The organism is Providencia sp. PROV182 (assembly GCF_028480325.1).
GTDB classification, from domain to species: Bacteria; Pseudomonadota; Gammaproteobacteria; order Enterobacterales; family Enterobacteriaceae; genus Providencia; species Providencia hangzhouensis.
The window spans coordinates 1-57,671 of the sequence record NZ_JAMPOL010000021.1 but is presented as its reverse complement, the minus strand read 5'-3'; the positions used below and the strand labels follow the sequence as shown (position 1 = coordinate 57,671).

The 57,671-nt window shown below is 39.2% G+C and carries 54 protein-coding genes and 1 pseudogene; 27 read left to right on the top strand and 28 right to left on the bottom strand.

The features are described 5' to 3' along the window. Positions 1–155: 155 nt before the first annotated feature. Positions 156–482: a type II toxin-antitoxin system RelE/ParE family toxin gene (locus tag PR834_RS16280; protein ID WP_096864722.1), complete on the top strand. Its 327-nt coding sequence runs from the start codon at positions 156–158 to the stop codon at positions 480–482. Beyond that, the gene (locus PR834_RS16275) at positions 469–741 is read left to right on the top strand and encodes a helix-turn-helix domain-containing protein (RefSeq protein ID WP_096864723.1); all 273 of its coding nucleotides are present in this window, start codon (positions 469–471) and stop codon (positions 739–741) included. Before PR834_RS16280 ends, PR834_RS16275 begins: the two co-directional genes overlap by 14 nt. Before the next feature lie 426 nt (positions 742–1,167). On the opposite strand, the gene fliR is transcribed toward PR834_RS16275, so the two are convergent. From fliR to fliF, 13 genes are all read right to left on the bottom strand, one after another. After that, entirely contained in the window at positions 1,168–1,947 is a 780-nt protein-coding gene (gene fliR / locus PR834_RS16270; RefSeq protein ID WP_140170708.1) for a flagellar biosynthetic protein FliR, read from the bottom strand. Between the two features lie 2 nt (positions 1,948–1,949). Continuing rightward, positions 1,950–2,219: a flagellar biosynthesis protein FliQ gene (gene fliQ, locus PR834_RS16265; protein WP_004255630.1), complete on the bottom strand. Its 270-nt coding sequence runs from the start codon at positions 2,217–2,219 to the stop codon at positions 1,950–1,952. 22 nt (positions 2,220–2,241) lie between these two features. Next, positions 2,242–2,985, bottom strand: coding sequence for a flagellar type III secretion system pore protein FliP (gene fliP / locus PR834_RS16260; RefSeq protein ID WP_094961178.1), 744 nt, complete (start codon positions 2,983–2,985; stop codon positions 2,242–2,244). 12 nt (positions 2,986–2,997) lie between these two features. Continuing rightward, entirely contained in the window at positions 2,998–3,456 is a 459-nt protein-coding gene (gene fliO / locus PR834_RS16255; protein ID WP_172412225.1) for a flagellar biosynthetic protein FliO, read from the bottom strand. Positions 3,457–3,478: 22 nt separating this feature from the next. After that, the gene (gene fliN / locus PR834_RS16250) at positions 3,479–3,895 is read right to left on the bottom strand and encodes a flagellar motor switch protein FliN (RefSeq protein ID WP_004255621.1); all 417 of its coding nucleotides are present in this window, start codon (positions 3,893–3,895) and stop codon (positions 3,479–3,481) included. After that, the gene (gene fliM / locus PR834_RS16245) at positions 3,888–4,895 is read right to left on the bottom strand and encodes a flagellar motor switch protein FliM (protein ID WP_094961179.1); all 1,008 of its coding nucleotides are present in this window, start codon (positions 4,893–4,895) and stop codon (positions 3,888–3,890) included. Before fliM ends, fliN begins: the two co-directional genes overlap by 8 nt. 5 nt (positions 4,896–4,900) lie before the next feature. Continuing rightward, positions 4,901–5,380, bottom strand: a complete 480-nt coding sequence (gene fliL / locus PR834_RS16240; protein ID WP_094961180.1) for a flagellar basal body-associated protein FliL — start codon at positions 5,378–5,380, stop codon at positions 4,901–4,903. Positions 5,381–5,542: 162 nt separating this feature from the next. Continuing rightward, a complete protein-coding gene (locus PR834_RS16235) occupies positions 5,543–6,910 on the bottom strand; it encodes a flagellar hook-length control protein FliK (protein WP_272536782.1) in 1,368 nt (455 codons plus the stop codon). Then, positions 6,911–7,354, bottom strand: coding sequence for a flagellar export protein FliJ (gene fliJ, locus PR834_RS16230; RefSeq protein WP_094961182.1), 444 nt, complete (start codon positions 7,352–7,354; stop codon positions 6,911–6,913). Between the two features lie 11 nt (positions 7,355–7,365). Further along, entirely contained in the window at positions 7,366–8,730 is a 1,365-nt protein-coding gene (gene fliI, locus PR834_RS16225; protein ID WP_094961183.1) for a flagellar protein export ATPase FliI, read from the bottom strand. Continuing rightward, positions 8,727–9,455, bottom strand: coding sequence for a flagellar assembly protein FliH (gene fliH, locus PR834_RS16220; RefSeq protein ID WP_004255603.1), 729 nt, complete (start codon positions 9,453–9,455; stop codon positions 8,727–8,729). The genes fliI and fliH overlap by 4 nt, the downstream gene beginning before the upstream one ends. Beyond that, positions 9,448–10,440, bottom strand: a complete 993-nt coding sequence (fliG, locus tag PR834_RS16215; RefSeq protein ID WP_004255600.1) for a flagellar motor switch protein FliG — start codon at positions 10,438–10,440, stop codon at positions 9,448–9,450. Before fliG ends, fliH begins: the two co-directional genes overlap by 8 nt. Then, complete coding sequence (gene fliF / locus PR834_RS16210) at positions 10,437–12,122, bottom strand: flagellar basal-body MS-ring/collar protein FliF (protein ID WP_272536781.1); 1,686 nt, start codon at positions 12,120–12,122, stop codon at positions 10,437–10,439. Before fliF ends, fliG begins: the two co-directional genes overlap by 4 nt. A gap of 247 nt (positions 12,123–12,369) precedes the next feature. Here fliF and fliE point away from each other — a divergent pair, with 247 nt between their 5' ends. From fliE to cspE, 3 genes are all read left to right on the top strand, one after another. Next, positions 12,370–12,681 (top strand): flagellar hook-basal body complex protein FliE, encoded by a 312-nt coding sequence (gene fliE, locus PR834_RS16205; protein WP_004255594.1) that lies wholly within the window; start codon positions 12,370–12,372, stop codon positions 12,679–12,681. A 455-nt stretch (positions 12,682–13,136) separates the two neighbouring features. Beyond that, positions 13,137–13,349 (top strand): AAA family ATPase, encoded by a 213-nt coding sequence (locus PR834_RS16200; protein ID WP_071585855.1) that lies wholly within the window; start codon positions 13,137–13,139, stop codon positions 13,347–13,349. A 281-nt stretch (positions 13,350–13,630) separates the two neighbouring features. Then, entirely contained in the window at positions 13,631–13,843 is a 213-nt protein-coding gene (gene cspE, locus PR834_RS16195) for a transcription antiterminator/RNA stability regulator CspE (RefSeq protein ID WP_036957846.1), read from the top strand. Between the two features lie 94 nt (positions 13,844–13,937). Here the strand turns inward: cspE and aes are convergent, their stop codons facing one another. The 3 genes from aes to PR834_RS16180 form a co-directional block, all read right to left on the bottom strand. Further along, positions 13,938–14,903 (bottom strand): acetyl esterase, encoded by a 966-nt coding sequence (aes, locus tag PR834_RS16190; RefSeq protein WP_164565358.1) that lies wholly within the window; start codon positions 14,901–14,903, stop codon positions 13,938–13,940. 220 nt (positions 14,904–15,123) lie between these two features. Further along, positions 15,124–15,255: an entericidin A/B family lipoprotein gene (locus tag PR834_RS16185; RefSeq protein WP_004255580.1), complete on the bottom strand. Its 132-nt coding sequence runs from the start codon at positions 15,253–15,255 to the stop codon at positions 15,124–15,126. Between the two features lie 551 nt (positions 15,256–15,806). Next, a complete protein-coding gene (locus tag PR834_RS16180) occupies positions 15,807–16,274 on the bottom strand; it encodes a DUF1097 domain-containing protein (RefSeq protein ID WP_196725242.1) in 468 nt (155 codons plus the stop codon). Positions 16,275–16,740: 466 nt separating this feature from the next. On the opposite strand from PR834_RS16180, the gene PR834_RS16175 reads away from it, so the two are divergent. Next, positions 16,741–17,241: a hypothetical protein gene (locus PR834_RS16175; protein ID WP_196725243.1), complete on the top strand. Its 501-nt coding sequence runs from the start codon at positions 16,741–16,743 to the stop codon at positions 17,239–17,241. A gap of 134 nt (positions 17,242–17,375) precedes the next feature. Here PR834_RS16175 and PR834_RS16170 read toward each other — a convergent pair whose 3' ends face one another. Next, positions 17,376–18,293 carry a YadA C-terminal domain-containing protein gene (locus tag PR834_RS16170; RefSeq protein WP_272536780.1) on the bottom strand — a complete coding sequence of 306 codons (918 nt, stop codon included), beginning with the start codon at positions 18,291–18,293 and terminating at the stop codon, positions 17,376–17,378. A 698-nt stretch (positions 18,294–18,991) separates the two neighbouring features. On the opposite strand from PR834_RS16170, the gene def reads away from it, so the two are divergent. Next, positions 18,992–19,501 carry a peptide deformylase gene (gene def / locus PR834_RS16165; RefSeq protein WP_004255567.1) on the top strand — a complete coding sequence of 170 codons (510 nt, stop codon included), beginning with the start codon at positions 18,992–18,994 and terminating at the stop codon, positions 19,499–19,501. Between the two features lie 53 nt (positions 19,502–19,554). Here the strand turns inward: def and fliT are convergent, their stop codons facing one another. The 3 genes from fliT to fliD are packed head-to-tail and all read right to left on the bottom strand — an operon-like array spanning position 19,555 to position 21,793. Further along, the gene (gene fliT, locus PR834_RS16160; RefSeq protein WP_094961189.1) at positions 19,555–19,944 is read right to left on the bottom strand and encodes a flagellar protein FliT; all 390 of its coding nucleotides are present in this window, start codon (positions 19,942–19,944) and stop codon (positions 19,555–19,557) included. Continuing rightward, a complete protein-coding gene (gene fliS / locus PR834_RS16155; RefSeq protein WP_094961190.1) occupies positions 19,934–20,332 on the bottom strand; it encodes a flagellar export chaperone FliS in 399 nt (132 codons plus the stop codon). The genes fliT and fliS overlap by 11 nt, the downstream gene beginning before the upstream one ends. An 18-nt stretch (positions 20,333–20,350) precedes the next feature. Then, positions 20,351–21,793, bottom strand: coding sequence for a flagellar filament capping protein FliD (gene fliD / locus PR834_RS16150; RefSeq protein ID WP_094961191.1), 1,443 nt, complete (start codon positions 21,791–21,793; stop codon positions 20,351–20,353). A gap of 380 nt (positions 21,794–22,173) precedes the next feature. Here fliD and PR834_RS16145 point away from each other — a divergent pair, with 380 nt between their 5' ends. Further along, on the top strand, positions 22,174–23,469 hold the full coding sequence (locus PR834_RS16145) for a FliC/FljB family flagellin (protein WP_272536779.1): 1,296 nt from the start codon (positions 22,174–22,176) through the stop codon (positions 23,467–23,469). 184 nt (positions 23,470–23,653) lie between these two features. On the opposite strand, the gene PR834_RS16140 is transcribed toward PR834_RS16145, so the two are convergent. Then, the gene (locus PR834_RS16140; protein ID WP_187710223.1) at positions 23,654–24,832 is read right to left on the bottom strand and encodes an MFS transporter; all 1,179 of its coding nucleotides are present in this window, start codon (positions 24,830–24,832) and stop codon (positions 23,654–23,656) included. A 618-nt stretch (positions 24,833–25,450) separates the two neighbouring features. On the opposite strand from PR834_RS16140, the gene PR834_RS16135 reads away from it, so the two are divergent. Beyond that, positions 25,451–26,164: an RNA polymerase sigma factor FliA gene (locus PR834_RS16135; protein ID WP_272536778.1), complete on the top strand. Its 714-nt coding sequence runs from the start codon at positions 25,451–25,453 to the stop codon at positions 26,162–26,164. Positions 26,165–26,366: 202 nt separating this feature from the next. On the opposite strand, the gene PR834_RS16130 is transcribed toward PR834_RS16135, so the two are convergent. Further along, positions 26,367–26,816 (bottom strand): GNAT family N-acetyltransferase, encoded by a 450-nt coding sequence (locus PR834_RS16130; RefSeq protein ID WP_140170695.1) that lies wholly within the window; start codon positions 26,814–26,816, stop codon positions 26,367–26,369. Between the two features lie 209 nt (positions 26,817–27,025). On the opposite strand from PR834_RS16130, the gene cbpA reads away from it, so the two are divergent. From cbpA to PR834_RS16100, 6 genes are all read left to right on the top strand, one after another. Then, on the top strand, positions 27,026–27,964 hold the full coding sequence (gene cbpA / locus PR834_RS16125) for a curved DNA-binding protein (protein WP_110591563.1): 939 nt from the start codon (positions 27,026–27,028) through the stop codon (positions 27,962–27,964). Beyond that, positions 27,964–28,257, top strand: a complete 294-nt coding sequence (locus PR834_RS16120; protein ID WP_140170694.1) for a chaperone modulator CbpM — start codon at positions 27,964–27,966, stop codon at positions 28,255–28,257. The genes cbpA and PR834_RS16120 overlap by 1 nt, the downstream gene beginning before the upstream one ends. A gap of 554 nt (positions 28,258–28,811) precedes the next feature. Beyond that, the gene (locus PR834_RS16115; RefSeq protein WP_272536777.1) at positions 28,812–34,463 is read left to right on the top strand and encodes a two-partner secretion domain-containing protein; all 5,652 of its coding nucleotides are present in this window, start codon (positions 28,812–28,814) and stop codon (positions 34,461–34,463) included. 10 nt (positions 34,464–34,473) lie between these two features. Next, positions 34,474–34,980 carry a contact-dependent growth inhibition system immunity protein gene (locus PR834_RS16110; RefSeq protein WP_125890844.1) on the top strand — a complete coding sequence of 169 codons (507 nt, stop codon included), beginning with the start codon at positions 34,474–34,476 and terminating at the stop codon, positions 34,978–34,980. After that, complete coding sequence (locus PR834_RS16105; protein WP_196725447.1) at positions 34,959–35,399, top strand: hypothetical protein; 441 nt, start codon at positions 34,959–34,961, stop codon at positions 35,397–35,399. Before PR834_RS16110 ends, PR834_RS16105 begins: the two co-directional genes overlap by 22 nt. After that, the gene (locus PR834_RS16100) at positions 35,400–35,906 is read left to right on the top strand and encodes a contact-dependent growth inhibition system immunity protein (protein ID WP_196725446.1); all 507 of its coding nucleotides are present in this window, start codon (positions 35,400–35,402) and stop codon (positions 35,904–35,906) included. Between the two features lie 298 nt (positions 35,907–36,204). Here PR834_RS16100 and PR834_RS16095 read toward each other — a convergent pair whose 3' ends face one another. Next, complete coding sequence (locus tag PR834_RS16095; RefSeq protein ID WP_094961198.1) at positions 36,205–36,822, bottom strand: bifunctional 4-hydroxy-2-oxoglutarate aldolase/2-dehydro-3-deoxy-phosphogluconate aldolase; 618 nt, start codon at positions 36,820–36,822, stop codon at positions 36,205–36,207. 12 nt (positions 36,823–36,834) lie between these two features. Next, positions 36,835–37,794, bottom strand: coding sequence for a sugar kinase (locus tag PR834_RS16090; protein ID WP_187710226.1), 960 nt, complete (start codon positions 37,792–37,794; stop codon positions 36,835–36,837). A 202-nt stretch (positions 37,795–37,996) separates the two neighbouring features. Here PR834_RS16090 and kdgR point away from each other — a divergent pair, with 202 nt between their 5' ends. Together kdgR and PR834_RS16080 are read left to right on the top strand one after the other, a co-directional pair. After that, positions 37,997–38,779 carry a DNA-binding transcriptional regulator KdgR gene (gene kdgR / locus PR834_RS16085; RefSeq protein WP_196725445.1) on the top strand — a complete coding sequence of 261 codons (783 nt, stop codon included), beginning with the start codon at positions 37,997–37,999 and terminating at the stop codon, positions 38,777–38,779. A 176-nt stretch (positions 38,780–38,955) separates the two neighbouring features. Beyond that, positions 38,956–39,315 (top strand): hypothetical protein, encoded by a 360-nt coding sequence (locus PR834_RS16080; protein ID WP_164455762.1) that lies wholly within the window; start codon positions 38,956–38,958, stop codon positions 39,313–39,315. A gap of 52 nt (positions 39,316–39,367) precedes the next feature. On the opposite strand, the gene PR834_RS16075 is transcribed toward PR834_RS16080, so the two are convergent. Further along, on the bottom strand, positions 39,368–41,410 hold the full coding sequence (locus tag PR834_RS16075) for a choline transporter (protein ID WP_272536776.1): 2,043 nt from the start codon (positions 41,408–41,410) through the stop codon (positions 39,368–39,370). Between the two features lie 209 nt (positions 41,411–41,619). On the opposite strand from PR834_RS16075, the gene betI reads away from it, so the two are divergent. From betI to betA, 3 genes are read left to right on the top strand one after another with little or no spacing between them, the layout of a single operon-like run. Then, positions 41,620–42,222 carry a transcriptional regulator BetI gene (betI, locus tag PR834_RS16070; protein WP_112308222.1) on the top strand — a complete coding sequence of 201 codons (603 nt, stop codon included), beginning with the start codon at positions 41,620–41,622 and terminating at the stop codon, positions 42,220–42,222. Between the two features lie 22 nt (positions 42,223–42,244). Next, entirely contained in the window at positions 42,245–43,723 is a 1,479-nt protein-coding gene (gene betB / locus PR834_RS16065) for a betaine-aldehyde dehydrogenase (RefSeq protein WP_164565350.1), read from the top strand. Positions 43,724–43,762: 39 nt separating this feature from the next. Further along, complete coding sequence (gene betA, locus PR834_RS16060; protein ID WP_096865099.1) at positions 43,763–45,442, top strand: choline dehydrogenase; 1,680 nt, start codon at positions 43,763–43,765, stop codon at positions 45,440–45,442. A gap of 337 nt (positions 45,443–45,779) precedes the next feature. Here betA and cutA read toward each other — a convergent pair whose 3' ends face one another. Next, positions 45,780–46,127 carry a divalent-cation tolerance protein CutA gene (gene cutA / locus PR834_RS16055; RefSeq protein ID WP_094961204.1) on the bottom strand — a complete coding sequence of 116 codons (348 nt, stop codon included), beginning with the start codon at positions 46,125–46,127 and terminating at the stop codon, positions 45,780–45,782. A 636-nt stretch (positions 46,128–46,763) separates the two neighbouring features. Between cutA and PR834_RS16050 the strand changes: the two genes are divergently transcribed. From PR834_RS16050 to PR834_RS16040, 3 genes are all read left to right on the top strand, one after another. Further along, a complete protein-coding gene (locus PR834_RS16050; protein ID WP_036957836.1) occupies positions 46,764–48,236 on the top strand; it encodes an anion permease in 1,473 nt (490 codons plus the stop codon). Between the two features lie 625 nt (positions 48,237–48,861). Next, positions 48,862–49,734 (top strand): DMT family transporter, encoded by an 873-nt coding sequence (locus tag PR834_RS16045; protein WP_272536775.1) that lies wholly within the window; start codon positions 48,862–48,864, stop codon positions 49,732–49,734. 230 nt (positions 49,735–49,964) lie between these two features. Then, a complete protein-coding gene (locus PR834_RS16040; protein ID WP_004255491.1) occupies positions 49,965–50,285 on the top strand; it encodes a hypothetical protein in 321 nt (106 codons plus the stop codon). 58 nt (positions 50,286–50,343) lie between these two features. Here PR834_RS16040 and PR834_RS16035 read toward each other — a convergent pair whose 3' ends face one another. Then, positions 50,344–51,435, bottom strand: coding sequence for an NADH:flavin oxidoreductase/NADH oxidase (locus tag PR834_RS16035; RefSeq protein WP_262960452.1), 1,092 nt, complete (start codon positions 51,433–51,435; stop codon positions 50,344–50,346). Between the two features lie 542 nt (positions 51,436–51,977). On the opposite strand from PR834_RS16035, the gene PR834_RS16030 reads away from it, so the two are divergent. From PR834_RS16030 to PR834_RS16015, 4 genes and pseudogenes are all read left to right on the top strand, one after another. After that, positions 51,978–53,294: a CitMHS family transporter gene (locus tag PR834_RS16030; protein WP_036957833.1), complete on the top strand. Its 1,317-nt coding sequence runs from the start codon at positions 51,978–51,980 to the stop codon at positions 53,292–53,294. Positions 53,295–53,546: 252 nt separating this feature from the next. Continuing rightward, positions 53,547–54,365, top strand: a complete 819-nt coding sequence (locus PR834_RS16025) for a VanW family protein (protein ID WP_036957832.1) — start codon at positions 53,547–53,549, stop codon at positions 54,363–54,365. A 226-nt stretch (positions 54,366–54,591) separates the two neighbouring features. Next, positions 54,592–55,302, top strand: coding sequence for an RNA ligase family protein (locus PR834_RS16020; RefSeq protein ID WP_094961205.1), 711 nt, complete (start codon positions 54,592–54,594; stop codon positions 55,300–55,302). Then, positions 55,299–56,438 (top strand): annotated as a pseudogene (locus PR834_RS16015) (AAA family ATPase). The gene PR834_RS16020 and the pseudogene PR834_RS16015 overlap by 4 nt, the downstream one beginning before the upstream one ends. A 46-nt stretch (positions 56,439–56,484) precedes the next feature. On the opposite strand, the gene PR834_RS16010 reads toward PR834_RS16015, so the two are convergent. After that, entirely contained in the window at positions 56,485–57,537 is a 1,053-nt protein-coding gene (locus tag PR834_RS16010) for a 4-oxalomesaconate tautomerase (protein WP_196725439.1), read from the bottom strand. Positions 57,538–57,671 lie beyond the last annotated feature (134 nt).

Genomic DNA, 57,671 nt, shown 5'->3' with positions numbered 1-57,671 from the left:
TTAGCCCCTAGCGCATCTGTTGGTTCACTGCCGTACAGGCAGTACAGAGAAACTGATCTATTTACTGCAGTCGGTATGTAGTACAGACGATACAATGGAATGTGATTTGCACTAAAAAGCAATTTGCATTACAGTGCAAATTATGATGAGGGTATATGTATACTGTAAAATATCATTCTGAGGCTGAAAAAGAAGCAAATGCACTGCCTTTAAAAATCAAGGTGAAATATGACCGCCTCATTAAAAAATTAGAGTTATCAGCTAATTATTTAAGAGAACCAGATACTAAATCATTGGGCGATGGATTGTTTGAGATAAGAACTATGGGAAGTGAAATAGCTAGGGGGTTATGGGTTTACCACAAAGATAAAACAATTTTTATGCTCAGGATCTTTATCAAAAAGTCACAAAGAACCCCAAAGTCTGAGTTTTATTTAGCGAGAAAACGTTTATTGGAGCTATTAAACGATGAAAACACATAAAGAGCTACATGATGAATGGATGAAAGATCCAGAATACCAAGCTGCTTATGAAGAAGAAATAAGAACTGAAAAATTGCAGGCTATGCTTAAGGAGTGGAGAGAGTCTGCTGGGTTAACGAAAGTTCAAATAGCTGAAATTATAGGAGTTAATCCATCAACTATCACAAGGTTGGAGAGTAATGTGAATAATGCGAGCATTAAAAGCATTGTAAAGTATGCTGCTGCATGTGGAATTAAAAACCCAATAATTGCCCTTTAAGATTATTTATTTTTGTCGTAATTACTGCATTGCCAGCTTAGAAATTTGGTTAAATAACATAAATAGCAGTGAAGGGGCTCTACTACACGGGGCGTTTTTACATGATTAAATTGAAAAAATATGACCTCAAGGTCGTTTTTACGTGATTTTACCATCTTTTACCTAAGTTAAATTTAGTGTTAGATGTATTCGTAACTATCACTTGTTTTGATAGCTTAGAAATGAAATAAATAATGGGTATCGTTACCGCCATATAGGCGGCTCTCTTTCTTTAATTTATCGCCTGAAAAAAATAATGGGTTTTAATACTTAAAATTAGGAGTAAACAATGAATTTTGAATTAGAAATAAGCTTTTATAGATTTACCTTAATAATTAGAGTTACCAAATGGTTTTACTAACTAATTAATTGATTAAGTATCGATACTCAAACAAACAAATTAAACATCAACGATAACTGCTCGAAAGCTTGGTGGACCAAACGCTCGGTATAGCGCGGGAGGATAGAAATAATCAGCCCTAACATACTAATTCCAATGGTAAGCGTTAAAGGAAAACCGACCACAAACACCGATAGCTGCGGGGTCATGCGGTTTAGAATACCCAAAGCAAGGTTTAGAATTAAAAATAAGGTGATAAACGGTAAAGCCAACATTAACCCATTAATAAATATGGTGTTAGCAAATTGGACAAATACCCAAAAACCATCGCGATTTAATGGTGCGGTTTGAATTGGGAGCAGTTCAAATGAATTGACTACAATATAAATAAGCCACAAGTGCCCATCGAAAGCGAGAAACAATAAAATAGTAATTACGTTAAATATGCGACCTAAAATTGGCATATTGGGCCCGCCAGTTGGGTCAAAAAAGGTGGCGAAAGATAACCCCATTTGCAAACCAATCACTTCCCCCGCATGACGCACGGCAGCAAATGCCATTTGCATTGTTAGCCCCATTGCAATACCAATCACCATTTGCTGCACGATGACCCATAACCCCATAGCAGAAAATAGAGGAATATTCACGACAGGAAGTTGTGGGGAAACAATCAACACAACAAAAAAAGCCAATGCAACGCGAACTTTGGTAATTGCCTGTTTTTCATTAAAAAAGGGCGCTGTACCAAGCAGCGCCAAAAGGCGTATGAAAGGGTAGAAACCTTGGCTGAGCCACAATGTGAGCGTTTCACTGGTAATGGTTAGCATTGTTAACCAATAATAAACGGTAAGTTGCTAAGCAATGACCGCATATAGTCGGTAAGCAGATTCAGCATCCAAGGCCCTGCAATAATAATCACAGAAATAACCGACAAAATTTTAGGGATAAAAGACAGTGTCATTTCATTCACTTGCGTGGCGGCTTGCAGTAAGCTGATAATTAAACCCGCCGCTAAAGCGGCTAATAACAAAGGGGCAGCTAGCATCAGCGCAATTTTCATCGCTTCAGTTCCCATCGCCATTACTGATTCAGGTGTCATAACTACTCCGAGTAAAATAATCCTAATTAAAAAAGCTTTGCGATAATGAGCCAAGCAATAGTTGCCAACCATCAACTAATACAAACAACATTAATTTGAATGGCAAGGAAACTGTTGCGGGGGGAACCATCATCATCCCTAATGCCATTAAGACACTGGCAACGACTAAGTCGATGATTAAAAATGGAATAAAAATAGTAAAACCAATTTGGAATGCGGTTTTTAGTTCGCTGGTAATAAAGGCTGGGACTAAAATACGTAATGGAACATCTTTCGCTTCTTGAATTTCACCTACCTTGGCTATTCTTGCGAATAGGGCTAAGTCGGATTCGCGTGTTTGCCCTAACATAAAGGTTCTTAACGGTGCTGTCCCTTTCTCTAAAGCGGTTTCGAGGCTAATTTTGTCTTCGCTAAAAGGCTGGTAGGCTTCACGATACACTTGGTCGGCAACGGGTGACATCACAAAAAAGGTCAAAAACAGTGCTAAACCCAATAAGACTTGGTTCGGTGGAGCGGAGGGCGTTCCGAGTGCGTTACGCAATAAACCTAAAACAATAATGATGCGGGTAAAACTGGTCATCATTAATAATAAGGCGGGAATAAAGCCTAATAAGGTCAAAAATAAAAGCGTTTGAACAGGTAAAGACCAAGTTTGTCCGCCATCAGCCATTGAATGGCTAATAATGGCTGGTAGTGCCGCAGAAGCGGAGTTTGGCAATAAAAACAAGAGGGTAGTAATCGTGAGTAAAGATTTTAGAGGTAACATGAGCCCTTCCGATTACTTATGCATAAGTGTAACTGAAGCCGCACATTTTGCAGCCTCTTGTTTTTTCTTTAATAAAGACTGAAAGGTGAGCGGTTCAGTTGGCAATGTCTCAGTGACTTCAGGTGCAGCCGGGTATTGGTGTAAGAGGCTGATATTTTGTGTCGTAACACCTAATACCAAACACTCATTATTCACCTCAATAACCACAACGCGTTCTTTATTACCTAATGAGCAACGGCTTTTGACTTTTACGATTTGCTCCTTGCCCATTTTTTGGGGAGCAAATCCTAATTTTTTCACCAACCAAGCACCTGCTAGTATCAATAAAATGATCCCCCCTAAAGCCCCCGATATCTGCGTTAAGCTATCATTGTGGTCAATAGCAGGAGTATTAGGTTCACCGGAGGAAACGGTTGTTGATAAAAAAGGCACAGATATCGGTGCCTGCTCAGTTTGATTGGGTATTGCCATTATCAGCGACTCACGTGGTTAATTAACGACTTAAACGGCGCATACGTTCGGAAGGCGTAATGATGTCAGTAATACGAATACCGTAATTGTCTGAAACCACGACCACTTCTCCCTGCGCAATTAAATAGCCATTGATCAGAATATCCAGTGGCTCACCCGCTAAGCCATCCAGAGAAACTACAGAACCTTGGGATAAGCTCAGTAGTTTTTTAATGGTCATTTTAGTGCGACCCAATTCAACTGAAAGACGGACAGGAATGTCCATGATCATATCGATATCAGACAGTTGATTTAGCGGGTTTTGTCCATCAAAGTTGTCGAAAGCCTGTGCACCAGCTGAGGCGGATTCCGCTTTTTTTTGCTGTTCCAGCGCTTCAGCCCACAGGTCTTCACTGTCGTGATTGGTTGATGCATCAGGAGAGTTCTTCGCCTCACTCATTGGTACTTTCCTCATCTAGAGTGTTTAATACAGGGTTAATCAAATGTTCTACACGCAATGCATACTGGCCATTTTGAGTACCGTATTGACTGGTTAATACGGGAACGCCATCAACATTAACGATGAGGCGGTCAGGTTTCTCAATTGGGATCACATCCCCTTTTTGCAGTTGCAGTAAGCGAGAAATTCGCATTGGAATGTCAACAAAGTTGGCAACCAATTCAAGTTCAGAACGTTTCACTTGGGTGACAAGGTTGGTGACCCAAGTTTCATTTTCTTGGTGGCCTTGTTCCATTGGTGGGTTTATTAAACGTTCACGTAATGGCTCAATCATGGCGATCGGAATACAAATACTGAATTCACCAACGGTATTGCCTATCTCCACTAAAAACGGTGTGGTAACGACAATGTCATTAGGGGAGGTGGTGATATTAGTGAATTTGACTTGGATTTCAGAACGTACATATTCCACTTCAATATCAGCGATTGGCTTCCAAGCATCGCGATAAGCCCCTAAAGCTAACTTGAGCATGCGATTGATAATGCGTTGTTCAGTATTGGTAAACTCTTTACCTTCTTGCCGTACAGGAAAGCGGCCGTCTCCACCAAATAGATTGTCGACAGCGATGTAAACTAATGCGGGCTCAAAGGTAAACAGTGCCGTGCCTCGTAAAGGCGGCATATGGATTAAGTTTAAGTTAGTCGGTACGGGTAAATTACGCGCAAACTCATGGTAAGGTTCAATTTTAATACCGCCCACCGTAATATCTGGGCTGCGACGTAACATATTGAACAAACCCATACGGAACTGGCGAGCAAAACGTTCATTAATGATTTCGAGAGACTGCATTCGCTCCCTAATAACTCGACGTTGAGTATTCGGGTCGTAAGGGCGAACATTATCTTTCCCTTGAGTCTCTGGCACAGGCGTACTGCTTGATGGTGCATCATCATTAAGCAGCGCATCAATTTCGGCCTGAGATAAAATATTATCGCTCATGAATATTACCGCAGAATAAAAGTAGTAAATAACACATCAGAAATATCCTGATCGGTATCACCTGGGATCAGGGTAGGGGTGAGTGTTTGCTTGATATCTTTCATTAACTGCAACTTACCTTCATGCGTCTCAATATTTTTTGCTTTTTGCTCTGAAAGTAGCAGTAACAAACGGCTACGCACTTCAGGGAGGTATTCATGAAGTTGTTTGCGCGATTTTTCGTTCGCAAGTCGCAAAGTCACATGGATATAAAGCACACGATCAGGTGCATCGGCTGCACCTGCCAAATTGACGGTAAATGGCTCTAACTCCATAAAAATGGGTTGTGGCATGTTCGGGCGCTTTTCTTCCTCACTCGCCGTTTGCGTGCCTTGTTGTGTCGTCCACCAGGTATAACCCCCAAACCCTGCGCCAGCAAGGGCAAGAAGGGCAAATAGAATAAGCAACCCTTTGTTGGAACTTTTTGATTTTTTGCTCGACGACATTTAGCTGAATTCCTGTTTCTTGGATGCTAAACCCAAATGGGTTTTTACGTTATGATCTCTAGCATTATGGCTTGGTTGCCAAGAGTTAAAGGAGTGAAAAACGAAACAAAAAGGCGGTAACTCGGCGCTTTAGCTAGGAAATTACCGCGATTCGTTTGTTTTTTATGCAAAAGTGTTAATGCCACCTTGTCTTGATGCTACATTTTTAGGTGAAACAGTGGCATTTGCTTCGCTGATACCAACAGCACCAACGGATGGATGTGTCGCTTGAATTTGGCCATCGTTTTGGTGCGCATTTTGCTGCGAGCTATCGGATTGCTGGTTCAAGTTATCTTGGCCAACAGAGCCTTGAGCAAGATGAATACCACTTTCTTGTAGCGCACTGCGTAGCACTGGCATCATGGATTCCATGGCAGCACGTACATGACTATGTGGAGAGACAAAATGCATTACTGCTTGGTTATCTTCGATGCGTAAATGCACATTTAGTGATCCTAACTCTTCAGGGTGCAAGCGAATTTGTGCCTGAGATATTCCTTGGCGAGAGAAAAATAACATATGTTGGCTTAATTGCTGCTGCCACGCTTCGCTACCTAATTGGCTGGCTAAATGCATGGTTGGAGCAGCCGTTGGCGCATTTATGGTTGCCGCTTGGGCTGTTGATGTCGTTGGCATCATGTTAACTGGCGCGGTCGTTGTATGCTGTGAGGATGTGGTGGTAAAAGCACCAGTCTCAGTTTGTAGTGTAAATGCGCCTTTCGCGGTTTGGTTCAGGGCTTCACTTGAAACATTTTGTAGGTTTAATACTGGGTCTTTATCACTCACTTTTTTATTCAATGGCATGAAATCAGCAGTTAAATTTTTACTGCGTATATCTCGTGGGTTATCAAAGGGAAAAAGAGGCTGGTCACGACGTTCTTCTTTTTCATTCTTAATAAATACCCCAAGTTCTGGGCCATCTTCTTCGCCTGCGATTTGTTGCTGTGAACCTTCCAGATGTTTGCCATCATCTTCATTAATGATGCCATCTGCATTATCCGTTAGGTGCTGCATTTTTTGGGTAAATGCGCCTAAAACCGAGTGTGCTTCTGTTTTAATAGTTGTATTTGCCGTTGCTTGTACTTGGCCAGTTAATGACTGTTTTAGGCTATTTAACCACGCTTGCTCGTTAGCATCTTTGCCTGTTAATAACTCAGTGTTAAGTGCAGTTTGCACGCTATCAGCACGCAAGTTACGGCTAAAGTTCAGTTGCTCAATGGCATTTTCAGCCGTTTTTTGCCCAACCTTGGTTTGTTCAATCGTTTCTTTACTCGCTATTGCCAGTTTGTTATCAACAATGCCTTTGTTAAGTGCTTCTTCATTGATCGGTTGATTAGTGACATTTTGTTTTTCAATCGGTTGCTGGTTATCAAGCATGGCTTGAAAGGGGAGTGCAGGGGCTTGATTTTCATCAGCGCGCGATTCATTTTGTTGTATATTGCCATTTTTAGTCGATGATGCGGTTGGCACATTCAGGGCGTTGATGTCCATTTATTGAGGTCTCCGTAAAGTCGCTCGTTGAGCAAATTCATCCATTTGCTTTTGTTCTAAGCGGTTTTGACGTTGGTATTCAGTATGTTCAGCACGTTGAATTAACGTATCGAACGCGTTGACACGCTGTTGTTTTTCTTGCCAATGGCGGTTAGCTTCGTTAACGCGTTGCTCCCATAAATTCAGTTGTTGCTGCTGTTGTTCAATGGTCAGTTCCAATGTGACCAAAAATTGCTGATAATTCTGCCACTTATCCGATTCCATACCCGTATGCAAGGTTTGGTTGAGTTTTTGACGATATTCGGATTGGTAGTTTTCCAACATATTTAGTTGCTGCGCCATTTGGGTGTGGGTTTGGCGCACTTGAGCTAACACTTTTGCTGCTTCTTCCGAGGCTTCAACAGCTAAGGTGAGTAATGTTGTTAAGGCATTATTTTTGGCCATTTATCCCCTCGTTATTCGTTGGGAACCACTTGTGTCAACTGTTCGCATGCGGTTTGATAATCACATCGCTCATCAATATCTTGTTGCAAAAACTTCGACATACGTGGGTAATATTGAATTGCCGTATCCAACATGGGGTCACTGCCCATGGCGTACGCACCGACGTTAATTAAATCTCGGTTGCGTTGGTAACTAGACGTTAACTGCTTGAAACGTTGAATTTTTCGGTAATGCTCTTTAGGAATGAGCTCGGTCATGGCACGGCTGATAGATGCCTCGATATCTATTGCAGGGTAGTGCCCTGACTCTGCCAGTGAACGTGAAAGTACAATATGGCCATCCAAAATGGCGCGAGCCGAGTCAGCAATTGGGTCTTGTTGGTCATCCCCTTCCGTTAAAACGGTATAAAAAGCGGTAATTGACCCACCATTTTTCCCATTCCCTGCACGCTCAACTAATGCTGGTAATTTGGCAAATACAGAAGGTGGATAGCCTTTCGTTGCTGGTGGTTCACCCACGGCTAACGCAATTTCCCGTTGTGCCATGCTGTAGCGAGTGAGTGAATCCATAATCAACAGCACACTTAAACCTTTATCGCGAAAATACTCAGCGATACGAGTGGCATAAGAGGCGCCTTGCATGCGCAATAGAGGAGACACATCGGCTGGCGCTGCAACGACAACGGCACGTTTTAAGCCATCAGCCCCTAAGATATTTTCAATAAAATCTTTGACTTCACGACCACGTTCACCAATCAACCCGACTACGATAATATCGGCTTGTGTAAAGCGTGCCATCATGCCAAGTAATACGCTTTTACCCACACCAGAGCCAGCAAATAGCCCCATACGTTGGCCGCGACCGACGGTTAATAATGCATTGATTGCACGAACACCGACATCCAATACATTACTAATAGGCGTTCGTTCTAATGGGTTAATTGGTGGGGTAATTAATGGCGCGCGTGTTTTTACCTCTAAGGGGCCTTTTCCATCTAATGGATTACCTTGGGCATCAAGTACTCTGCCTAATAATTCATTACCAATAGGGAGTAAGCGGCTAGTTTGCCCGTCATCACCGGTTGATTGTGCATAAACACGGGCACCCGGGGCGATCCCCTCGAGGTCGGCTAATGGCATCAATAACATTCTTGGGCCGTTAAAGCCGACGACTTCACACACCACTTCATCTGAGCCGCCATTAATTGAGCGTTCAATAAAGCAGGTTGCCCCCAAAGGCATTTTAATGCCTTCAGCTTCCATCACTAAGCCAGTGATTTTTGTGAGGCGGCCATAACGACGCACCATCGGGATCCCTTTCATCCGCGATTCTAAATCGTCCAACGAAGCAATCCAGCGTCCCAATCGTGCCGTCATGAAAAGCTCTCCGGTGCATATAAACGACACAATTCTTGCCAGCGTGTCGCCACAGTCATATCAATTTCACCGTCTTCTGCGACGACTCGGCAACCACCAATATGCAGTTTAGGGTCAGCCACTAAGCGCCAGCCATTCAAGTTGAGTAGGGAACCGAGATGCTGCTCGATTAATTCAAAATGATTTGGGTTGACGTGCAGCTCAGGTTGCCCAGCAAAAATTGGTTTTTGTTGGAGTAACTGGCTGATTTCCTCCAACAATGCAGTGCCATCACAAACGGTGGATTGACCTAAAACTTGCTTAGCCGCAGTCAACGCTATCTGCAACAGTTTAGTGGTCACCACCGTATCAAAGGTATCGAGAGAATAATTGAATTCAGACAGCAGTTTTTGCCATGTTTCAATCACAGGTTGTTGCAAAGCAAGTGCCTGCTCACGCCCTTGTTCTTCTCCAGCTCGTAAGCCTTGCTCAAAACCAGCTTGGTAACCTTCTTGCTGGCCTTTTTCATGCCCTTGTTGGTAACCCGTCCGCTGTGCATCTTCCTTGATGTTATCGAGCAAATTAATTTGCTCTAACACTTCTTTTGGTTCAAGGCACGGGACTTTTGGCGCGTCAGGCTCAGGAACATCACTTAATGCAGGAATGCCTGAGTTGAGATCCCATTGATTAAGCTCACGAAGCTGCCAAGGCTGCCATTGGTCATTTGGAATTGTTGACTTAGACATAGACGTCGTCTCCACCACCTATCGCGATTTCGCCTTTTTCGACTAAACGACGAACGATAAGCAAAATGGCTTTTTGTTCGTTTTCCACTTGAGACATACGCACAGGAGAACGTGATTCCAAATCGTCGCGCACGATTTCTGCAGCGCGAGCGGCCATATTGTTGAGGAAGTGGTCGCGTAGTGCTTGGTTGCTGCCTTTGAGGGCAATAACCAGCGAGTCTGTCGAAACATCCTGCAAAATACGTTGAATGCTGCGGTTGTCCACCTCGATAAGGTTTTCGAATAGGAACATTTCGTCAATAATACGTTGAGCAAGCTCACCATCGTAATCACGCATTGCATCGATAACGCTTTCTTCTTGCTGGCTTTTCATCAGGTTGATGATTTCTGCCGCAGTTCTCACGCCACCCATTTTGCTGCGTTTGAGGTTTTGGCCATCCAGTAAGTTGTTCAATACTTCGGTCAATTCCGCCAATGCAGCAGGTTGGACACCACCAAAGGTGGCGATACGTAGCATAATATCGTTGCGTTGGCGCTCTTCGAATAATTCGAGGACATCCGCTGCAAGATTGCGTTTTAAGTGAACCAAAATAGTCGCGATAATTTGCGGATGTTCATCACGGATAATATCGGCAACGGTTTGGGGTTCCATATAGTTGAGGCTTTCGATCCCTGACGTGGTTTCTTGTTTTTCAAAGATGTCCTCAAGTAAGCTTGCGGCGCGTTCTTCGCCAAGTGCTTTCACCAATACAGAACGCAGATAGTCATTCGTGTTGATATTGAGAGCCGCGAATTGAATCGCTGACTCTTCAAATTCAGTTAATACTTCTGCCAATTCATTATTTGAGATTTGGCGCATGTTTGACACTGCCATACTCAATTGCTGAACTTCTTTAGGATTCAGGTGCTTAAATACTTCCGCAGCCTGGTCTTCACCGAGCGTCATTAACATCACGGCACTTTTTTCTGTTCCACTTAAACTCATTGGGATTTTCCTAACCACTGACGGATAACCATTGCCACGATTTGTGGGTCTTTTTCTGCCATTTCACGGATACGTTGGCTTTGGATCTCAGCACTAACACGTTGACGAGTCAGGCGACGGCGTGTTTGCTCATCCATTTCTTCATCAATCGCTTCATCAACCACGAGCGGAGTTTTCAGTTGTGTGGCAACAAAAACCTCGGCTTCAGCTTGGGCTTGTTGTGCTTTACGGTATTTAACCCATTGAGGTTTGATACCGAAACGCCACATAAACCAAGCAATAATGGCAATAAGCAGTATTTTTCCGTAATCCAGTAACTGAGCAATAAATTGTGGGCTTTCAAGTAACGAAGGTGCTTCTTCAACCGGAGCCTCATTGGTAAACAATGAATTAGTAATGTTGAGAGAATCCCCACGTGCAGTGGAAAAGCCCATTGCTTCGCGTGTCAATGCTTCAATTTGTTGCAGCATCTCTGGTGGCAATGGCTTCATTTCTGGGCCATTTTCACCATCTTGTGAATGGTAATTGACAATAACTGCGACCGAGAGCCTATCGACGACACCAATTTGCCGTTGAGTGTGACTAATTTTGCGATCTACCTCGTAATTTGTGGTTTCATCGCTTTGCGAGTTCGAGATACTATTACGGTTATTCGCCGTTTGAGCGCCATCTTTATTGTCTTTATTGGTTTCAATAGGTGCACTTGGTGCACTAACGGGTTGATTTGACAGCGCACCTGGCACTCCACCGGTTCCGCCATTGTTATTTTGCATACTTTGGCTGTTTTGGCGGGAACGAATAGCCGCACTATCTGGCGTTTGGTTAGGCTTATATTCCTCTGAAGTTTGTTCGACTTTCGAGAAATCCATTTGTGCGGTGACTTGGGCATGAATATTGGCACGACCGACTAACGGTGACAGAATATCTTCAATGCGCTGTTTGAGATGAGACTCCATCTCTTTAGTCATTTTGATTTGTGCGCTGTTTGCCGATTGCTGGCTATTATCGTTATTGGTGAGTAAGCGACCCGTTTGGTCAACAATAATGACATTACTCGCGGTTAGGCCTGTTACGCTACTTGATACCATATGGACAATGGCGCTGATTTGCCCTTCATCAAGCATTCTTCCCGGTAGTAAACCGACCGTCACAGAAGCCGTTGGTAGCTTTTGCTCACGCACAAATAAGGTGGGTTTAGGAATTGCTAAATGCACCCGAGCACTTTGTACTGGGCTTAGGGACTCAATAGTACGAGAGAGTTCACCCTCTAATGCACGTTGGTAATTGATTTGCTCACTAAATTGGCTGATACCGAATTGTTCTTTATCTAATAATTCAAAACCAGTATTGCCACCTTTAGGTAAACCTGATTGAGCGAGCTTTAAACGTAATTCATGCACTTTATCTGCAGGAACTAAAATAGCGCTACCATTATCAGTAATTTGATATGGCACATTCATCTGAGTTAGCTGGCCAACAATATCGCCACCATCTTTAGCACTTAAATTGCTAAGAAGTACACGGTAGTCAGGGCTGCGTAGCCAGAGGAGAAGGGCGACAATAATTGAAACAGCCGCAGCCGCCGCAATCATTAACGGTATTTTAGGATCAGCTTTAATCCTTTCAACTATAGAGGCAAAACCCTTTTTGGCCTCCCCCGTGTCTTTAGATGCGGCACTCATAAATATTCCCTGCTTGGCAGACTACTAGACGGATGAAAATACTTTTGGTGAAACAATGTTATTTCCCTCTTCGTAACGTCACTTTTTCACTTTGCTATTATTTCTTGTTTTAAGGGGTTCTAATGACGGAATCAGCCTATAAAATTGGTGTTATTTATCGGCTTCAAGTTAAAAAGGGTGTGATAGGGTAAGCTAGCCAATATAGGTTAATGAAAAATTCACATTAATTTAATAAGAAGAGAATCGAATGACAGTTCAAGCGATTGAAGGGGTTATTTCACAATTAAATGTCGTGGCAACCCAAGCCACTAACCCAATTAAACCCGTAATAGAGCCAGTTGGATTTGCTGATCACCTAGTTGCTTCCGTAAATCAAATTAATAAAACACGTAATGATTCAGCTAAGCAAGTTGAAAACTTCACGTTAGGAAAGCAAGATATTTCCTTAAATGACGTGATGGTTGATATGCAAAAAGCAAGTTTAAGTTTACAAATGGGAATTCAAGTACGTAATAAGCTAGTGGCGGCGTATCAAGAAATTATGTCTATGCCAGTATGATTTTACTATTTATTTGAATGTAATAAATTAATTGATCTTTTAGTACTCTGTTGGGAAAGTAATGGGGTAATTTTTTATTGCCAATAATAATCGGTTCGCATATTTTAATTCGATGATCAAGCATAGGAATAACAGTATGAAACGATTTATTGATAAGTGTTTTGTTATGGTTTCGTTCGTTATTGTTGGGTTATCATTTGTCTTTGCTGGTGGGCTTCCGTTTGACCCAACTGAAAAAAGTAGTCAATCATAACTGTAATGCATTACAAGATTTAAAAGCTGCGTGATGCGGCTTTTTTGTTATCTTAAATCCTACTTTATATATTGTTATTGTGAATTATCAATGGTCATTTTACCAAAGTAGTATCCAAATAATGATTTAGATAAATGATAAATATTGGTATCATGATTAAGTGTTTTTACCTAATCGCTGTATTGGAAAAATAAAAGCCATTATGAAAGTAATATCTTCGCTATTTTGTCTATTTTTAATTACGGGTTGTACATTTACGCCTTCTTTCGAGCCTGATAAACCAACATGGCCAAAGCCACATAAAGACGCCCGTTCATCCGAACAAAAAAGAGCCGATAGAGAAGCGGTACATGAGCAACAGCGAGCGGTGATGAGGGGCGAAAGGCCTGATTATGGTGTTTTTGATAGGTATTAAACCTGAAGATGTTTTCTTTTAGGTTCGGATAAATAGCAAACTATTTGTTTCTTGAATTGATGTGAAAATAAAATTTGCCATTTGGTTATAAGTGTGGCTTAATGTGCTCACTGGTTTGGAAGTACAGGCCTATTTATGTTAGTCAGTTTTAAGATGTTCACCATTAAGCGTTATCTCAGATACCACTTCATTGCGAATTCCTTCTAATTAATTCCCATAAGTACCACAAGAACAAACCGCAACATGCCTTATGGCAATTTTAAAAAATTAAAGGAAATTCTATGTCTAATACAATGACTGGTACAGTAAAATGGTTTAACGATGATAAAGGTTTTGGTTTTATCACTCCTGCAGACGGCAGCAAAGATGTATTTGTTCACTTTTCTGCAATTCAAAGTGATAACTTCAAATCATTAGCAGAAGGCCAACAAGTTTCATTCACCATTGAAAATGGTGCTAAAGGCCCAGCAGCAGCTAACGTTATCGCTAAATAACGATAAACGAATCGCTAAGCATTCAAAAACCTCGCTAAATGCGAGGTTTTTTCGTTTTTATCGTCTGTTATCTTCAATAAATATAGAGTTAATATTATAAAAGTTGTTTGATAAAATAATTCGCACCATCACGAATTGCTTCATCTGATATTTGCATCATGCGAGAGTAATGTAAGAAAGCATGCAAAGTTCCTGGGTACATTTTATATTCACAAGATATATTGTTAGCGTCGAGTGTTCGGAATAAAGCCAAGCTATCATCTAATAGCGGGTCAAATTCTGCACTAGCAATAAAGCAAGGTGGAATATCATTGGTTAAGTCATTATTGAATAAGCAGTAATAAGGGGCTTCTCTATCACCATTTTCCCCGAGATAGGCATTATCATAATTTTCTAAGTCTTCTTTTTGTAACCCATCCCATTCCCCACCATATAGCCGCCGACTGATTGAATCCTGTAAGCCATAAAGCCCATACCACAATAAAACGGATTTAATATTGGCACTTTCTATAGTGTTATCACGCAACCAAAGTATAGAAGCAAGAGATAACATTGCGCCAGCTGAGTCACCTGCAAAGCCAGTTTGTTGCATATTGATATTATGCTCTGCGGCATTTTGTTGATAATACTGGTAAACGGTGGATATTTCTTCAATGGCTTGGGGGTAACGAGCTTCAGGGGATAACGAATAATCTATTCCAATAACGGTACAGCCTGAATAACAGGCTAGTAACCGCATTATGCGGTCATGAGTTTGTAAATTACCTAAAATAAACCCGCCTCCGTGAATATAAAATAAAGTTGCTGGTGGTGACTTCAGGGGTTGAAATAGACGAGTCAAAATATTGCCATATTGAGTTGGTACTTGAATATCGTAAATATTGTGCATCATTGGGGCTTCTGCATTCCAATATTTTCTATCTTCAATATACGCTTGTCGCATTCCGTAATAGCTGGTGTCAATAGGGGAAGGGGATGGGTTTTCTGCATAAAATTGCATTACAGATTGCATTTCAGGTGAAATGTGGTCTAACACATTAATTTTATTTTTCGGGTTCATTATGCTCTCCTAGCTGGATGGCTCCCATTGTAAAAGAGAGGCATAATTAAATTGTGATCCTGTTAGCCAATATTAAAATGTTCTGTATTTCAATAGAGTAAGGTTTAGGAATTTATAGGCTCTTTAAATTTATATACCAAACGGCGAAACTGTCACCGTTTGGTATATATGTCAGTTCTAGTCGAGGTAGCTAATATTTAAGGATGATGGTTGTTAGCCATCATTTAGCTGCTCTTTGTATGGCTTCGCCACCTGCTTCTATATCTTCACCAACACCTTTGGTGGTGTTGCATGCGCTTAAAGAGAATACGACAGCTAATGAACAGGCTAAAAAGCAAATTTTTTTAATCATATCTTCTTCCTTTCGTTACATTCAGTTATAGGTCTTAAGATATTCTTATTCAAGTATAGCAGAGGAATGAAAGTGTGTTTTTCAAACGATTCTGATTTTACGTTCTAGCCATGTAAATTTAATTAGTTTATTACGCTTTTATTTCGCTTTTGATTAGTTTAATAGTCTAAGTTATCGATTAACGAAAGAAAAACATATTGGTGCTTAGAAAAGGTTTTACTTTTTTATTGATAATATAAGGATGCAGAAAAATCTGAATTTCACTATATGATTATATTAAAAAGAATTAATTCGACTGATGTTTGACCAGTTGTATAAGCTTTATTAATCTAAATTGGAATTTCAAGTCCGAATTTTATCATTTTATTAACAAACTTATCATTATTATATTTGTGGGTATAAGTAAGGGTACTTAGTTTAATATTCAATTAATTACTAGTTAAATCAAAATGTTATATATTGCTGTTAGACAATTTTAATGTAATATCGAATCTGTTTGAAATTCCCTTGGTTTCATTGATTTATTTAAACCGCCATATTGGCGGTTTTTTTTAGTTTTTATCCGATAAGTACTTTTCAAATAACCAAAGCCCACTTTTTTTCATTGCAAAGCCAAATAGCACACCGATTAATAGTGATTGAATCGTTACCAACCAAGCACCTTCAGCCGCAAAAATAGTACAAGTACCCACAAACGTGCCTGGTATATAAGAAAGCCACTGTTTTTTAGCTTGCATACACATCAAAAAGGCAACAATACCCGTAACAAAGTACCCAACAAAATGAGGTAAGTGTTGCAGGTAGTCACCGCTATGCAGGATTACCAACCCCCAAACTACACCGCTACTGACGGTTAGTGCAGTAATACCTAGCCCTTTAAGCCCATCTTTGGGGTAAGCAAAATACGCAGTACAGCCTAAAAAGCCGGCCCAGCCGATTAACCCTAAGCTATCTGCAACCCAAGCCCATATACCGGAGAGAATGGCGGTTGTTAAAGAAAGAGAAAATAGTAATTTCACAATTTGTACTTTACGTTATGGTTATTTGTTAATAATACGACTGGTGAATGCTTCTTCGTCCACCAACTAGTTACAAAATCCACTAGCTATAAAAGCAATTAATTACAAAACCAGGTTGTAACGATTCAGCTATCTTGTTATTCAAGAACCATCTAGGGAGTTTTAGGTATTGCTAGAGGGGTAACTGACTAAGAATACGATAGTTATCTATATTGCAGTGATACTGGGATCCTGTAAAGCAGAGCATTGTATAGACCCAAAGTAAATCTGGCAATCTGTATACGATGATTTATCTGTATTAACTTTATCTTTTTGATAATAATTAATTGTATGTAAATTTAGTGTTAAATAAATAACTTAAAATATAAATATTAATGTTGATTGAGTTAATAGCTGATGACTTTTTTACTTCAATTTAGCCTCCTCACCCTGTAGCATTAGATAAATTGACTAGTGAGGTGAGAGTATGAAATGGATGGTAGTTGGGGTTGCTGCGTTGTTATTAGTAGGGTGCGATACCACATCGACTGCACCATTTGGCCTAAACTGGGGGCAAAGTATTGATAGCATAAGTTTTATTAAAGCGGGGAAATGCCAAAAAAATGGCAATAAAACAGTTTGTACTTTTGGGCAGCAAAAACCTTTTAATGATTGGAGCTATGAAAACCAACTAACTTTTGATGATGGCGCACTCATTCAAGTTGCCACTACACTTGTTGGGGTTGAAGATTATACCTCGCCAAAACCAGATTTTGCGGACTTCCAACAAAAGTTAGAAAATGAAATGAGTTATTTGACAAAGCAAGGGCTTAGCCAGCAAGTCGCCAGTGAATTTCTCTCGAAATGCCAATCTGAAACCAGTTGTAATAAAGTAAGTGAGTCATCGCTAACTCATGTCGGTATGTCTAATCTTTGGGTTACCATTAACCCAACACCAATTGCGATTGTGACTTATCACCAAGATTAATTACAACGCAGAGCTAGTTAATTTAGATATTGGCCGATTAGGGCGATTAAAAATAGTACCAATGTATCATTGGTACTATGGTTAATGTTTATAAATAATTTATAAAGGTTATATGAAAAATAGGGGTTAGATAATTACCAACCGAAGGCGACACCCGCTCCGATAACGGCAGAATCAGAGTTATTCCAAGAAACAGAACTGCGTAAGTTGATATTTTCTTTTAGTCGATATTGAGCCCCAGCAGCGATCGCAGAACCATTTTTGTAATTACCTACGCCAACACCGGCACTAAAACGGGTATTTGTTGCATAAGGGATATTGCTCATTGCAGCAACGGAGGCAATACCCGCATTGGCTTCTTGGGCACGTTTATCTATTTTGCTATCAAGCTGGCTGACTCCATGGTCAAATTTATTTTCTAATTTTGTGAATTTAACTTCGTTCGCTTTTTGTGTTTTGGCCGCATCACTTTTTAGGGTTTTTATTGACGAGGTGTTTCCAATGACTTTTTTATCTAGATTCTGAATATTGGTATTCAATTGTTCGGTGACTTGGTCGGCCGCATTTACACCAATTAATGCACCTTGTACATATAATTCAACTTCTTTTAATTTTGAGTCAAACGCATGGTGTTCTGTTTCATTATCTTTGTTTATTGATGTGATTTGGTCATTAATTAAATCAGTGTTGTTTTGTATTTTTTCGGCGTTTATGTTGTAATAATCAAGTATGGAATTGTCTACGGTATCTTGTAACTTCACTAACTCACTTCGTATATTCGTAGTTTCTGATTTAAGCCTATTGTTATTGTTTTTCTTTAACTTATTAATGCTATTATTAAAACTTGAATCCATCTGGCTTATTTGGCTATCAATATTATTGATTCTTTCATTAATATCAATAATGCTTTTAACGTTATTTTTGATGCCATATGCGTTGATATGGCTTAATGTTGGTGCGGGCTTTGAAAATGTAGTGTTGGCTGCTGCATTATAAGACAAACCGCTGAGTAATATAGCCACTAAGTGACGAGCTAATGCTTTCTTTTCCATGTGTTAATTTCCGTATTATTTAAAATATTATCTAAAGAAGAATGAAGAGGGGATTTGTTTTTCTCAACTTATTTATAATAGGGTCATTTTTCTGGCGAGTAAAATCGATTTTTTAAATTATAATTATTCGGGATATTCGTGTTTGATTGGAATAAAGACGGTGAAATTTTTATTATAAATATATCTGAATTTTTAAATTAATTAAATTATAAGATACTCTGCTTATTATTTGTTGTATATTAATTTGAAAATAATTTGAATGTGGCCCAACTGTATTTTTATGATGAAAAAACATAAAATTAAATATCCATAGGCAAATAACTGCGACTAGCCGATAAAAATAAAAACAGTTGGAAACCTACAAAGGAGCACCATTTTTCTATTTTAGATGTTTTTTTCCAAATAACGTGTTATTTTTCTGTGAAATTTTATGTACCTTGTGTGGCATAAGGGTTTAAACTAAACAGCTTAGTGATAATTTATTGATGTTTAAAGTGAAATTTTCTTTCGGATTAACAATGCCATTTTTTGCATGTTGTTGATGAAATAGAAAGACGATAATATTTTATCTGTTCGTCATACTTCACTGGCAGAGTTGTGATGGCAGTTAGCGGCTATCGAATATCGCTACTGCCGCTTAAAATATTTTGAATTATTGATATTTGAATAAAAGTAATCGAATTTATAGGGTTTAAATTATGGCAGTAAGAGAAATTATTGAAATTCCAGATGAACGACTGCGTATTAAATGCAGCCCAGTGACGGATTTCGCTGCGGTACAAACCTTAATCGACGATTTGTTAGATACCATGTACAGCACGGATAACGGCATTGGCCTTGCTGCCACGCAAATTGCTGAAACTAAATCCATTATGGTGATTGATATTTCAGAAAACCGTGATGAGCCCATGGTATTTGTTAACCCTGAAATCGTCGAAAGTGAAGGGGAAACCAGTTATCAAGAAGGGTGCTTGTCTGTGCCGGAAATCTATGCGGATGTAGACCGTTTCCTGCGCGTTAAAGTGAAAGCGTACGATAGGCACGGTAAAGCGTTTGAAGTGGATAGTGACGAGTTTTTAGCAATTGTCATGCAACATGAAATTGACCACTTACACGGTAAAGTGTTTCTTGACCACTTGTCGCCGTTAAAACGCAATATGCTGTTGAAAAAACTGAAAAAGCAGCAACGTCTAAAGCAGCAACAATAGGCTGTAATCCCGAAGGGAAGAGGGTGTCAGGCTTGTTGGCCTGACACTTAAATTCATTCCATGGGGCGAACGACTAACGGGGTGTCTGGCTCATCAAATTGGCCATAGCTATTATTGAGTACCCGTTTTTGGTCTAATTGCTTAATTTCTTTGCTTAAAAAGTTTAAATGCTGTTGTAAATATTCTTTAGTAACGCGTTCATTTTCAATAATTTTATGCAATAACTGAATAAACTCTTCAGTTATTGGCTGCTGTTTTTCGAACGCTTGCGTTAACTTGGTGAGGTTTTCCACCGCAAGGACATATTCTGTCTCTCGGGAGACCAACGTCTCCCATTCCCCGGATTGCGCTAAGGCAACTAAATTTTCACTTAATACTAAGACATTACGGTATATTTCTTGTAAATCGATAGGATTTTTATTGTCCACCTGATTATCTTTCATCCACATTTGCACCGATTTGTTGCCACGCAGAGGCGATATCGGAGAGTAATTGGTAAACTTCTTGGACATAAGCCACGTTGTTTTCGAGGTTGGCACGGAGTAGCTGCATAGTCATATACTCATACAAACTTGCTAAATTTTCTGCAAGTTCGCCGCCAGCTTCATAATTTAACGACTGCTTTAACCCTGTGTCAATGATGTCGATAGCTTTTGAGATTTCTTTACCTTTTTCAGCCACCTTACCCTGGTGCATAAAAATTTCCCCACGTTTTAGGGAACTTAGCGCCCCTTTAAACAGGATTTGGATCAGTTGGTATGGGGTCGCATTGGTGATTTCACTCTCCAAATCGACCTGCTGATAGGCTTGCTGTGCGTGTCGTTGATACATGTTTTTAACCTAAAAGTATTAGCCTAATAATCGGCCTAATGAATTACTGGTGCTGTTCAGTGACGTCATCATTTTATCGAGGTTTTGGAATTGACGACGGTACATGTCCATGGTGTTTTCGATTTGTTTATTGGTCTGCTCAATCCGTTTGTCTAAGCTTTTCTTTTTCTTCTGGATACCATCGGTGGCGTTGTGCAGGGTGCCTTCTTTGCTGTCCAAGGTGTCTTTCAAGTAGTTAAAGTTTTCAGTCCCAAAACCAGTTTCTTTACCGTCACCGGCAAAAAACACTTTGGCACTCGATGGGTTTTCTTTGAGCACTTTATCTAGCACTTTATTATCGATTTCTAAGGTGCCATCCAGTTTTTGTTTAATACCCATTTTAGCCAGAGTATCGACTTCCCCACTGGCTTGTGGCATACGAACTTGCGTGCGCAGGGTGCTCTGGATCATGCGTAAAGTGGAATCACCAATTAGTGGGCCATTGGTTTTATCTGGTGCGGTGCCTTTTTCCGTTGGGGTGTATTTGGTGAGCTCTTTGGCTAACGTTTGGAATTCATTATAGGCATCTACCCACGCTTTAATTTTACCTTTGGCGGGTTCAATATCTTCCGAAACGATTAAATGGTCAGCTTTACCGTCTTCACTTTCTTTTTTCAGCGTTAAGGTTAAACCAGGAAATAAGTCTTTGGCTTCATTGGTTTGTGATTCTAATTTGAAACCATCGATTTCCAATAAGGCAGTTTGTGGAGCCACTTTTTGCACCATACCACTGGTGTCGGCATTTTTTAAGGTAACCTTACCATCCGCATCAATTTCAGACTCAACATTAAGAATAGCAGCCAGCTTGTCATCGCCTTCCACATTGATACTAATACGGTTTTCACTACCTTCTTTTTTAGAGGTAACGACAAGGTGATAGATATTGTCTTTATCTTTGATGACGGATGCGGAAACGCCTTTATCAGTTTTATTGATGGCATCCGCAATTTCAATCAGTGAGGTGTGCTCGTTATCCAGTTTGATAACGATTTTATCTTTATCTTCTTTTTGTGACGGCTGTGTGATGGTAATGGTTCGCTCAGGTGCACCATTGCCCAGCAATTCTTTATTGCTATTGTTAGGTGTGCCTTTGGTGGCGATAGTTTGTGCTTTTGCTAACTGAGTGACTATCACATCATGTACACCCGCTACCGCTTTGCCGTCAGTTTTCACGTCAAAGGCTTTGTATTCGCCATTCACTTTGGTGGTGCTGATATCGCCGTATTTTTTTAAGTCCTCGGCGGCTTTTTTTAGTTTTTCTAAGGACGACTGCATTTTGCCAAAGGCGCTAATTTGTGCATCATAGCTGGCTTTTTGTGTGGTCAGTGGCTCTAAGCGACGGCGCTCCATCGCTTCTAATTGGTCCATTTGTACGTTTAAATCTAAGTTTGACCCGATACCGAGTGTGGATATTCCTGCCATGTTTTCTCCTATTCTATGTCTGTGACATAAACTCTGAAATAAAATTTATTTAGAGTCTTATCGGCAAAACGGAGCAAAATTTTAGACTATTCTGAAAAAGAGTGATGGCGAGAGCTGATAAGAGAAAAGTAGGTAATTATCCCTATTGAAAATAAATAATAAGATAATTAATAAAAATAAATGGATGTGTTAAAAATGAAAGTGTTAAAAATAATGGCATTAAAAGCGGGCTGTAAAGCCATTTCCAACCTTACAGATAAAAATTTTCATCAAAAAGCCTAAAGGGGACTTTTTTGTAGCCGATAACCTAGTTGCTGACGAAATTCATCAAGTTAAGCATTTTGGCTTAACGCATTAATTTGAATAATAAGGATCACATCATGGCACAAGTTATCAACACTAACATTTTGTCTCTGACCACTCAGAACAACTTAAACCGTTCACAAGGCGTACTGGGTACTGCAATTGAGCGTTTATCATCTGGTTCACGTATCAATAGCGCAAAAGACGATGCGGCAGGCCAAGCAATTGCTAACCGTTTCACAGCTAACGTTAAAGGTTTAACTCAAGCTGCGCGTAATGCCAACGACGGTATCTCTATTGCACAAACTGCGGAAGGTGCAGTTAACGAAATCAACGATAACTTACAACGTATTCGTGAGCTGACTGTTCAAGCAAGAACCGGTTCAAACTCAGAGTCTGATATTACCTCGATTCAAGAAGAAGTAGATCAACGCTTAGCTGAAATTAATCGTATTTCTGAACAAACTCAATTTAACGGCGTTAAAGTACTAAGCAAAGATTCATCTTTAAAAGTCCAAGTTGGTGCGAACGATAACGAAACTATCTCTATTGATTTGAAAAAAATTGATAGTAATGTCTTGAAAGTTGATAATCTAAATTTGACTAAAAAAGGTCAAATAGGTGATCAAATTAAACTGAAAGATACTGCTGTGGATGGAAAGGCGGCAATTAAATATAAAGGCGATACCGCTGGTAATGAATTAGTTAAAGGTGGTGATAACAAGTTTTATTTAAAAACAAACGATGGTACCGATGATCAATATGAATTAGTAGAGGCAAAAGACTTCAATACGGATGGAACCATTAATAAAGCTGCTCTAGGACCAAAGAGTACAACTGCCCCAGCAGGCGCAACAGCAGTTGCACCTGACACAGAAGTAGTTCCAGCAGGAGCAGGTCAAGCTGCAATTAAATTGGATGAAGGGCAACAATTATTCCAAAAAATAGATACCGATGGAAAAGCTGTAACTGATACTTTCCTTTTGAAACAAGATGGTAAATATTTTGAAGTTAAACGTGAAGATTTTAAGGCAGATGGTACTTTAGACACAACTAAAGTGGATCTTGCAACAGCTACGCCAGAGACAATGAATATCGATGATGAACCTTTAGCTGCCTTAGATGAAGCGTTAAAAACTGTAGATACCCTACGTTCTTCTTTAGGTGCTATCCAAAACCGTATGCAATCTACCATTAATAACCTGAACAACTCTGTTAACAACTTAAGCGCAGCACGTAGCCGTATTCAAGATGCTGACTTCGCAACAGAAGTTTCTAACATGAGCCGTGGTCAGATTCTGCAACAAGCAGGTACTGCTGTGTTGGCACAAGCTAACCAAGTTCCACAAGGTGTTTTAAGTCTGTTACGTTAATTTAGACTTGTATTCCTGATTAAAGGCCAGCAATGCTGGCCTTTTCTTTGCCCGTCATACTTCGCGCCGCAGCGTTGTTGACTTCAGTCGCTCACCCGAATCACGTACCTATGTACGCTCATCGGGATAATCTCCTTCGTCGCCTAGCCGCACCACGAATTATTTAGGGCTCGCTTAAGCATTTTCAGACAAGTTCTGTATGGCTTTTAGCGCTGGTTTTGGCACAGCTGTAAATTAATATATTTGATAACAGAATAAAAATAATAATAGCGAGAGGGGTGTTGACCAGAAAACCAGACTCATAAGCATAGGGTAGGGCAATTCCACCAAAGATATCCCCTGTCAAAAATGCGGTTTGTATTAAACCAAAAATATGCTCGGCATTTCCTTTGCGTGCAATCTCCATCTCAACCAAATTAATTAATAGTGAGCAAACGGTTCTAAACATATACATGGCAATAACCGAGATGGCGAAAACAATCGGGGAACTAAATTTTATTGACCAAAACATACCATAGAGCATCAGCATGCATAAACCAGAAAAAACGAGTAATGAGATAGGTTTATCTTTGTCAGAAAAAATAAACATAAAAAGGTTCTTGAGTACTAGCCCGGTGATCACACCTAATGATAGCACTAGGCCAACATTTGTATCTGAAAAGTGCATGTTTTTTAAATACACCGGAATAATGGGTAAGATCAGTGCCCAACTGGCGCCACTGATAATAAATGCAATGAATAAAATTAAATCTGCTTTACTGAGAAAAGGGAAAAATGAAGTGGTTTTTTGGGGGGGATTCTTAGCTAATGGTGTTTTATTCAGTGGTATTTTTAATGACGGGATGGCAATTATGGCGATTAGTACCATACCTCCACTAATTAACAAAGCCGAACGATAGGGGGGTTGATCTATAATCGATAAAATTGTGACTAGCCCCCCAGCAATAAAAGCCCCAAGGCTTTGTGCTACTGTGCTTAAATTATCAGTGTGCAGTAGGACTTTATTTTGTTCCTGTTTATCAATATTAAAAATCAGTGATTTTAGCGCAATAGCGATAATACTCGCACCCATCCCTGCCATCAAACCTGAAGTCACGGCGATAGCCATCCCTGTGGGATAGGCTCTAAGAACAAGGCCACATCCATACAGTAAAAAGCCCACAATTAAACCAGTCTTAGTACCAAATCGGGATAGCCCTTTGGCATAAAGTAGTGAGCACGCCCCCGCAATTGCCATCATTACGTATGAAATTGAAAATAACTTCAATTGTGCTTGCTGTTCCCAATAGATGGGTTGTAGTGTTTTGGATATCCACATTGGGAAAAGATAGAAAAAATAAAAGAAATATATTTTGTATATCATTTTTCTTCTTAATTATTTAAGTTTAAATTAAAAGATAATAAATTAAAAATATCTATATGTTATTTTACTTTTTAATTAAACTAATATGCTATTACATTAGTGAATGTAAAAATACATTATATAAGTTAAATCTGTCAAATAATAAGTTGTTTACCTTGTTAGTCCGAATTAACTTAATGTTTAATTAATATTAATTGTATTTAATAATGATATTATTTATATATAATCCATTAATCTGATTATTTTCTTTGTCATTATTTTCCATATCTAGTGCTATGTTTACTTTGGTTCTCATGCTTAGTGTTAAGCTAGCTTGCTGCTTACCGATAACTTTACTTGCTTTAAGAAGGCTAATTTAGTCAATAACAAAGTCTAAAGTCCAAATCTGCAATTTAATGACAAAATCACTTCTCAATAAAACAACCACTCCCTCTTGTATTACCAGTAAAATTCCATAAAAATTGTGTTAAAACAATCGTTAACATTGCAATCATTCAAATTTTACCTATTTAGGATAAGGCAAATAAAGCCATATTTAGTGCCTTACTCTACGGATTGAATTCAAAACCAACACAGATAATGAATAACTTTTATAGAGCTTGAAGGGTGATTCAGGTTGTGAGTGATTTGTATACTGCCGAAGGTGTGATTAATAAAAATAGCCTATGGGAGCGTTATTACCCTCTAATACGCCATGAAGCCCTAAAACTGCAAGTTAGACTACCCGCTAGTGTTGACATTGACGACTTAATTCAAGCGGGGGGCATAGGCTTACTGCATGCATTGGAACGTTTCGATGTGACTCAAGGGGCATCGTTCGCTACCTATGCGGTGCAGCGTATTCGTGGCTCAATGCTAGATGAATTGCGCAGCCGTGACTGGGTGCCGCGTAGTGTACGCCGCCAAGCGCGTGAAATGACCAAAGCCATTGGTGCGCTGGAGCAATCATTAGGGCGCAGTGCCACCGAGCCGGAAATCGCCAAAGCGCTGGATATTGACCTTGCTGAGTATCGCCAAGCGCTGCTAGACACCAATAACAGCCAACTGTTTTCCTATGATGAATGGCATGAGGTTCATGGGGAAAGCTGTGAGCCGCAAATGGATGAAGATGACGGCGGTAACCCGTTGAGTCTGTTGCTAGATTCCAGCTTGCGTGACCAAATCGCGGCGGCGATTGAGCAGCTGCCTGAGCGCGAGAAAATGGTGCTGACGCTGTATTACCAAGAAGAGCTGAATTTGAAAGAGATTGGGGCAGTGCTGGAGGTTGGGGAGTCAAGGGTGAGTCAGCTGCATAGTCAGGCTGTAAAACGCCTCCGCGGCAAATTGAAGTGATGCTCGTCATACTTCGCACCACAGCGTTGTTGGCTTCACTAGTTCACCCTAGTCACATACTTGTGTATGCTCCTAGGGCTAAACTAGCTTGCCGCCTAGCTGTAGCACGAATTATTTAGAGCATCAGTATCGAGTACTTTTAAAACTTATTTAAATTTGTTTTTCTATTATATTTCAACGCTTTTAACGATGTTACTTTCTATTATTCATCCAACTCTGCGGATCTAACCAAAAAATTCTCTGCCGTGGTGTGCCATGCTCTTGGGGATTGGGTGAACCCCAGTTTTAAGTATTCGGTGAGGTTGCTGTCGGTGGAGAAAAATAAAATCTGGCAGTCGGCGGGGAGTTCTTCAGCGACGAGGCGCATTAATTGGCGGTCGATACCGTGTTTTTGATAATGCATATCAACGGCCAGTTCGCAGATATAACAGCAAGAACTAAAATCCGTCACCGTGCGGACAAAACCGACCACCTGTTCGTCATCCCATGCACTAACCAATAAATCCGCGTTATTCAGCATTGCATCTAATTGAGTAAGATTATCGGTTGGCACCATTTCTTTAAATGGTGACTGGCGAATTAATCGAATAAAATCCTCAATAGAGATAGCAAAATTGACTTTATAGTTCAGGCGATTGGCAAGAGCATCCATAGAGTTCCCCTATTAATCAAACGGCACTCTTATAGGTTTAGCCTGAAATAGCGTAAATTTCCTGTTTTTTGTGGAATTTTATCATGGCCTAGCTATTCCAATTACTGCGTAAATGTCCTAAGTTAAATTCAAGGTCGTTGTGATGTTTAACCCAATTGGGTAAATACCATAAGAATTCTATTCAACAGATAAGTGAACGAGATATGACTATGGAACTAAAGGATTATTACAGCATCATGGGTGTTAAGCGCACCGATGATTTAAAAACCATTAAGACCGCGTATCGCCGTTTAGCGCGAAAATATCACCCCGATGTCAGTAAAGAGCCAAATGCAGAAGCGCGATTTAAAGAAATTGCAGAGGCGTGGGCGGTACTCAGTGACAAAGAAAAACGCGCGGAATACGATGAAATGTGGGAGCACAGAAATGACCCCTATTTTAACCAAGCTAACCAAGGCCAACAAAGCCACACATATTCTCAGCAAGGGTTTGATGCGGGTGGTTTTGATGACATTTTTTCATCGATGTTTTCCCAACGTACACGTGGTGGCACAAGGCAAGCACGCAGTCACCGCGGGCAGGACTTAGAAGTTGAACTGGCTGTTTTCCTTGAAGAAACCCAAGAACCACATAAACGTACCATTAGCTATAACTTACCCGTCTATAACGCTTTTGGTTTTATCGAAAATGAAGTTCCCAAAACACTTAATGTGACTATCCCGGCAGGGGTGATTGATGGGCAACGTATTCGCTTAAAAGGGCAAGGCACAGCGGGGGAAAATGGCGGTGAAAATGGCGATCTATGGATAACCATCCGCATTGCACCACATCCATTATTTGATATCAAAGGCCATGATTTAGAAGTGGTCGTGCCGCTTGCGCCATGGGAAGCAGCCCTCGGAACTAAAGTCACCATTCCAACATTAAAAGACCCGATTGTGATCACCGTTCCTGCTAATAGCCAAGCTGGCCAAAAATTACGCCTTAAAGGTAAAGGGCTGAAACATAAAGGCACAGCTGGGGATCTGTATGCGATTATAAAAATCGTGATGCCGAATAGCAGTAATGCAGAGTCGGATGCGCTATGGCAGAAGTTGGCTGAGAGCCATACGCACTTTGACCCGCGTAAAAATTGGGGAGGAAAATAATGGAACAGTTAACCACATTAACCGTTATTGATTTTTGCATTCATACCGGTATTGCTGAAGATGAATTACAGGAAATTGTCGGCCTTGGGATAATTCAACCTATTGAAACTACCAATGAATGGTTGTTTGACGACCAAGCGGTAGTCATTGTGAGAAGAGCCGTGCGTCTTTACCATGAATTAGAAATTGACTGGCCGGGCATCGCAATGGCGATGAGCCTAATGGATCAAAATGAAATACTCCGACGCGAAAATGAGATGTTGCGTTTACAGTTAAAACGTTTTATTGGTTAGTTAGCCAATAATTTAATTATTCACCACCACAAGCCTTAATAAGTAAATTAGGTTTGTGGTGGTTATAGTTGCTATTTGTTTTTTAAACTAATCATGTTTTTAATTTTTATAAGACATATAATAAATTTGATGCTTGCTTGATATATTTATCATCGTTATTTTTTATGCTAGGTCATATAGGGACATATACATGAAAAATACTATTATCATTTTTATGAAAATAATAAGCTTGATATTCACTTTTAATAAATATGCTTATTCTTTTTTGACGTCACTATCAATTTTCAGGGATATCCATGCTCAAGATAAAAATCCAAGATTGATATCAGAATTAAATCAAAGAAAAGAATTATAAAACCAGCCGTTAAAAAAGAAGGAGGAAATGAAAATAGTATTAAAAAAATGGAATTAAACTCATCATATGTTTTAATTAATGAAGTTAGAACACAAAGAATTCTAGCACTCCCTTGTATTATCCATCGAAATTAAAGGTAAATAATTGGTCATTACATTGGAATATTCAAGTTAACTCATAATCTATGTAGGAGAAGTTTATGGTTGAACATAAAATACCACGTTTGAAGCGTTTTATTATCTACTATCTGATGTGTTTATTTATATTATTTCCGATTAATCCATCTTGGGGTAGTAATGTTTTAATTTCAGGGAATGACTCTTCAGTTTATCAAAAAAACAGCACCACTATTGTTAATATAGCTACTCCAAATGAAAATGGTATTTCGCATAATAAATACCAACAATTTAATATCCTTGAAAAAGGTATTATATTAAATAATTCAAAGAATACAGTAAAAACTCAACTCGCAGGGGACATAAATGGAAACAATAGGTTAAGAGAAATTAATGCAGAACTGATTATTAATGAAGTTGTAGGAAATAGTCAGTCCCAGTTACTTGGAAAATTGGAAGTGGCGGGAAAATCTGCGAATGTGATTATAGCAAACCCAAATGGAATAACGTGCAATGGATGTAGCTTTATCAATGTTCCCGCGCTCACCCTAACAACAGGAAAACCATTTCTTGGTAGCGACGGTCAATTATCTGCTATTGAAGTAAAAAAAGGGACGATCACCATTGGCAATAAAGGAATGAATGCCGAAACCCCAAATTATACGGATATTATTAGCCAAGCAATGGTTCTTAATGGACAAATTAAAGGGAAAAATGTCTCATTGATGCATGGGAATAATCGTATTGATTTCCAAAAAGGAACTGTAACATCAATTAATGGCGAAATACAAAGCCCTATTATTGCTATTGATACAAAAGCACTTGGAGGCATGTATGCTGGCCAAATAAAATTAACGAGTACAGCATCAGGTATAGGAGTCAATTTAAATAACATTTACACCACTCAAGGGAGCTTAATACTAACTGCTGATGGGAAAATTACAACAAATGGTAATATTCAATCAAAAAATGAAATTAATGTTAGTGGTAAAGAACTCTATATTAAGAAAAATGCAAAATTAAATGCGGAAAATGATATTACCCTTGCGACAAATTCTTTAATCAATGAAGGCGAGATTATAGCAGGTAAGGACATGCGTATTTTTTCTAATACAATTAAAAATACGGGTGAAAAAGCACTTGTTCAAGCGAAAGAAAATTTGTGGATACAGAAAAATGCAATTGGAGATTTAAGTCAATCTATCGTAAACAAGTCCGCAACGATTAAAACAGAAAAGGGAGACTTGGTTGTTAGAGCGAAAGAGGTTGCAAATAACCGAAGCTTAGAGGGACTATATTTTACCGCTCAAGGTAGTGATGATAAAAAATCTGTTTTTTCCAATGATGCAGTGGGTAAGGAATTTAAAAATCCCATTATTTTAAACCCGATAAAAGAAGGAATAACAGATGATGGAGTTCTTTATTTTCTGACACATAATTATGATGTGCCCGCCTATGATTTTAGAGACTGGCAAAATAGTTATTTTGTCAATTCTGGGATTAGTGACCCAAAAAGAAACTTGGAGTTTTTAAATAGATTGCTTGGTGGTACAGTTCCCATTTCTTCCCTACCTGTTATTAATCTAGGAAATTATAAATATGCCTATAAAACCATTGGTAAAACAGGTGATATCTTGGCTGGTAAGAACTTATATATATCCGCTAATGAATTATTAAACTATGGTAGTAATATAAAATCAAAAGAAAATATGATATTGACAGGGAGGAGCTTCATAAATAGTAGTTTATTAGTTCAAAACGAACATGAGCGTTATTATAGGTTTACACCAAATGCCATGCGGAATGAATTAACATTCACAGATAGCCCTGCCATTAGCAATCAATTTATAGATTATAGTATTACTGGGTATAGACTACCTGATGAGACTTTTGCATTACGCCAAATAGACTACCCTATTTATGCTCCTGCCAGTATTTTCGCAGGTAATAATTTTATGAGTGATTTCTTAGAGGATGTGGATTTTAGATATACATCCAATGATAGAATATCACTAGGTAATGGCTTTGTTAAAGGCATTATTAATAAACCTGATTATGGCAACTCAAAAGCAAGTAAGCTATATCCATCTAATCGCTATTCTCACCTTGATTATTATGATGATAAACCTTTCATCGTTCTACCAAAAGATAAAGAAATCATTCAGGATGTACCTAATATTGTTACTGCTAAAAATGTTTTTATCAAGGGGGGAAATGTTAAAATTAATCATGGGTTAAAATCCGAACAGGATGTATACATATTTTCTAATACAAATATTGATTTAGAAAATGCAGAAATAGATACAAAGCATGATTTTATTCTTTCAGCTGATAAAAATATAGAAGTAAGGAAAAATAGTCAAGTAAATGCAAATAATGCGTTTATAAAATCTTTACAAGGCAGTGTGTTGATTTCAAATGACACGCCTGAAAGATATTACAATAAAAATGGGAAAGCATATGAAGGAAATATTTCAGTTAAAAATGATATCTTAGTGCAAGCAAAAGGAAATGTAATTTTCCTCGATTCAGTGATAAAACCTCTAAATAATTTCTCTGTAAATGCAGGTGAAAATATATTGTTTTTGGAAAACGATATAAATACCCCTAAGATACGAGTTAAAGAGTTATGGGATAGTGAAAAATATAAAACTAATTTTAATAACTTTCTTAACAATAGAGGGAAAATACAAACAAATAAAGACTTATTGCTTCAAGCGGGTGGTAATTTATTTTCATCAGGTTATGGTTTTTATTCTAATAATAACATTAATTTTATAAATGGCTCTGAGCTTTCAATTAGACCTCGATTCTCGTCTGGTGAATATGATGCTGTTCTTACGGACACACTAGATGCATATTTTTTACCAGAAAAAGCGAATGAATTAACGCGAGTATTATCTCATTCACAAATACAGAAACTAATTGCTCCCATTTCCGCTAAAAAAGATCTCACTATGATGAGTGGTGAAGATATGGGGATTATTTCAGCTAACCTTTCGAGTGGGGGAAACATCACACTATCAGCGGGCAAACAACTTACTCTTGATTCTACATCATATTCCTTGACTGACTTCCCAACTAGGAATTTTTATGAAAGGAAAAATTTAGTCACTTCAATAGAGAGTGGTAAAGATATTGTTTTAAGTTCTGCTGGAGATTTTGTTAGTCGAGGCGCTAAGTTAGAAGCAGGTAAAAATATCACAATTACAAGTGATAACAATATCAAGTTTGAAGCATTAACAGAGGAAAGTCGAAAAAATAATACAGATAAAAGGGAACAACGTAGATCAGAAATTCATAGCGGGAAAAATATCACTTTATTGTCAAATGGTAGTACATTATTTCAAGCAACAAAACTTGCAGCGAAAGGCTTTATTGATATTGCAGCTAAGGGGGGGATCCTTTACGCACAATCTATGATTGAAACGACTAAGTGGGAGGAAGAGCGCAAATATTGCAATCGTTTTTTAGGTATAAAATCATGCTTCTGGGGTTCGACCCATGAAATAAAAAACTTTCAATCTGCTACGAATAAAGTCTCTGAATTTGTCGCAAATAAAGATATCAACTTATTTGCCAAAGACGATATCACATTAGAAGCTACAAAACTCAACACCAGACAAAATGCAAAGATAACTAGCCAGACTGGTAAGGTGAATTTTAAAGCAGTTAAAAATAGTAAGTTTGAGCAAGTCATTTCTAATTCAACTGGCTTTTATATTACTCACCGGGATAAGGGATATAAAGAGGACTCATGGGTATTACCCTCATTACATATTGGTGGTGCATTGACTGTTGGTGCCGCGAATGGTGTGAGTGCAGATGTTAAAGCTAAAAATGCTCAAAATTTAGAAAGTGTCCTTAATGAATTAGGGAAAAGGGATGAAACTAAATGGCTAGCCAGTTTAAAAGATCGTAAAGATATCCAATGGGATATTGTTAAAGATGCTTATGAGCAATGGGATTATGAAAGTCAGCATTTAAACCCTGTAGTGTCAGCATTGATTATGATTTCAATTGCAGCAATGACTCACGGAACGGCAACCGAGTTTGCAGCTTGGGCATCATCCGGATCTAGTGGTGTGACAGGAGGTGCAATATCCGGAGCGGCTTATAGTGGCGTGATGGCTTTATCAGCTCAAACAGCTAATGCATTGGTTGAAAATAAAGGAGATTTAACAAAAACATTTAATGCATTAGGCCGGAGCGAAACGGTTAAATCGATTATTACCCAGATGGCTGTTTCCGGCGCACTTAGTGGTTTAGATGTTCATATGGAGTGGGGAGCAGGAACTGGGGCTGAAGCGAAGCTACCTTTATTGAGTGATGGTGATTGGAGTAATGTGGCACAACGTGTTGCGGCACAATCTGTTGTTAGTTCAAGCATTAATACATCAATTCAAGGTGGCAGTTTTACTCAAAATTTAAAAAATGCATTTTTAGGTAATGTCGCTAATCAACTGAATGCAGAGGGTGCTAGGCTAATTGGCGATAATGGGCAAATTTTAGGTCAATCAGGGAAAATGCTCAGTCACGCTGCTGTGAGCGGGCTTGCTGCTGAGCTTTCAGGTAACAATACAAAAGGTGCTGTTGTTGGTGCTCTCGCTGCGGAATTTGCAGCGATTGCTCTAGATGATAATTTAATTCAGGCGCATGAATGGAAAAAGAAAGCAGAACAAAAAGCTCAAATGGCGAAAGCTTTTGGCGGATTTGCAGGTGCGATATTTACTGGCGAACCCGGAGGGGTTTATAGCGCAGCAAATAGTGCTGAGAATACTTTTCGTTATAACTATTTATCTCACAAGCAACGTGAGTTAATGGAAAAAGAGCTAGCTGCTGAGCCTAATCTTTTTAAGCGTGCTGGGATCCATATCAAATGGGGATTAGCCAGTAGTCATCAGGATGGTATTTTTGCTGCCGGTTTCGTTGCGGGAGTTCCTGCAGAGTTATGGGATACATTAAAAGATGTTGTAAATGGAACAATAAATTATGAAGAAACATGGGATGGGATACGTGCTTTATTAACAAGTGAAACAATGTTCAGTGATATAGCTGAGGGTGAAAAACAAGATATTCTAAATCGAATTAATAAAATTGAAATCGAATATCAGAAAGCTGGAGCTGATGGTGCGTTTAATGCGGGTTTAGAAACTGGTCAACTATTTACTAAGGTAGCAGGATATATTGTTACTGTTAAAAGTGCTGCTAGCATATCAGCGAATTCAGGCCGATATGTTGATGCGCTATTGAATGGTAAAAAATCTTGGCCTATTATAGATATCAAAGAAATATATAGAATTGAGCCGGACGGTAGAAAAACCTATATGGCTTTTGGAGAAGGCGTTTACAAGCAAGGCTATCCATTTGAAGATTATATTGGTAAATCTAGAAAACTAGCGGATAGTGAAAGGTTACCTGCGGGGACGGAAACATTTGACTATTTTACAAAAAATAAAGAAGCGATAAGTGTAAAAACATTAGATACGGGAGCTAAAACATATCAAAACCCAGTTAAGATCAGTTCAAAAATAAACGGATATATAAATGATGTGGTTAATTTCAAAGGAATAAACAGCATTAAATTTAAGCTTGAAAAGTCAAGTGTAAAAAATAAAACGATAGAGTTAGCTATACCGTGTAAAACTACTCCAGCACAATGGATTGAAATTAATAAATCAATAATTTACGCTAATGATAAAAACATAAAACTTAATATAACGGTTGTTAAGTAAGGAACAATATATGCTTGATTATGATTCTGGGGATAATGTATCAATCCGAGTTAACGAACGATTTTATTTTATATTTGTTCTTTCGGGATATCATTTTTTTGTTAGAGATAATGAGACGCCCGTTTATTGTTTGGAAAAAGATACTACTGAAGAAAAGTTAGGTGAAATGTTAAAGTTAGCATTAAGTCAGTGTCGAATTATAGATCCGTATGAAAATTCTGATTTTTTTGATAGAAAGAGGATTGATGAAGACTATAAAGAGTGGGTTGGTGATGTGTTAATTAAATGTAAGTTTAAAAGTATAAAATCACTTTTTTTAAATATGATGTCATGCAGTATTAAACGAATTAATGGTAACATTATATTGCAACCTAGTTTGCATAAAAAACTAAAAGATTGGACGAGAGATGGATATAGTGATGATGATGATATTATTTTACCGGATACAGTAACAAACGCAGAATTAGGTAAAGCCATAAAGGAAGTGCTTTCTCGTTGCCGAAGTATGGTCAAGTAAAATGTCTAGGCTGTAGTGAAGGCGTTTACAAGCAAGGCTATCCATTTGAAGATTATATTGGTGTACATAGAAATTTTAAGAAAGCAGAAAGAATGCCATATGGGTTTGAAACTTTCGATTATTTTTCAAAGGGAGAAGCTGTAAGTGTGAAAACCTTAAATACCAGTGCAAAGACATACCAAAAGCAGAATGAAATAAATCGAGTACTTAACAGTTACATTAATAAAGTAAATGATTTTAAAGGTGCTAGTAAGTCCGGCGTTGAATTGAAAAGCTCAGATATAAAAACTAAAACAATAGAGCTAGGAGTTCCAGATAAAACAACAGCATCACAATGGCTGGAAATCAATCAGTCAATAATATATGCAGCAGAAAAGAATATAAGTCTTAGAGTAATAATTGTAAAGCAAGGAGGATAGATGAGTAATTCTTCTACTAAAGAGTCTTGGGTAAGCATTTACTTTAATGAGGAGTATTATTTTATACATACCATTTCGCGTTATAATCTCCGTGTTTTGGACTATAAAATGCCTATTTATCATCTTTCGAAAGAGGTTGATACGCGGGAGTTAGGCAAAACAATATTTTTAGCGCTGGATAATAGTAGAATAATTGATATAAATACGCCCGAGGATATTTTTAGTCGTGATGGTGTATCTTTGGCCTATCAAAAATGGATTGATGATGGGAAAAAAATATGCAAGTCGAAAAACCGTAAAAGTTTTTTATTAAAAATGATGTTATGCCACATTTGTCGAGAGGGTGATCATATAATAATTACGCCAACACTCCATAAAAAATTAGAAACATGGACGGGGGATGGGTTTACTGAGGATGACTATATTGTTTTGCCGGATAGTGTTTCTGATGAAGAACTTGGTGAAGCGATAAAGGAAGTTATATCTCGTTGCCGAAGTGTTATTTGAAATTTATATTATTAGATAGTTAATAAGATTTTTAATGGGGTATATAAGTAGTATTAATAAAATAAACTTTATTGGTTTTCTTCTGCGAAAATAAAATGTATGCAGTTTCATTCAATTCTTATTTATTTGTCAGTTATTTAAATAAATCTAAAAGCTAAGTTATTAGTAAATTGTATTATATTCTTTGATTAATTTGATAAAGCTAATAATGAAACAATATTTTAATAAACATGAACAACAAAAAAGCCCTTACCATCCAGTAAGGGCGCAATAACAACAACGAAACTTTTATTATAAATTAAATAGTTGCAGCTTCGGCAATGAGTTTGCCGAGCTCTTGCCAGTTTTCACTGTCAATTAATTCATTCGGTACCATCCATGAACCGCCGCACACTAATACAGACGGTAATGCGGTGTATTCTTTTATATTTTTCATACCAATACCGCCAGTTGGCATAAATTTAACCGGGTAAACGGCGCTGAGTGCTTTGAGCATGGCAACTCCGCCAGAGGCTTCGGCTGGGAAGAATTTCAACGTGGTGAGATTAAATTCAAGGGCTTGCTCCACTAAGCTTGGGTTATTCACCCCAGGAATAATAATCACGTTCTTTTGTTGGCAATAAGCCACAATTTTTGGGTTAAAACCCGGGCTGACGATAAAATCTACACCCGCTTCAATGGCTTGGTCAACTTGCTCTGTGGTTAATACCGTACCTGCGGCAATCAGTAATTCAGGGTAAGCAGCACGCATATTTTTAATCGCTTGTACCGCGGCAGGGGTGCGGAAGGTGACCTCTGCACATGGCAGGCCATTTTCCACTAAAGCTTTTGCTAATGGTGCACCATGCTCTGCATTATTAATGGTGATAACAGGAACAACATTGAGTTTCTTAATTCTTTCAAGTAATTGATTCATGGTTAAAGCCTCTTAACATGTTTCTAAAGCAGTGGTTGGCATGGCTTCGGATGGAATAATCGCTCCCCGGTGTTGGATGACGGTTCCAGCCAGTAAATGACCTGTTTTTGCCGCTTCGCATGGGTTGCCACCTAAAATACGGCAAGCAAGGTAGCCGGCACTGAAAGAATCCCCTGCTGCAGTGGTATCAACCACGTGGTTGATTTTATTCGCAGGGACTTCAATACGTTCGTTATCGATAATCACAAAGCAGGCATCAGCACCGCGCTTGATCACTATTTCGTTCACACCATATTGTTGGGTACGTGCAATTGCATCAGTTTCATCAATATCATCGTAAAGCAGTTGTTCGTCATCAAAGGTCAGAAAAGCGATATCGGTTAAGCTTAAAATTTGCTGATAAGCCTGTTGTGCCGCTTGTTTGGAAGACCAAAGTGCGGGGCGATAGTTATTATCAAACACAATTTGGGCACCATGCTGTTTAGCTTGCTGTAACATTTCAAATAACAACTGGCGTGAAGCGCTAGGTAAAATGGCTAGGCTGATGCCACTTAAATAGATAAATTGTTGTGAATTTAGGATTTGCTGTGTGTGGGCTTTGCTGTTGTGGTCAAGACAAACGGCATCAAGCCAAAATTTTGCCGCGGCATTATCTCGCCAATAGAAAAAGCGGCGTTCGCCATCAGCAGAAGTTTCGATTAAATACATCCCAGGCAAATGTTTGTCCGAAATAAAGACCTCTTCAGTATTGATGCCTTCTTGTTGCCAACTGCTTAGCATTTGCTGGCTGAATGGATCCTGACCTAAACCGGTGATGTAACGGGTTGTCACACCGTGATCTTTAGTTAAACGAGACAGGTATAGCGCGGTATTGAGTGTATCCCCACCAAATGTTTGCCTATAAAGTTCACCCGATTTTTGCAACTCAACCATGCATTCGCCAATAACGGCAACTTGCGGATGTGTATTCATTTTCACCACCTGCGCGATTACGACTTAGTAAACTATTGCTACTTAATGATGCTATTAAAACCCATTTTAAATAGAACTTCAATAAAAATGAAACGCCGTTTTAAAAATATCAAATCGACGTTCTTGTTTTTATCATGATAGCCACTTATGCTATTAGTTAGGGTGTAATGTCGATATCAATTTATAGGATGATGGGAAAATAATGGATAAAACGACTCAAACGGATGCTGTTTCAGCAGTGGTTAAGGTATTTAGCATTCTTAGCGCCCTTGGTGAGCAAAAAGAGATTGGTGTGTCTGAGCTTTCACAGCGTTTATTGATGTCAAAAGCCACGACATTTCGTTTTCTGCAAACGATGAAACAGTTAGGATATGTGGATCAAGAAGGTGAAGCAGATAAGTATTCACTGACCTTAAAACTCTTCGAATTAGGGGCAAAATCCCTCGAGTATGTTGACCTGATAGAAATTGCAGATAAAGAAATGCGCCCTATTGGCCAATTAACCCATGAAGCGGTGCATTTGGGTGCATTAGATGAAGATGCCATTATTTATATCCATAAAATCGACTCGAGTTATAATTTACGCATGTATTCACGGGTTGGGCGTCGTAACCCATTGTATTGCACCGCAATCGGTAAGATTTTACTCGCTTGGCAAGATGAAGAATCCATTCGTTTGGCATTGAAAGATGAAACTTTTAGTCAAAAAACGGCAACAACAATTTTAACGATAGAAGACCTGCTGGCGGAATTAGCCACCGTTCGTGAATGCCATTATGCACAAGACAGAGAAGAGCAAGAGTTAGGACTGCGCTGTATTGCTGTGCCAGTGTATGACCGCTTAGGTCATGTGGTTGCAGGGCTATCGATTTCGTTCCCAACGATTCGTTTTGATGAGCAGCGTATTGATGACTATGTCCAATTACTGAAAACGGCGGGGCGTAATATTTCAGAGAAAATGGGCTATCACCAATATCCATCATAGGGTTGATATAACAAGACTAAGCCAATTTCAATGATGTATCAATCAATTGATTTAATAACCTATGTAAATTATTTATTTGAATATTAAGGATTTTATAAATTTCACTTATTATTATTCAACACCATGTGTTTCTGCTGACATATAATATTTACTTATGGATACAGCAGGAAATTGATATGTTTAAAAAGGTTATTATTGCTATTTTTCTTTGTTTTACTTCTTATGGCTTTGCCAGCGACTTTACATTTAAAGAAAAGTCACCCGCTGATCGCGAGTTTAATCAAGACTACCAAGGAATTAAAAAATTACAGACACAACAAAAGTTTGTCTTTGATCCCAAAAAGAAACTTCCACAAGAAGAACAAAGTTATCAAGCTTTGTTAGAGCAGCGAAATGCAGATGAAAATGCGTTTTCAAAACATTTTAATGTGTGTGATGTTAACCCGACGGGAGCAGGGTGCCCTAATTCAATGGCTTGGATGAATGATCGCCAGCAAATGAAAAAAATGTTAGAGCAAGCGGGCCGCCCTTATTGATAAGTTGTTCATTTGTTGACTCTAAGGGAGCATCGCCCCCTTAGAGGTCAAATTAAACAGATTCAGGGAATGTTAAGGTTGCACCGGGAGCTTCACGGCTTAAATGAATGAAATTCATATGTTTTTCATATTGGTCTAGAATATCGCTAATCACTTGTTCTTTGGTGTAATCCATTAAATCATTCCCTTGTGAGCCTTCCCATAAGAAGGTTTCTAAGCGGTAATAATGGGATTTCCCTGAACGTGCGCGATAGGTAAAACCGGGAACGGAATAGCGCTGTGGCCACACTTGGTAAATAAAGCTTTGTTCTTCACCAAGGTCAACAGTTAACTCTAAATGGTCTAAGCGCTCATCAGCAATGGGTGGCAAGGTGTTAAATTCTACTTTCGCTTCCCTTAAACTGAGCTCTTTTGCCACTTCTTGCATAGCAGGAATGCACACCAAATCAAGCATCCGCTGGGTATAAGTCGTTCCCGGGAAATTCATCACTCGTCCCAAACGCTGTTTCCAATTGAGTGTTCCATTGCCATACAGCGGTGCAGGCGCATTAGTATTTAGCGAACTAACGCGTCTAAAGTCCTCAACTTTTAATGATTTATATAGCCCAGCCATAATAAAGAAGATCACAAAACTAAATGGTAAGCCCATGATCACCGTTGTATTTTGTAAAGCAGCGACGCCATCTGTCATTAACATCCCTAAGGTGAGTAAACCAATTGCGACAGACCAAAAAATTCGCAACCAATTAGGAGCATCGTTGTTAATATCACTGAGTTTTGAGGTGAAATTACCTAATACTAATGAGCCGGAGTCAGCAGAGGTGACATAGAACAACAGCCCAGTAATGGTTGCAACAGAAGCGGTTAGGCCAAAGCCAGGGTAAAGCTCAAGTAGTGAATAGAAGCCTTTTTCGGGGGCGTCGAGGACGGTTTTGGCAAGTTCGCTATTGCCGTGAATGATTTCATACAATGCACTATTACCAAAAATAGATAACCACAATAGTGTGAAAACAAACGGAATAATTAAAGTACCGATCACAAACTGTCTAATGGTCCGACCACGAGAAATACGAGCGAGGAATAACCCAACAAATGGCGACCATGCTACCCACCACGCCCAGAAAAACAGCGTCCAGCTATTCATCCAATCCGTTGGGCGGTCAAAGGCAAAGCTATTGAGGGTCATACCCATAAAGCGGTTGATATAATCCCCCACATTCAGTACTAAGGCATTGAGTAAGAACTCGGTATCGCCGACAAATAAGATAAATAAAATCAAGCCAAATGCCAAAAGCACATTGAGCTCGGATAACACCCGAATACCTTTATTTACCCCAGATGTGGCAGAAATCACGGCCATAATCACTGATAGCAGAATTAACCCACTTTGCACGGGGAGCCCTTGAGGTAAGTCGAATAATACTTTGAGGCCATAATTCAGCTGAACAACCCCGATCCCAAGAGTTGTTGCAATACCGAAAATCGTCCCAAGTACTGCCGCAATATCTACTGTATGGCCAATTGGGCCGTCAATCCGTTTACCAAAAATAGGATAGAGTGCGGAGCGAATGGTTAGCGGTAAGTTATAACGATAACTGAAGTAACCCAGTGCAATCCCCATTAAGGCATACATAGACCAGCCCGTTAGGCCATAGTGGAACAGTGTCCACACCATCGCCTGACGAGCTGCTTCTAAGGTTTCGCCTTCGCCCGTTGGCGGCAGCATATATTGGGTGACCGGCTCAGCGACGGAGAAAAACATTAAATCGATACCAATTCCTGCCGCGAATAGCATCGCAGACCAGCTGAGCACGCTAAATTCAGGTTTAGATTGTTCAGGGCCGAGTTTGATATTACCAAAGCGTGAGGTAGCAACGAAAATGACAAAAACAATATAAAGCGTTGCTGCTAGCAGGTAATACCAACCAAAGGTTTTAGATACCCACCCAAGCGCGGTAACGATCCACTGATTTGCTGTTTCAGTCATCAAGATGGTGAAAAAAGAAAACGCCAGGATAAGACCGGCGGAAGTAAAAAAAACCACAGAATTCAATTTATCCTTCTGCTTATTTTTTGGGCTATTTTGAGTTGTCATTGGACATTCCACATTTTTATTTATTTAACAGGTTAAAATTACTTTCTAAGCTAATATATTGATTTATCAGCCAAGATTTGGTTTTTGTTATCTTCTCTCTTATGTTAATTGTGAATGAATTGTTGTAAACAATAGTTAATATTGATTGAACATTCAATCAAAAAAACGTTTAATAAAAGGGATCAATGTATTTTTTAGGTTCAAATACCATGCCGAAGATAGGAATGCAGTCGATACGTAAACAACAGTTAATTCAAGCCACATTGGCTGTGATTAATGAAGTTGGAATGCAGGAAGCCAGTTTTGTGTTAATTGCCCGTAAAGCCGGGGTTTCTACAGGGATCATCAGCCATTATTTTCGTGATAAAAATGGCTTGCTTGAAGCCACTATGCGCCATATTCAATACCAGTTGGGTTTTGCGGTGGCAATACGTTTACGCATGTTAACAGGGGCGGAGGCAAAACTACGAATTCAGGCGATTGTTGAAGGCAACTTCGATCCAACGCAAACCAGTGAGGCGGCGATGAAAACGTGGCTAGCCTTTTGGGCTAGCAGTATGCATCAACCGAATTTAAACCGCTTACAACAGGTTAATGACCGGCGTTTGTATTCAAACTTAAGCTATGAGTTTGGGCGGGTATTAAACAAGGCAGATGCGCGGATGGCAGCGAAGGGGCTGGCTGCTTTAATTGATGGCCTATGGCTACGTAGTGCTTTGAGTAATGAACAATTTCCTGTTAAGGATGCACTCAAAATCACTAACGAATACATCGATATGCAACTACAACGTGCTGAGGTTTTAGGAACCTAATAACCAATTCAGAGGAGATAATATGCAACATCCACCGATACATAAGCTTTATATTCATGGTGGTTATGTCGACAGTTCACAACCTGAATGCGGGCGATTTCCTGCAATCAACCCTGCCAATGGGGAAACTATCGCGGATCTGCAATCTGCGACCCTTGAAGATATCCAATGGGCGGTAGAAAGCGCTAAACAAGGCCAGAAAGTCTGGGCGGCAATGACTGCGATGGAACGCTCACGTATTTTACGCCGTGCGGTGGATATTTTACGAGAACGTAACGACGAATTGGCTTACCTCGAAACCCTTGATACGGGCAAACCGCTTTCTGAAACTCGTTATGTGGATATCGTTACAGGAGCGGATGTTCTTGAATACTATGCAGGTTTAATTCCGATGCTGGAGGGGCAGCAAATCCCTTTGCGTGATAGCTCGTTTGCTTATACTCGTCGTGAACCTCTTGGGGTTGTGGCAGGTATTGGTGCATGGAATTATCCTATCCAAATTGCGTTATGGAAATCAGCTCCTGCACTAGCAGCAGGTAATGCTATGGTGTTCAAACCCAGTGAAGTTACTTCGTTAACAGCGTTAAAGTTGGCTGAAATATACACTGAAGCGGGCGTGCCAGCAGGGGTATTTAACGTAGTGACAGGCCAAGGCGGTGAAGTGGGGCAATGGTTAACAGAGCACCCTGATATTGCCAAAGTTTCATTCACAGGGGGGATCGCAACCGGTAAAAAAGTGATGGCGAATGCATCAGCTTCTTCTTTAAAAGAGGTGACGATGGAACTAGGCGGTAAATCGCCTCTAATTATTTTTGATGATGCAGACTTAGATAAAGCCGCGGATATTGCCATGATGGCGAATTTTTATAGTTCAGGCCAAGTGTGTACCAATGGAACACGGGTTTTTGTGCCTGAATCGCTTAAATCACAGTTTGAGGACAAGATCACTGAACGTGTGGCTCGCATTAAAATAGGTTCACCCGTTGACGAAAACACCAACTTTGGGCCATTAGTCAGTTTTGCTCATATGGAAAACGTGTTGCGTTATATTGAGTTAGGCAAACAACAAGGCGCGAGGTTATTGTGCGGTGGTGAACGCTTAATGGATGGCGATTTTGCACAGGGAGCTTATGTTGCACCAACCGTATTCACCGATTGCCACGATGAAATGCAAATCACACAGGAAGAAATTTTTGGCCCTGTTATGAGTATTTTGAGTTATCAATCGGAAGACGAAGTGATTGCTCGTGCGAACAATAGTGTGTACGGGTTAGCAGCAGGATTGGTGACACAAGATTTAACACGTGCACACCGTGTTATTCATCAATTAGAGGCTGGGATTTGTTGGATTAATACATGGGGTGAATCACCAGCACAAATGCCTGTGGGCGGATATAAGCATTCCGGCGTTGGCCGCGAAAATGGCGTTATGACACTGCAAAATTATACACAAGTGAAATCCATTCAAGTGGAACTGGGGGAATTTGCATCCGTTTTTTAATCACATCATTTTAATTTGACTGAAACAGAGGAGATAACAATGGTCTATGACTATATTATTATCGGTGCTGGTTCAGCCGGTAACGTTCTTGCTACCCGCCTGACAGAAGATCCTGATGTTACTGTGCTGCTCCTTGAAGCAGGAGGACCGGATTACCGGTTCGACTTTCGCACACAAATGCCAGCGGCATTAGCGTACCCATTACAAGGGCGACGTTATAATTGGGCTTATGAAACTGACCCTGAACCGCATATGAACCACCGCCGTATGGAGTGTGGTCGTGGAAAGGGGCTTGGTGGCTCATCATTAATTAATGGGATGTGTTACATCCGAGGGAATGCTCTAGACTTTGATGGTTGGGCGGAAGCGCCTGGGTTAGAAGACTGGCGTTACCTTGATTGTTTACCTTATTTTAGAAAAGCGGAAACACGTGATATTGGCCCAAATGATTATCACGGCGGAGATGGCCCCGTCAGTGTGACAACACCGAAAAATGGCAATAATGTGCTATTTCATGCGATGGTGGAAGCAGGCGTACAAGCAGGGTACCCGCAAACAGATGATTTAAATGGGGTTCAACAAGAGGGTTTTGGCCCAATGGACCGTACAGTTACACCGCAAGGGCGACGAGCAAGTACAGCAAGAGGGTATTTAGACCAAGCGAAAAAGCGTAATAACCTGACTATTCTTACCCATGCCACGACAGATACCATTGAGTTTGAAGGGAAAAAAGCGGTTGGTGTTAAATATTATCAAGGTAATAGCACTACACCTACGGTAGTGAAGGCGAGTAAAGAGGTGCTTTTATGTGCAGGTGCGATCGCCTCACCGCAAATTTTGCAGCGTTCTGGAGTTGGGCCTGAGGATGTTTTGGCTGAGTTCAATATTCCAGCTGTGCACGTTTTACCTGGTGTTGGGCAAAACTTGCAAGATCACCTTGAAATGTATTTGCAATATGAATGCAAACAACCAGTTTCATTATATCCAGCCTTAAAATGGATAAACCAACCTAAAATAGGCGCTGAGTGGCTATTTAAAGGGACTGGAGTTGGCGCAAGTAATCAATTTGAAGCAGGTGGGTTTATCCGCACTAGCGAAAAATTCGCATGGCCAAATATTCAATTCCACTTTTTGCCTGTGGCGATTAACTATAATGGTAGTAATGCAGTCAATCAGCATGGTTTTCAAGCCCATGTAGGCTCAATGCGATCGCCTAGTCGAGGGCGTGTTCGCTTGAAATCCCTAGACCCAAAGCAACATCCAAGTATTTTGTTTAATTACATGTCATCGGAGCAAGATTGGGAAGAGTTTCGTGCCGCCATTCGTATTACTCGTGAAATTATGGCTCAGCCAGCACTTGACCCATATCGTGGGGATGAAATAAGCCCTGGCAAACAGATTAGCACTGATGAAGAGCTAGATGCATTTGTGCGCGAGAGAGCAGAAACCGCTTTTCATCCGTGTGGAACCTGTAAAATGGGTTACGATGATATGGCAGTCGTGGATGGTGCAGGGCGAGTTCACGGTATTGAAAATCTACGGGTTATCGATGCATCGATTATGCCGTTGATCATTACAGGGAATTTAAATGCAACGACCATCATGATTGCAGAGAAAATTGCCGATAAAATTCGAAACCGTCCTTCGTTACCCACAAGCAATGCAGATTATTATGTAGCAGGTGATAGGCAAGTGAGAAACCCGCCATTACGAGACTAGCTTATTCAGGCTATTTTTTATACACAAAGCGATTGATATTAATATCAGTCGCTTTTTTCTTTAAGGAGAATGCCGATAATAATAATAGCTGTCTAACCATGTAATGCCAAAGGGGCGAATAAATCGGACTTTTAGCAGGTTGAAGGAATATACGCTAGTCAATTTTAGACAAAAAAAACCTCCAAATATTAAGGAGGGAAAATAAATATAAAGCGAGCTTATTTATATAGCACTAATTTACGGTAAACCATAGCCGACCAGTTGAATTAATTTATACAAAAATGATATTAGCTCACAATTTATAACGCTATAGTTATTAAATTCAGATTAATACCTATTATTTGACAGAGTTAATCAGCCATTGCAGATAATTGTCTTCAACTTGGCTTGGGTCTAAGCGAATGAGTTCTGGGGTTTCATATGGGTGTATTTCTTTTATTGCATTAAATAGATTAAGTTGGTTTCCTTGGGTCGTTTTGATCAAGAGTAAAACCTCCTTATCTTGCGTGATATTACCATGCCATAGATAAACAGATGTTATTTCAGGCAGTAGGGAAACACATGCTGCTAAGCGATTAGCGAGTAAGTGTTGGGTAATTTTAATTGCACTTTCATGGCTATTGGTTGTACATAATACAATACATGGTTGTTGAGAATTTGTGATGTAAATGTTATCAGTGGGCATTTCGTTTCCTTATTAGTCATATTTTGATAAGTTTGATTACTCACATTTAGATTAGAGATAAAAATGGTATTGAGAACAGAGCATAATCACTATAAGTGTTTTTTTAAATTATCAGATAAGATAATAACTAATGTTAATTAAGCAGAGGTATTAATTTAATAGTAATATGCGTGTTTTTTAATCAATGTTGTCATTGTTATAATTTTTTATATATTCAATATAATTTTGAATATTTCTTGGTTTTATTTTATTAATTCGATTCAGCAATCATAAATTGAGGATGAACTATAAAAAAAATTGAAATTTTAGTATATTACTAACCAAATTTGATTATGTGACAAATGTGATTGTGTGCTGTTAACCTAGTAACAGAGCAAATAATAATCCCAGTTTTATTCTTACTCTTATTAATGTAAGTGTAGGCTTATCTTTTTGTGCAAGAAATATGGAACGATTGATATCTGAAATAATATATTACACATCGTTACAAACTGGCTTAAAATTTATCATAAAAGAATTCACGTACTGATAAATATCAAGGTTTTTGAGCTATATATTGTTAATCTAAAGATAAAATTAGAATATATAACTGAAATTACTCTGTATTTCCATCTTTATACGTGTATGGATAACCTTATGAATAAACTAACACCTTTAAAACCTGTACCAACTCTAATCGCAGTTGCAATAACATTAATTATTTGGTTCTTAATTCCTGTTCCCGAAGGTGTTAATCCAAATGCGTGGCATCTTTTAGCATTATTTGTAGGTACTATCGCTGCTATTATTGGTAAAGCTTTACCAATAGGAGGTGTATCTATTGTCGCTATTTCATTAGTTGCAGTAACCGGGGTCACTAACCCTGAATCAACTAAAGGGGCAATTGCGGATGCTTTAAGTGGCTTTTCTAATGATCTAATTTGGCTAATTGGTATTTCTATCATGGTTTCCATGAGCTTGAATAAAACAGGCCTGGGGGCAAGGATAGGTTATTATGTCATTTCTTTATTCGGTAAAAAAACATTGGGTATTGCTTATTCATTGGCAATAGCAGAAACAATATTGGCACCTGTGACACCAAGTAACACTGCTCGAGGTGGGGGAATTATTCACCCAATTATGCGTTCGATTTCGGATAGTTTTGGGTCAAAGGCTGAAGATGGAACCGCAGGTAAGATAGGGCGTTATTTATCGCTCGTTAACTACAATATTAACCCAATCACTTCTGCAATGTTTATTACGGCGACAGCGCCAAACCCATTAATTGTCAGTTTGATTATTAGTGAAACAAGCCAAGAAAATGAATTAACTTGGGGTATGTGGGCGATTGCGGCGTTTGTTCCTGCCATCGTGTCATTAATATTAATGCCTTTGGTGATCTATTTGATGTATAAGCCGGAAATTACTTCAACACCGGATGCGCCAAATTTTGCCAAAGAACGTTTACAACAATTAGGCCCAGTTTCATTACCTGAAAAAATAACTCTCGGTGTTTTTGGGTTGTTACTTTTGTTGTGGGCTGGTGTTCCTGCCATGATTTTTGGGCCTGCATATAGTGTTAATGCAACCACCGCGGCGTTTATTGGGTTGAGTGTTCTATTAGCGACAGGGGTTATTAATTGGGATGATGTTCTGAAAAACAAAGGGGCATGGGATACTGTCGTTTGGTTCTCTGCCTTAGTCATGATGGCGAGTTTTTTAGGTAAGCTCGGTCTCATAAAGTGGATGTCATTAACCGTCGGTGCAACTATTGATGGATTAGGCATTAGCTGGGTATGGGGAATGCTAATTCTTGTTTTAATTTATGTGTATTCTCACTATTTCTTTGCGAGTACAACCGCGCATATTACGGCGATGTATGCAGCATTTTTCTCGGCAGGTTTAGCCCTTGGCGCTCCACCAATGTTATTAGCTTTAACATTAGCATTCTCATCGTCACTAATGATGTCATTGACACACTATGGTACGGGTACTGCACCTATTATTTTTGGTTCGGGTTATGCAACCCTTGCGGAATGGTGGAAAACAGGTTTCGTGATGAGCGTAGTTAACTTAGCCATTTGGTTCTTTATTGGTAGCGTTTGGTGGAAATTCTTAGGTTACTGGTAATTAGTTGAATTAGCTATTTTAGCTATATCAAAGAAAGTTAATAGAAATCGGGCGATAGGCTCGATTTCTTCTTTTTAAAAGCTCATCCTACAAATAAGTGGTTATTGTGATAACAAGACCACTAATGATAGAAATTAGCATCACTTTTCCCCAACTGAAGACTGACGATGATTTTAAAGCGTGCTGCCATAACAAACTTATTTCATCGGCATGTGCATATTTTCTCTTATTGATCGCAGTCTTAATTTTTTTGATTTTATCATTATCTATCAGTAATGTTTTTTGAATAACCATGATATAACCTTTCATCAAGTTGTGCATTGTTTGTCTACCCTTGATTATCTCAGGCTATGTAAGAAGATAAATTGATGAGATTCTATGCAAACTTCCCCATTTATCGCGTTTAAAATCAGACTTAGTCTAGTTAATAAGAAAAAAGCAGCCAAGAAGTAAAATTATCTTTATTAAGAGGAAATGGCTCTTAATTTAAGGTCATATTTATCGTTCTTTGGCGAGATATTTTTTATTTAGGGAAGTCGGAGAGAAAGGCCATAAATGTGATTGGTTTACATACAAAAGCCAGTATGATGTATCTGCGAGTCAGTTAATTTATCCAGAGGAACACATGTATTCACAAAGAAAGGCAGAATTTTTCTTGGTGCTTACCACGATAATCGCGGCTTGGGGGTGGGTATTTTCCCGAGAATCAGTGCAGGGAATGCCTATTTTTGCCTTTCTTGGTAGCCGTTTTTTATTTGCAGCCATCATTTTAGCCCCTTTTTGTCGAGGGAAAAAAAATAGAATAGCGGCGAAGCAATTACCAAAAATATTAATGACAGGCGGTTGGATGTCATTAAATATGGTGCTCTGGATCCACGCAGTTGCGATAACAGATTCAATTGGTGAAGGGGCTTTTATCATGAGCCTTGCTATGTTGTTTGTCCCGCTAGTCGCATGGGTTATTTTAAAAAATAAACCTGTACGTTATTTCTGGGAGGCACTTCCGGTCGCTGTATTAGGGTTGGCATGTTTAACACTATTTAAGGCACAGCTTGAATTTAAAGCAAGCCAACTGTGGTTTCTTGGTGCGGCAATTGTCCAAGCTATCTATTTTTGTTATACCAGTTTATATACTCGAACAATCCCTCTTTTGCCGTTAACGACCATTCAGCTTGCTTGTACAGGAATGACTGGGTTAGTTTTGTCATTTTTTTTAGAAGAGTGGCCAAGTAGCATCACCGTACCTACCATGATGTGGTTTATTGCTAGTGTTGTAATAGCAACGAGTTTACGCTTTGTATTGCAACTTATTGGTCAAAAAAATACTACTGCCGGCAATGCTGCAATTATTATGATCCTTGAACCTGTTATGACCGTATTTGTAGCGGCTATTTGGTACAATGAAAGAATGCCTTTTGTCCAAATTGTTGGTTGTGTGCTAATTTTATCGGCATTATTCTATTACCGATGGCGTTGTTCTAATTCATTACCAAGGTAAAATACACATAATAAACAATGGGTCAATACAGATTTTTTATAAGAAAACAGCTATGATTAATATGCATAGTCAGTGATAGGGATATTAATCTTAATAAGAACCTCTTATTTAGCATATTAAGATTAATGGTATTGAAAACATAAACGATATATCCAAAATAGCGTGAACTAGGAATAATAGCGGTTTAATATTATCACCTTAGTTAAAGCTGAATAGGAAACGGGCATAAAATGAAAAAATTAGCATTAATATTAGGTATGGCAGGAGCAATGGTTGTGTTGTCTGCATGTTCTGATGAAAAATCAGAAATTGCTGAATACAAAGACAACTTTGTTAATACCTGTGTCGTTGCATCTGGTAATCCTCAAGGTGAAACAGCAAAAGCAGTTACCGCAATTTGTGGCTGTGCCTATGATAAAACAATTGAAAAATATGGTTTGGCTGAATTTAAACGTATGGATGCGGAATTAGAAAAATCAGGTACTGCAGAGCCTGAATTCCAAAAAACCATGATTGAATTTGTTCAGCAGTGCTCGACTAACGCACGTTAATTATTTATTACTCGCAGCTATTGATTATCAAGCAACAATAGCTGCGAATTTATTATTTTTACTTAAATAAGTGTTTGAATTGGTGTGGGGCACTGCGTAGATATTGCGGTGCAACGTCTATTTGTTCGTTCAATTCACTTGCTGCTCGCCAAGGCCAGCGTGGTTCAAATAATATACCTCTACCGATTGCCACAAAATCTGCTTGGTGAGTTGCCACAATGGCTTCTGCTTGTAAAGGTTCAGTGATAAGACCGACAGCAATGACAGGCATCATAGTATTCTCATGAATAGCTTGTGCTAAAGGGACTTGGTAATTTGGGCTCAATGGTATCTGTTGTTCAGTTGATAACCCGCCAGATGAGACGTGGATATAGTCACAACCTAAATCTTCTAATAATTCTGTTAGCTCAATTGATTCAGGTACGCTCCAACCCGATTCAAGCCAATCTGTTGCGGAGATCCGTACACCAATTGCAACATTAGGGCTAATGGCTTCTCTCATCTCATGGAAAATATTAATCAGTAAGCGAGTACGATTTTTAAAGCATCCACCATATTCATCTTGTCGTAAGTTTGAAACTGGCGATAGGAATTCATGCAGTATATATCCATGAGCAGCATGGATCTCAATAACGTCAAAACCTGCTTTTTCTGCCCGAATTGCTGCCTCAATAAATTGCTGTTTGAGCTGCGAAATTTCTTCAATAGTTAATGCATGTGGAATTGTATTATTACCAAAAGCCAGTGCTGATGGTGCTACAGTCTGCCAGCCATTAGGTTGTGTGGACTGAATACTATTACCTCCTAACCAAGGTAAATCTGTTGATGCTTTCCTACCAGCGTGAGCGATTTGTACTCCTAAGCGTGCATCTGAATATTGCCGGATATCGCTGAGCATTTGTTGCATTGCTGCCATTTGCTCTTCATTCCATAAGCCTAGGTCTTTGTAGGTAATACGACCTTCAGGAACAACAGCACTGGCTTCTACAATAACTAAAGAGGCACCTGATAAAGCAAGGTTCATGTAGTGGGCTTTATGCCATGCTGTTGGCATACCATTTTCTGCAGAATATTGGCACATTGGGGGAACAATAATACGATTTTTCAGCGAAACTTGGCCTATTGATGCGGGTGAAAAAAGGTGGCTCATTGGAACTTTCCTTATTAGCAAACTTAAATTATTTTAATATTATACCCAGTTAGCCAAAATTTTTTTGTGAGATGGTGTGGTATTAAGGGGGAAAATTTGTTTTACAGCGAATTATTGAAGGAAAATCAAGTAAATTTTTACAGATTTGATCAATACCATAAAAAGTATATTTCCCTAGCAATATGATGCAAAAAGAGGGAAAAAATATAAAAAAATGAGATAAAAAATAAAATATAATAATAGCTATTATTTTTTGATTGTTATAATTCTGTAACTTATAAATAAAATTAATAATCACCAATATAAAATGGCGTTAATATCTGCTTATGGTTTTAATGGTTCTAATAGTGAATAAAACTATTTTTTTATTTTAAATGATAATTTAAATAAGCGTTAATGCATTGTTTGTGAGGCAAAAATATAAAATATTCCTTGCGGTTATATTAAATGGTTTATATAAGAAACAAGCTTATTAAGCTGATACTAGCTAATCCTAAGCTTTGTGTTCACCTGAAAAATATAATTCTAAGAAGGAAATTGATGTGCTGACAATTATTGGTATTTTAATCATTATATCGATAGTAACATTATTGATGATGGGAAAAGTTAGCCCAATTATCGCAATGTCTTGTATTCCCTTTATTGGTGCTTTATTTGCCGGTTATTCTGTTGCTGAAATTTCAGTATTCTTTGAAAGCGGCATTAATAAAGTCTCAAAAGTCGCAGCTATGTTTTTATTTGCGATTTTATTCTTTAGCTTAATGAAAGACCTGCATATTTTTGACCCGTTGATCCGTTTAATGGTTAAAATGACTCGTGGGAATATTATTGTTGTTTGTATTATGACAACGTTAATTGCGGGTATTGTCCATCTCGATGGGTCAGGCGCTGCGACATTCTTAATTATTATTCCTGCATTGTTACCTTTATACCGTCAACTTGGTATGAGCCCCTATTTAATGTTGCTACTGATGTGCGCCAGTATGGGTGTCATGAATATGGTACCTTGGGGCGGGCCATTAGGCCGAGCTTCAGCTGTAACCGGAATTGATGCTTCGACCCTTTGGCAACACTTGATCCCAGTACAACTAATTGGTATGGGTGGCGCAGTGGTATTTGCTATTCTGATGGGGTTACGTGAGAAACGACGTATTGCAGCGGCAAGTTTGAAAGGAACTACGCCATATGAAATGGATTCTTTGTTACCTGTCAGTGACGACACTGCAGATATAACAGAAACGGTTCAAAAACCTAAGAAACCACTCATCAATGGTGGGTTAATTGTTGCCTCCGTTGTGTGTTTAGCATTTGGTTTATTATCTGCACCTTATGTTTTTATGATTGCACTTTCCATTGCCTTGATGGTGAATTTCCCTAATCCTAGAGACCAAATGAAAATTTTGGCCGCCCATGCACCACAAGCGTTGGGAATGGTTGCTATTATATTAGCGGCGGGAGCATTTTTGGGTATTTTATCGGAAGGTGGCATGCTTGAGTCAATCGCAACAGACTTAACGGCTATCTTACCAACCGAATGGGTTTCTAAAGTCCATATTTTTGTTGGTATTTTAGGTGTGCCGATGGATATTTTTACCAGTACCGATGCTTACTATTTTGCCTTACTACCAATAATTCAACAAATTGCCGCTACAGTTGGTGTTGACCCATCTTCTGTTGTTTACGCCATGGCGATAGGTAACAACGCAGGGACCTTCGTGAGTCCTTTTTCTCCAGCGGCATGGCTAGCTATGGGGTTGGCTGGAATTGATATGGGCCGCCACCTACGTTATTCGTTTGGTTGGATTTGGTTGTTTAGTTTCTTTTTATTAGCGACTGGGGCGCTAATCGGCTTGTATTAATTTGCTCATTGGCTTTAACGCCACAGCGTTGTTGGTTTCAAAAGTAAACCCTAGTCACATACTTGTGTATGCGCCTAGGGATTTACTTTTTATAGCCTAGCTGTGACATAAAATATTTAGAACAAATGGTTTTTATTTTGCGAGCTGGATTATTTTCTTTTATCAATTATTGGGTTTATCAGATAGTTACTATGTCGAAAAGCGAATGCCTATGACATGATTTATTGGTTAATGATATCAATAAGGTTTGTTATGCGTAGGCCGCTTTCTTCTTATCATCCTATTCTCTATTGGCTGCGTGTCACCCAAAAACGTTTAGCTCGACGATTGCATTGGGCATTTTCCGCCAAATATTATGCGAAATTAAAATCCAATGAACGTCTTGAGTATCGCTACAACAAGCACACATCTAAGCTGATCCGTAAATTAGGTGAGTCAGACCTACGTTTACAATACAACAAAGTGACAAACTTACGTATTGCTGCAGAAGCGATGAATGGAGTCATCATCTACCCAGGGGAATACTTCTCATTTTGTCGGCTTGTTGGAAAACCAACTGCGCGCAGAGGTTTTCTTGAAGGTATGGAACTTTCGTTTGGTGAGGCTCGTTCAGGGATTGGCGGGGGAATTTGTCAACTAAGTAATTTAATTCATTGGATGGTATTGCATTCTCCATTACAAGTGGTTGAGCGTGCTAATCATAGTTTTGACCCATTTCCAGATGAAGGGAGGGTATTGCCTTTTGGTTCTGGGGCGGCAATTTTTTATAATTATATCGATTTGGTTTTTTATAATCCGACACAAAGTGCTTTTCAGTTGGTATTTAATATTGCAGAACATCAACTCGAAGGGGAGTTATTGAGCTGCACTCCTCGTGAACACAAATACCATATTTATGAGAAAAACCATAAATTTACCCGAGAGAATGAAGTTATATACCGTCATAATGAAATTTGGCAAAAAGTGACAACCAAAGGACAAGAACCTATCACTCTGCAGGATAATTGTTTGTATCGTAATAAAGTGGTAGTGAAATATTCCCTAGATGAAAATTGTATAACAGTTGAATAGTTGCGTTAGTAATGAGATTAGGAATAAATTGATAGCCTTTTTCTTGACAATTAGACTAAAATTCAACTGTTTTCCTTCAATTTCGCTAATTTTAACTATTAGCCAAGCAAAAATGAGGCCGTTACTCGGAATAGATATGTAATACCTACTCTTGATTTCTCAACAATTAAAGACGCAAATCTAACAAAAGATTTGTGGTTATTTCTATTTCTTTAGAGAAAGCATGATGAATATGCAATCAAGAAAGTATGGTAGAACGTATCACTATCCGTTCTCCCCTGGTACGACTAGTGATGATCGCATCAATAGCGATTGGTGGTCGCACATCCAAAATATAAACAAACTGGTTCACACAGAAAAACTGGATGGTGAAAATAATTGCTTAAACCGCCATGGAGTTTTTGCACGCTCTCATGGTGCCCCAACCCAATCGGCATGGAGCCAGCAAATTCGCCAACGTTGGCAGCTGATTAAAGATGATTTAGGGGATATCGAACTCTTCGGCGAAAACCTTTATGCAATACATTCCATTGAATATCAACATATTGAAGATTATTTCTATGTGTTTGCTGTTAGGCAAGGGGAGTATTGGCTTAGTTGGGAAGAGGTGCAATTTTATGCGGCTTTATTTGATTTTCCAACTGTCCCACAATTAGATTTATCACTCAGTAAACAGATGGATAAGCAAGAGTATGCAAGTTCATTAATTACTGCGGCATCATTAGATAGTCAATTTATTGCGCGTGATACACATACAGGGAAAGCCTGTAGCATGGAAGGGATTGTGAGCCGTGATAGCCAAGGGTTTCATGTGGATGATTTTATGGCGCATGTTTTTAAATATGTGCGTAAAAACCATGTCAAAACAGATATCCACTGGAAACGGCATTGGCAGAGAGCCAAGCTGGCCTTTGAATTACAAGGAGAACAACCATGAGTTGGCAATTAACCCAATGTCGTGATTGGGCGCAGCTTGAAAAACAGTTCGATTTTGTGCGTGATATGCAATATGTGCCGCAAGACCGTTTGCACCATGCGGAAGGTAATGTGGCCATTCACACTCAAATGGTGTTAGCGGCTTTGAAAGATTTACCTGAATATCAACAGCTTACGGAACTTAAACAACAAATCGTTTGGGCGGCAGCGTTGCTGCATGATGTTGAATAACGTAGTACGACAAAAGAAGATGAAGAGGGGCGGATTCATTCGCCTGGACATGCTAAAAAAGGTGAGTTATCTGTACGAAATATATTATTTCGACAAATAGAAACACCTTTTGCTATTCGTGAACAGATTGCGGCTTTAGTTCGATTTCATGGTCTACCGCTTTGGTTAATGGAAAAGCCAGATCCTGAACGTACATTATTTGCGGCATCATTGCGCGTTGAAATGCCTTTATTGTGCATGTTAGCGAAAGCCGATGCGATAGGGCGTACATGTGAAGATAAAGCGGAATTATTAGTTAGAATCGAGCTATTTGAATTATTTTGTCGTGAGCAGGGCTGTTGGGACAAACCTAAATCATTCGCTTCACCAGCTGGGCGCTTCCATTATTTTCATCATCAAAAAGGCACTACGGATTACCAACCTTTTGAAGAGATAGGGAGCGAAGTGATTATGCTATGTGGTTTGCCGGGGATGGGAAAAGACCATTTTATCAAACAGTTTTACCCACAAACGGCAGTCGTGTGTTTAGATGATATTCGTCGAGAACATAAAATCAACCCAGCAGATAAAAATGCACAAGGGTGGGTGGCTCAGCAAGCTAAAGAGCAAGCAAAACGATTGTTACGCACTAAAACACATTTTATTTGGAATGCAACATCATTAAGTGCCTCTTTACGGGGAACCATGATCAGCTTATTTGAACGTTATCAAGCCAAAATCCATTTAGTTTACTTGGAAGTGCCATTTAAACAGTGGCGGCAACAAAATCAACAACGTAAGTATGCAGTGCCGGAGCAAGTTATGGAAAAAATGGCAGGGAAGTTGGAGTTGCCAACGCCAGATGAGGCACATCAAGTTTCCTATTATATTGATGGCAATTTTGAACCGTTACTTACAGAAAAATAAAATTAATCACCTGCCTCTAGATAAGAGGCAGGCCAAGATATTAGTTTTAAGGAACGTAGACATTGCCTTCAAAGAGTTTTCTTGCAGTTCGAATAATTGAAGCTTGAAGCTCTTCCGGTGAGTTGCCTTGTTGGTTTAACGACACGTCAAATTTGCCACTTAAATGCTCAATAGCAATGTTTTTCATATCAACAGAGTGAACATATTGCTGGGTAATACTATTAGGAACAATAGTACTTGTGGCAATGGCAATAGCACCAGTCACGGCAAGAGCGCCATGGCATTTATGTGGCATAAAATAGCGGACATTAATGGTTCCACCGTGAATGGCGGGTGAAATCAATATGGGTTTAGGAATAACTTTTTTGCTCACATCACCAAGCCCCATCGCTGCCCCGGCTTTTATACGAATAGTTTCCAGCTTTTGCATAAATTCGGTATCGGATTCAAGTTGCTCCGCAGTTTCATAACCAGTTTTATTGAGCTGAGGAGCATCAATTAATACCACAGGCATTGCCATATCAATACAACTGACATCAATGCCTTCAATGGTATCAATAGCATGACCAGTAGGAAGCAATTTTCCTGTTTTTGTTCCACACGCATTTAAAAATGTCAGGGCAACAGGCGCGGCATGGCCGGGTACACTAGCAATTTCGGTATCACCATCATAATCCACATGGCCATCAGGTGTTTGCACCGTAGAGTTGACGAAAGTGTTCGTATTGACATTACGGATCCTGACAGTGGTTGTTTTACCAGTAATAGGAACTAACCCCTTTTCAATCGCAAAAGAACCCACGGCACAAAGAATATTTCCGCAATTTGGTGCGGTATCAACAATACGTTCAGTAATAGAAACCTGAGCGAATAAATAATCAATATCAGCATCAGGATGAGTTGAAGAGCTAATAATAGCGACTTTGCTGGTTTGTGGGCTACCCCCACCAATACCATCAATTTGCAAAGCATGACCAGAACCCATAATAGCAAGGATCAGTTCATCCCGTTGTTGAGTGTCTTTAGGGAGAGAGTCCGCTAAAAGGAATACGCCTTTCGAGGTGCCGCCACGCATTAGTGTACAAGGAATTTTTTTCATCTGTTTACCCGTCATATTTCACGCTGTAGCTGTGTTGGCTACACTCAGCCCCCCAAGTCACATACTGATGTATGCTCCTTGGGATACCTTCGTTTTGCCGCCTTGCTACAACGCGAACTATTTAGGGTAAACCC

What these genes read in the sequence shown, in the direction of transcription:
- fliR (WP_140170708.1), bottom strand. Translation starts at nt 1,947, where the DNA reads ATGCTAACCATTACCAGTGAAACGCTCACATTGTGGCTCAGCCAAGGT.
- PR834_RS16140 (WP_187710223.1), bottom strand. Translation starts at nt 24,832, where the DNA reads ATGATATACAAAATATATTTCTTTTATTTTTTCTATCTTTTCCCAATG.
- PR834_RS16200 (WP_071585855.1), top strand. Translation starts at nt 13,137, where the DNA reads ATGAAAGTAATATCTTCGCTATTTTGTCTATTTTTAATTACGGGTTGT.
- PR834_RS16110 (WP_125890844.1), top strand. Translation starts at nt 34,474, where the DNA reads ATGCTTGATTATGATTCTGGGGATAATGTATCAATCCGAGTTAACGAA.
- PR834_RS16235 (WP_272536782.1), bottom strand. Translation starts at nt 6,910, where the DNA reads ATGGACATCAACGCCCTGAATGTGCCAACCGCATCATCGACTAAAAAT.
- fliO (WP_172412225.1), bottom strand. Translation starts at nt 3,456, where the DNA reads ATGGCAATACCCAATCAAACTGAGCAGGCACCGATATCTGTGCCTTTT.
- PR834_RS16145 (WP_272536779.1), top strand. Translation starts at nt 22,174, where the DNA reads ATGGCACAAGTTATCAACACTAACATTTTGTCTCTGACCACTCAGAAC.
- PR834_RS16090 (WP_187710226.1), bottom strand. Translation starts at nt 37,794, where the DNA reads ATGAATACACATCCGCAAGTTGCCGTTATTGGCGAATGCATGGTTGAG.
- cutA (WP_094961204.1), bottom strand. Translation starts at nt 46,127, where the DNA reads ATGCCCACTGATAACATTTACATCACAAATTCTCAACAACCATGTATT.
- aes (WP_164565358.1), bottom strand. Translation starts at nt 14,903, where the DNA reads ATGAACCCGAAAAATAAAATTAATGTGTTAGACCACATTTCACCTGAA.
- PR834_RS16040 (WP_004255491.1), top strand. Translation starts at nt 49,965, where the DNA reads ATGAAAAAATTAGCATTAATATTAGGTATGGCAGGAGCAATGGTTGTG.
- PR834_RS16275 (WP_096864723.1), top strand. Translation starts at nt 469, where the DNA reads ATGAAAACACATAAAGAGCTACATGATGAATGGATGAAAGATCCAGAA.
- fliE (WP_004255594.1), top strand. Translation starts at nt 12,370, where the DNA reads ATGACAGTTCAAGCGATTGAAGGGGTTATTTCACAATTAAATGTCGTG.
- PR834_RS16175 (WP_196725243.1), top strand. Translation starts at nt 16,741, where the DNA reads ATGAAATGGATGGTAGTTGGGGTTGCTGCGTTGTTATTAGTAGGGTGC.
- fliT (WP_094961189.1), bottom strand. Translation starts at nt 19,944, where the DNA reads ATGAAAGATAATCAGGTGGACAATAAAAATCCTATCGATTTACAAGAA.
- PR834_RS16095 (WP_094961198.1), bottom strand. Translation starts at nt 36,822, where the DNA reads ATGAATCAATTACTTGAAAGAATTAAGAAACTCAATGTTGTTCCTGTT.
- PR834_RS16010 (WP_196725439.1), bottom strand. Translation starts at nt 57,537, where the DNA reads ATGAAAAAAATTCCTTGTACACTAATGCGTGGCGGCACCTCGAAAGGC.
- PR834_RS16080 (WP_164455762.1), top strand. Translation starts at nt 38,956, where the DNA reads ATGTTTAAAAAGGTTATTATTGCTATTTTTCTTTGTTTTACTTCTTAT.
- def (WP_004255567.1), top strand. Translation starts at nt 18,992, where the DNA reads ATGGCAGTAAGAGAAATTATTGAAATTCCAGATGAACGACTGCGTATT.
- cbpA (WP_110591563.1), top strand. Translation starts at nt 27,026, where the DNA reads ATGGAACTAAAGGATTATTACAGCATCATGGGTGTTAAGCGCACCGAT.
- fliD (WP_094961191.1), bottom strand. Translation starts at nt 21,793, where the DNA reads ATGGCAGGAATATCCACACTCGGTATCGGGTCAAACTTAGATTTAAAC.
- PR834_RS16170 (WP_272536780.1), bottom strand. Translation starts at nt 18,293, where the DNA reads ATGGAAAAGAAAGCATTAGCTCGTCACTTAGTGGCTATATTACTCAGC.
- PR834_RS16050 (WP_036957836.1), top strand. Translation starts at nt 46,764, where the DNA reads ATGAATAAACTAACACCTTTAAAACCTGTACCAACTCTAATCGCAGTT.
- PR834_RS16025 (WP_036957832.1), top strand. Translation starts at nt 53,547, where the DNA reads ATGCGTAGGCCGCTTTCTTCTTATCATCCTATTCTCTATTGGCTGCGT.
- fliJ (WP_094961182.1), bottom strand. Translation starts at nt 7,354, where the DNA reads ATGGCCAAAAATAATGCCTTAACAACATTACTCACCTTAGCTGTTGAA.
- cspE (WP_036957846.1), top strand. Translation starts at nt 13,631, where the DNA reads ATGTCTAATACAATGACTGGTACAGTAAAATGGTTTAACGATGATAAA.
- PR834_RS16045 (WP_272536775.1), top strand. Translation starts at nt 48,862, where the DNA reads ATGTATTCACAAAGAAAGGCAGAATTTTTCTTGGTGCTTACCACGATA.
- PR834_RS16185 (WP_004255580.1), bottom strand. Translation starts at nt 15,255, where the DNA reads ATGATTAAAAAAATTTGCTTTTTAGCCTGTTCATTAGCTGTCGTATTC.
- fliN (WP_004255621.1), bottom strand. Translation starts at nt 3,895, where the DNA reads ATGAGTGAGGCGAAGAACTCTCCTGATGCATCAACCAATCACGACAGT.
- PR834_RS16130 (WP_140170695.1), bottom strand. Translation starts at nt 26,816, where the DNA reads ATGGATGCTCTTGCCAATCGCCTGAACTATAAAGTCAATTTTGCTATC.
- kdgR (WP_196725445.1), top strand. Translation starts at nt 37,997, where the DNA reads ATGGATAAAACGACTCAAACGGATGCTGTTTCAGCAGTGGTTAAGGTA.
- PR834_RS16115 (WP_272536777.1), top strand. Translation starts at nt 28,812, where the DNA reads ATGGTTGAACATAAAATACCACGTTTGAAGCGTTTTATTATCTACTAT.
- PR834_RS16100 (WP_196725446.1), top strand. Translation starts at nt 35,400, where the DNA reads ATGAGTAATTCTTCTACTAAAGAGTCTTGGGTAAGCATTTACTTTAAT.
- fliQ (WP_004255630.1), bottom strand. Translation starts at nt 2,219, where the DNA reads ATGACACCTGAATCAGTAATGGCGATGGGAACTGAAGCGATGAAAATT.
- PR834_RS16075 (WP_272536776.1), bottom strand. Translation starts at nt 41,410, where the DNA reads ATGACAACTCAAAATAGCCCAAAAAATAAGCAGAAGGATAAATTGAAT.
- fliH (WP_004255603.1), bottom strand. Translation starts at nt 9,455, where the DNA reads ATGTCTAAGTCAACAATTCCAAATGACCAATGGCAGCCTTGGCAGCTT.
- PR834_RS16035 (WP_262960452.1), bottom strand. Translation starts at nt 51,435, where the DNA reads ATGAGCCACCTTTTTTCACCCGCATCAATAGGCCAAGTTTCGCTGAAA.
- fliM (WP_094961179.1), bottom strand. Translation starts at nt 4,895, where the DNA reads ATGAGCGATAATATTTTATCTCAGGCCGAAATTGATGCGCTGCTTAAT.
- fliI (WP_094961183.1), bottom strand. Translation starts at nt 8,730, where the DNA reads ATGACGGCACGATTGGGACGCTGGATTGCTTCGTTGGACGATTTAGAA.
- betA (WP_096865099.1), top strand. Translation starts at nt 43,763, where the DNA reads ATGGTCTATGACTATATTATTATCGGTGCTGGTTCAGCCGGTAACGTT.
- fliG (WP_004255600.1), bottom strand. Translation starts at nt 10,440, where the DNA reads ATGAGTTTAAGTGGAACAGAAAAAAGTGCCGTGATGTTAATGACGCTC.
- fliS (WP_094961190.1), bottom strand. Translation starts at nt 20,332, where the DNA reads ATGTATCAACGACACGCACAGCAAGCCTATCAGCAGGTCGATTTGGAG.
- PR834_RS16020 (WP_094961205.1), top strand. Translation starts at nt 54,592, where the DNA reads ATGAATATGCAATCAAGAAAGTATGGTAGAACGTATCACTATCCGTTC.
- betI (WP_112308222.1), top strand. Translation starts at nt 41,620, where the DNA reads ATGCCGAAGATAGGAATGCAGTCGATACGTAAACAACAGTTAATTCAA.
- fliP (WP_094961178.1), bottom strand. Translation starts at nt 2,985, where the DNA reads ATGTTACCTCTAAAATCTTTACTCACGATTACTACCCTCTTGTTTTTA.
- fliL (WP_094961180.1), bottom strand. Translation starts at nt 5,380, where the DNA reads ATGTCGTCGAGCAAAAAATCAAAAAGTTCCAACAAAGGGTTGCTTATT.
- fliF (WP_272536781.1), bottom strand. Translation starts at nt 12,122, where the DNA reads ATGAGTGCCGCATCTAAAGACACGGGGGAGGCCAAAAAGGGTTTTGCC.
- betB (WP_164565350.1), top strand. Translation starts at nt 42,245, where the DNA reads ATGCAACATCCACCGATACATAAGCTTTATATTCATGGTGGTTATGTC.
- PR834_RS16120 (WP_140170694.1), top strand. Translation starts at nt 27,964, where the DNA reads ATGGAACAGTTAACCACATTAACCGTTATTGATTTTTGCATTCATACC.
- PR834_RS16280 (WP_096864722.1), top strand. Translation starts at nt 156, where the DNA reads ATGTATACTGTAAAATATCATTCTGAGGCTGAAAAAGAAGCAAATGCA.